Origin of the sequence: Candidatus Thiosymbion oneisti, assembly GCF_004359955.1 — a bacterium.
GTDB lineage: Bacteria > Pseudomonadota > Gammaproteobacteria > Chromatiales > Chromatiaceae > Thiosymbion > Thiosymbion oneisti.
The window spans coordinates 1-51,778 of record NZ_SMSC01000028.1; the positions used below are offsets into that span (position 1 = coordinate 1).

Annotated in this window: 39 protein-coding genes and 3 pseudogenes; 23 read left to right on the forward strand and 19 right to left on the reverse strand. The window is 60.3% G+C overall.

Features of this window, described 5'->3' with window-relative positions; genetic code table 11:
* Window positions 1–294, reverse strand: a 294-nt coding sequence (locus E1958_RS15595) for a hypothetical protein (protein WP_133512690.1), incomplete at its 3' end; no start/stop codon positions are given.
* Between the two features lie 852 nt (window positions 295–1,146).
* Window positions 1,147–4,008, reverse strand: a complete 2,862-nt coding sequence (locus E1958_RS15600; protein ID WP_133512691.1) for a type VI secretion system ATPase TssH — start codon at window positions 4,006–4,008, stop codon at window positions 1,147–1,149.
* On the opposite strand from E1958_RS15600, the gene E1958_RS15605 reads away from it, so the two are divergent.
* Window positions 4,007–4,585 carry a hypothetical protein gene (locus tag E1958_RS15605; RefSeq protein WP_133512692.1) on the forward strand — a complete coding sequence of 193 codons (579 nt, stop codon included), beginning with the start codon at window positions 4,007–4,009 and terminating at the stop codon, window positions 4,583–4,585. The two genes, E1958_RS15600 and E1958_RS15605, sit on opposite strands and share 2 nt — an antisense overlap.
* 120 nt (window positions 4,586–4,705) lie before the next feature.
* Here E1958_RS15605 and E1958_RS15610 read toward each other — a convergent pair whose 3' ends face one another.
* The 5 genes from E1958_RS15610 to tssE form a co-directional block, all read right to left on the reverse strand.
* Complete coding sequence (locus E1958_RS15610; protein ID WP_089727423.1) at window positions 4,706–5,968, reverse strand: TRM11 family methyltransferase; 1,263 nt, start codon at window positions 5,966–5,968, stop codon at window positions 4,706–4,708.
* Window positions 5,965–6,777 (reverse strand): hypothetical protein, encoded by an 813-nt coding sequence (locus tag E1958_RS15615; protein ID WP_089727422.1) that lies wholly within the window; start codon window positions 6,775–6,777, stop codon window positions 5,965–5,967. Before E1958_RS15615 ends, E1958_RS15610 begins: the two co-directional genes overlap by 4 nt.
* A gap of 275 nt (window positions 6,778–7,052) precedes the next feature.
* Window positions 7,053–8,120 carry a type VI secretion system baseplate subunit TssG gene (tssG, locus tag E1958_RS15620; RefSeq protein WP_133512693.1) on the reverse strand — a complete coding sequence of 356 codons (1,068 nt, stop codon included), beginning with the start codon at window positions 8,118–8,120 and terminating at the stop codon, window positions 7,053–7,055.
* Window positions 8,084–9,958, reverse strand: coding sequence for a type VI secretion system baseplate subunit TssF (gene tssF / locus E1958_RS15625; RefSeq protein ID WP_133512694.1), 1,875 nt, complete (start codon window positions 9,956–9,958; stop codon window positions 8,084–8,086). Before tssF ends, tssG begins: the two co-directional genes overlap by 37 nt.
* A gap of 17 nt (window positions 9,959–9,975) precedes the next feature.
* Entirely contained in the window at window positions 9,976–10,473 is a 498-nt protein-coding gene (gene tssE, locus E1958_RS15630) for a type VI secretion system baseplate subunit TssE (protein WP_133512695.1), read from the reverse strand.
* A 289-nt stretch (window positions 10,474–10,762) separates the two neighbouring features.
* Here tssE and E1958_RS20430 point away from each other — a divergent pair, with 289 nt between their 5' ends.
* The 3 genes from E1958_RS20430 to E1958_RS15640 are packed head-to-tail and all read left to right on the forward strand — an operon-like array spanning window position 10,763 to window position 11,538.
* The gene (locus E1958_RS20430) at window positions 10,763–10,936 is read left to right on the forward strand and encodes a hypothetical protein (RefSeq protein WP_165742145.1); all 174 of its coding nucleotides are present in this window, start codon (window positions 10,763–10,765) and stop codon (window positions 10,934–10,936) included.
* A 43-nt stretch (window positions 10,937–10,979) separates the two neighbouring features.
* Window positions 10,980–11,297, forward strand: a complete 318-nt coding sequence (locus E1958_RS15635) for a BrnT family toxin (RefSeq protein WP_243725288.1) — start codon at window positions 10,980–10,982, stop codon at window positions 11,295–11,297.
* 10 nt (window positions 11,298–11,307) lie between these two features.
* Window positions 11,308–11,538 carry a hypothetical protein gene (locus E1958_RS15640; RefSeq protein ID WP_207787879.1) on the forward strand — a complete coding sequence of 77 codons (231 nt, stop codon included), beginning with the start codon at window positions 11,308–11,310 and terminating at the stop codon, window positions 11,536–11,538.
* A gap of 112 nt (window positions 11,539–11,650) precedes the next feature.
* On the opposite strand, the gene E1958_RS15645 is transcribed toward E1958_RS15640, so the two are convergent.
* From E1958_RS15645 to E1958_RS15660, 5 genes and pseudogenes are all read right to left on the reverse strand, one after another.
* Window positions 11,651–12,013, reverse strand: coding sequence for a hypothetical protein (locus E1958_RS15645; RefSeq protein WP_133512696.1), 363 nt, complete (start codon window positions 12,011–12,013; stop codon window positions 11,651–11,653).
* 195 nt (window positions 12,014–12,208) lie between these two features.
* Complete coding sequence (locus E1958_RS15650) at window positions 12,209–12,811, reverse strand: hypothetical protein (protein ID WP_133512697.1); 603 nt, start codon at window positions 12,809–12,811, stop codon at window positions 12,209–12,211.
* Window positions 12,812–12,920: 109 nt separating this feature from the next.
* Entirely contained in the window at window positions 12,921–13,466 is a 546-nt protein-coding gene (locus E1958_RS15655; RefSeq protein ID WP_243725289.1) for a M91 family zinc metallopeptidase, read from the reverse strand.
* 30 nt (window positions 13,467–13,496) lie between these two features.
* Window positions 13,497–13,745: pseudogene (locus tag E1958_RS21380) on the reverse strand (PAAR domain-containing protein); the annotation flags it as partial.
* Between the two features lie 14 nt (window positions 13,746–13,759).
* A pseudogene (locus E1958_RS15660) lies at window positions 13,760–15,922 on the reverse strand (type VI secretion system Vgr family protein); the annotation flags it as partial.
* Window positions 15,923–16,078: 156 nt separating this feature from the next.
* Between E1958_RS15660 and E1958_RS15665 the strand changes: the two are divergent.
* Both E1958_RS15665 and E1958_RS20435 read left to right on the forward strand, forming a co-directional pair.
* Window positions 16,079–17,212, forward strand: a complete 1,134-nt coding sequence (locus E1958_RS15665) for an IS110 family RNA-guided transposase (RefSeq protein ID WP_133512700.1) — start codon at window positions 16,079–16,081, stop codon at window positions 17,210–17,212.
* 167 nt (window positions 17,213–17,379) lie between these two features.
* Window positions 17,380–17,556 (forward strand): hypothetical protein, encoded by a 177-nt coding sequence (locus E1958_RS20435; RefSeq protein ID WP_165742288.1) that lies wholly within the window; start codon window positions 17,380–17,382, stop codon window positions 17,554–17,556.
* A gap of 346 nt (window positions 17,557–17,902) precedes the next feature.
* Here E1958_RS20435 and E1958_RS15670 read toward each other — a convergent pair whose 3' ends face one another.
* The 3 genes from E1958_RS15670 to E1958_RS15680 form a co-directional block, all read right to left on the reverse strand.
* Window positions 17,903–26,818 carry a two-partner secretion domain-containing protein gene (locus tag E1958_RS15670; protein ID WP_166664674.1) on the reverse strand — a complete coding sequence of 2,972 codons (8,916 nt, stop codon included), beginning with the start codon at window positions 26,816–26,818 and terminating at the stop codon, window positions 17,903–17,905.
* A 953-nt stretch (window positions 26,819–27,771) separates the two neighbouring features.
* Entirely contained in the window at window positions 27,772–29,601 is a 1,830-nt protein-coding gene (locus E1958_RS15675; RefSeq protein ID WP_133512702.1) for a choice-of-anchor Q domain-containing protein, read from the reverse strand.
* Between the two features lie 197 nt (window positions 29,602–29,798).
* Window positions 29,799–30,011 carry a hypothetical protein gene (locus E1958_RS15680; protein WP_133512703.1) on the reverse strand — a complete coding sequence of 71 codons (213 nt, stop codon included), beginning with the start codon at window positions 30,009–30,011 and terminating at the stop codon, window positions 29,799–29,801.
* A 538-nt stretch (window positions 30,012–30,549) separates the two neighbouring features.
* Here E1958_RS15680 and E1958_RS15685 point away from each other — a divergent pair.
* On the forward strand, window positions 30,550–30,960 hold the full coding sequence (locus E1958_RS15685; protein WP_133512704.1) for a helix-turn-helix domain-containing protein: 411 nt from the start codon (window positions 30,550–30,552) through the stop codon (window positions 30,958–30,960).
* A gap of 275 nt (window positions 30,961–31,235) precedes the next feature.
* On the opposite strand, the gene ligA is transcribed toward E1958_RS15685, so the two are convergent.
* Together ligA and E1958_RS15695 are read right to left on the reverse strand one after the other, a co-directional pair.
* On the reverse strand, window positions 31,236–33,701 hold the full coding sequence (gene ligA / locus E1958_RS15690) for an NAD-dependent DNA ligase LigA (protein WP_133512705.1): 2,466 nt from the start codon (window positions 33,699–33,701) through the stop codon (window positions 31,236–31,238).
* Entirely contained in the window at window positions 33,698–34,441 is a 744-nt protein-coding gene (locus E1958_RS15695; protein ID WP_133512706.1) for a cell division protein ZipA, read from the reverse strand. Before E1958_RS15695 ends, ligA begins: the two co-directional genes overlap by 4 nt.
* Window positions 34,442–34,635: 194 nt before the next feature.
* Here E1958_RS15695 and folC point away from each other — a divergent pair, with 194 nt between their 5' ends.
* The 7 genes from folC to E1958_RS15730 all read left to right on the forward strand — a co-directional run bounded on the left by folC (window position 34,636) and on the right by E1958_RS15730 (window position 42,164).
* Entirely contained in the window at window positions 34,636–35,913 is a 1,278-nt protein-coding gene (folC, locus tag E1958_RS15700; RefSeq protein WP_133512707.1) for a bifunctional tetrahydrofolate synthase/dihydrofolate synthase, read from the forward strand.
* A gap of 49 nt (window positions 35,914–35,962) precedes the next feature.
* Window positions 35,963–36,877 carry an SPOR domain-containing protein gene (locus E1958_RS15705; protein WP_133512708.1) on the forward strand — a complete coding sequence of 305 codons (915 nt, stop codon included), beginning with the start codon at window positions 35,963–35,965 and terminating at the stop codon, window positions 36,875–36,877.
* A gap of 25 nt (window positions 36,878–36,902) precedes the next feature.
* Entirely contained in the window at window positions 36,903–37,445 is a 543-nt protein-coding gene (locus tag E1958_RS15710; RefSeq protein ID WP_133512709.1) for a CvpA family protein, read from the forward strand.
* Between the two features lie 330 nt (window positions 37,446–37,775).
* Complete coding sequence (purF, locus tag E1958_RS15715) at window positions 37,776–39,290, forward strand: amidophosphoribosyltransferase (RefSeq protein WP_133512710.1); 1,515 nt, start codon at window positions 37,776–37,778, stop codon at window positions 39,288–39,290.
* A gap of 607 nt (window positions 39,291–39,897) precedes the next feature.
* The gene (locus E1958_RS15720) at window positions 39,898–40,101 is read left to right on the forward strand and encodes a hypothetical protein (protein WP_133512711.1); all 204 of its coding nucleotides are present in this window, start codon (window positions 39,898–39,900) and stop codon (window positions 40,099–40,101) included.
* A gap of 434 nt (window positions 40,102–40,535) precedes the next feature.
* Window positions 40,536–41,720, forward strand: coding sequence for an O-succinylhomoserine sulfhydrylase (locus tag E1958_RS15725; protein WP_133512712.1), 1,185 nt, complete (start codon window positions 40,536–40,538; stop codon window positions 41,718–41,720).
* Window positions 41,721–41,789: 69 nt separating this feature from the next.
* Window positions 41,790–42,164 (forward strand): lysozyme family protein, encoded by a 375-nt coding sequence (locus E1958_RS15730; protein WP_133512713.1) that lies wholly within the window; start codon window positions 41,790–41,792, stop codon window positions 42,162–42,164.
* Window positions 42,165–43,096: 932 nt separating this feature from the next.
* Here the strand turns inward: E1958_RS15730 and E1958_RS15735 are convergent.
* Window positions 43,097–43,288, reverse strand: coding sequence for a hypothetical protein (locus E1958_RS15735; protein ID WP_133512714.1), 192 nt, complete (start codon window positions 43,286–43,288; stop codon window positions 43,097–43,099).
* On the reverse strand, window positions 43,267–43,473 hold the full coding sequence (locus E1958_RS15740) for a hypothetical protein (protein WP_133512715.1): 207 nt from the start codon (window positions 43,471–43,473) through the stop codon (window positions 43,267–43,269). Before E1958_RS15740 ends, E1958_RS15735 begins: the two co-directional genes overlap by 22 nt.
* Before the next feature lie 235 nt (window positions 43,474–43,708).
* On the opposite strand from E1958_RS15740, the pseudogene E1958_RS15745 reads away from it, so the two are divergent.
* The 9 genes and pseudogenes from E1958_RS15745 to E1958_RS15790 form a co-directional block, all read left to right on the forward strand.
* Window positions 43,709–43,968 (forward strand): annotated as a pseudogene (locus tag E1958_RS15745) (nitrogenase component 1); the annotation flags it as partial.
* A gap of 158 nt (window positions 43,969–44,126) precedes the next feature.
* Complete coding sequence (locus E1958_RS21785) at window positions 44,127–44,561, forward strand: hypothetical protein (protein WP_424945092.1); 435 nt, start codon at window positions 44,127–44,129, stop codon at window positions 44,559–44,561.
* A 34-nt stretch (window positions 44,562–44,595) separates the two neighbouring features.
* A complete protein-coding gene (locus E1958_RS15755; RefSeq protein ID WP_133512716.1) occupies window positions 44,596–45,570 on the forward strand; it encodes a glycosyltransferase in 975 nt (324 codons plus the stop codon).
* Window positions 45,571–45,690: 120 nt separating this feature from the next.
* Window positions 45,691–45,930 (forward strand): hypothetical protein, encoded by a 240-nt coding sequence (locus E1958_RS15760; RefSeq protein ID WP_133512717.1) that lies wholly within the window; start codon window positions 45,691–45,693, stop codon window positions 45,928–45,930.
* Between the two features lie 99 nt (window positions 45,931–46,029).
* Complete coding sequence (locus E1958_RS15765; protein WP_207787731.1) at window positions 46,030–47,001, forward strand: TAXI family TRAP transporter solute-binding subunit; 972 nt, start codon at window positions 46,030–46,032, stop codon at window positions 46,999–47,001.
* Window positions 47,002–47,122: 121 nt separating this feature from the next.
* The gene (locus tag E1958_RS15770; RefSeq protein ID WP_207787730.1) at window positions 47,123–47,857 is read left to right on the forward strand and encodes an OmpA family protein; all 735 of its coding nucleotides are present in this window, start codon (window positions 47,123–47,125) and stop codon (window positions 47,855–47,857) included.
* A 108-nt stretch (window positions 47,858–47,965) separates the two neighbouring features.
* Window positions 47,966–49,705, forward strand: coding sequence for a ShlB/FhaC/HecB family hemolysin secretion/activation protein (locus E1958_RS15775; protein ID WP_165741841.1), 1,740 nt, complete (start codon window positions 47,966–47,968; stop codon window positions 49,703–49,705).
* A 784-nt stretch (window positions 49,706–50,489) separates the two neighbouring features.
* The gene (locus E1958_RS15785) at window positions 50,490–50,768 is read left to right on the forward strand and encodes a segregation and condensation protein A (protein WP_133512720.1); all 279 of its coding nucleotides are present in this window, start codon (window positions 50,490–50,492) and stop codon (window positions 50,766–50,768) included.
* Window positions 50,769–50,960: 192 nt separating this feature from the next.
* Window positions 50,961–51,778: damage-inducible protein D (locus E1958_RS15790; RefSeq protein ID WP_133512721.1), on the forward strand; the 818-nt coding region annotated here is incomplete at its 3' end.

The following is a 51,778-nucleotide window of genomic DNA, read 5'->3' on the forward strand; positions in this document are numbered from 1 at the left end:
GCCGCGCATGGCACGCAGCAGTAGGACGTCTTCGCCGAGGGGGGTGGTGACCGCGAGGGTCCGGGCTTGTTGGCTCAAGGGCATGGCTTCTCTCTCCCGAAAATCGCGACCAAGTATCGATTGGACAGGCTCCGGGTGCAAGGGTTGGCACTCGCAATCGATGGTCCACCCCAGGAGTGCCCGTATACCGGATGGGGTGCCGGAGAAGAGCTTCCAACCGGAGGCGCTTCTTAGCGACGACGATGGAATAGAGATCGATTGCCGCACCGGCGACCAGTAACACTCGTCCAGCATAACGAAAATATCTGGCTCCCTTATATAGTGCTTGGCCGCCACGCCCCACCGGTGTGTGGTCCTGTATCCTAAATACGTTATAGGTTCCTCTTTGATTCCAGTGATAGTTGACCGTGTCGGTCTTTGGGTTATACCCGAAATCCAGGCGTAAATGCCGCTTGCCGAACTTGTCCTGGATAAAGAGCGTGGAAGTGGAGCCGCCTGGGGGAGGCCGTCCACGGGGAGAAAGCTCGATATACAGACCCCCGCTGCCGGGCACGGGAATACGGACTTTCGATGCTATACCGACACCGACGGGAACGGTACCGGAGATGGGCTCCTCGGACAGGACAGCATCGGTAGGCGGTGTTTCCGGCGTTTCCGAGGGTGTCTGGGTATGCTCAGGGGGCCTCAGAGGTGGGGTCTGGGAGATGAGTTCGGCGTAGTTGTGGAAGCCGGTCGGTCCGGGCGTCTCACCCAGCTCCGAGAACACGGATGGATCGGCTTGGTCGTTGAGTCCCAAGGGTCCCGGGGTCCTGGCAGGAAATATGCGTTGTCCGAAATCAGGATGGAATCACTGTTTGACCGGTAGGTATCCAAAGCGATTGCAAATCTTTTACTCAATTGATGGTGTTGCGCCTCTTTATTGGGGTAATCGATATTAGGGATATAACCGAAAACAAATGCCACTGATCTTTCATTCATGTTTTTCTTTACTTAGAACTGTTGGAGAGCCTGGTAGATCGAAATCAAAATCGGGATCGGAATCGCAATCGGAATCCCGATTTCGATCCCGATCCCGATTTCGGGTTATGACGCATCCCAATCGACTTGGCTACCTGACTGATGCGGTTCGCTGAATGTCAACACACCCTAGTCAAAGGCATACTCAAACCCACCCTCAACGACACTGATACCGACCCGTCCCAGCGCGTCCCCGGCGAGGGTGCGTTCGAGAATCTCCCGGCTGATCGCGGGCAGGACGGTATTGGTGAGGATGGCGTCCACCACCCGGGCGCCGCTCTCCACCTCGCGGCAGCGCTCGGCGATGAGGGCGACCACCGCATCGTCGTAGGTGAGGGGGACCCGATGGTTCTCCTCGATGCGCTCGGCGATGCGCCCGAGCTGGAGGCGGATGATGGCGGCGAGCAGCTCGTCGTTCAGCGGGTAATAGGGGATGGCGACCAGGCGTCCCAGCAGGGCCGCGGGGAAGGTCTTCAGCAGGGGCTGGCGCAGGGCGTTGGCGATTCCTTCCGGCTCGGGCATGAGCTCCGGGTCCTTACATAGACCCATGATGAGCTCCGTGCCCACGTTGGTGGTCAGCAGGATCAGGGTGTTGCGAAAGTCGATGTAGCGCCCTTCGGCGTCTTCCATCCAGCCCTTGTCGAAGACCTGGAAGAAGATCTCGTGCACGTCTTGGTGGGCCTTCTCGACCTCGTCGAGCAGCACCACGCTGTAGGGCTTGCGGCGCACCGCCTCGGTGAGGATGCCGCCTTCGCCGTAGCCGACATAGCCCGGCGGTGCCCCCTTGAGGGTGGAGACCGTATGGGCCTCTTGGAACTCGCTCATGTTGATGGTGACGATATTCTGCTCGCCGCCGTAGAGGGCCTCCGCCAGGGCCAGACCGGTCTCGGTCTTGCCCACCCCCGAGGGTCCGCACAGCATGAAGACGCCGATGGGCTGGTCTGGATTGTCCAACCGGGCGCGGGAGGTCCGGACGCGACGGGCGATCATCTCCAGGGCATGGCGCTGGCCGATGACGCGCTGGTTCAGGGTATCGGCGAGCTTGAGCACCGCCGCGACCTCGTTCTTGACCATGCGCCCCACCGGGATCCCGGTCCAGTCGGCGACCACCGCGGCCACTGCCTGGGCGTCTACGCTGGGGAGGATGAGCGGGGCCTCACCCTGGAGCCCTTGGAGCTCGGTCTGCAATGACTTGAGTTCGTCGAGCAGTTTGGCTCGTTGCTCCGCGCTGAGCGGTTGCCCCTCGTCTTCCGGCCCTGACGGAGCAGGCGTGGGCGGCGGCTCGTGGCCCGCCGGAGATTCCGGGCCGGGCGTTTGGGCATTGCCTTCCGATTCCGGCGGGGTCTGTATGGAGGGCGACTCGTCGTCCACCGGCAGGGTCTTGGTAGCCCCATCGGCGGTATCCGCCAGCGCCGTCTCGGTGCCTTCCACTTCATCGGTCCGTCCCCGCAGCCGGGCCCGTAGGTCCAGGATTCGGTCCACTAGACTCTGTTCTTGCTCCCAACGCCCTTCCAATGTCGCCAGGCGGTCTCGTTCCGCTTCCATCCGGTCCTGCGCGGATTGTTGCCGTGCGGCGGTATCCACGCCGACGGCGGTCTCGCGGTCGATGATGGCCAGCTCGGTCTCCAGTCCTTCGATGCGGCGACGGGCGTCCTCCACTGCTGCCGGGACCGCGCTCTGGCTGATGGCGACCCGGGCGCAGCTGGTGTCGAGCAGGCTCACCGCCTTGTCCGGTAGCTGCCGCGCCGGGATGTAGCGGTGGGAGAGCTTTACTGCCGTCTCCAGGGCCTCGTCGAGTATCTGCACGCGATGGTGCGTTTCGAGCGTGGTGGCGATACTCCGTGCCATGAGGATGGCGTTCCCCTCGTCCGGCTCCTCGACCTGGATGACCTGGAAGCGACGGGTGAGGGCGGGGTCCTTTTCGATGTGCTTCTTGTACTCGCCCCAGGTGGTAGCGGCGATGGTGCGTAGGGTGCCCCGGGCCAAGGCCGGTTTGAGCAGATTGGCCGCGTCGCCGGTGCCGGCGGCACCGCCCGCGCCGATCAGGGTATGGGCCTCGTCGACGAACAGGATGATGGGCGTCGGTGAGGATTGGACTTCCTCGATGACCTGACGCAGTCGGTTCTCGAACTCGCCCTTCATGCTGGCGCCGGCCTGCAACAGACCGATATCCAGGGTGCGCAGGGTGACGTCCCGGAGGGGGGGCGGCACTTCGCCGGCGGCGATGCGGTGCGCGAAGCCCTCGACCACGGCGGTCTTCCCGACGCCCGCCTCGCCGGTGAGGATGGGGTTGTTCTGCCGCCGGCGCATGAGGATATCCACGAGCTGCCGGATCTCCTCGTCGCGCCCGACGATGGGGTCGATCTCCCCGTTGCGGGCCCGTTCCGTGAGGTCGAGGGAGAACTGCTGCAGGGCCTCTTGCTTGCCCATCTGGGCGGGGGCCATGGCGCCGCTGGCCTCGCCCGGAGCCGCGCCGCCGCCGACCTGGAAGCCGTCGGTCGCGCCCAGCCGTTCTTCCGGGGAGCCGCTCAGGAGCTCGTCGAAGCGCTCGGTCAAGGCATCGACACCGATCTTGTCGAACTCCTTGGAGATGTTCACCAGTCCCGCGCGCAGGCCGCGGGTCTTAAGGATGCCCACCACGAGATGACCGGTACGCACCTGGGACTCGCCGAACAGCAAGGTGCCATAGACCCAGCCGCGCTCCACGGCCTCCTCCACATCCGAGGAGAGGTCGGAGATGGAGCGCGATCCCCGCGGGAGGCGGTCGAGGGCGGTGGTGAAATCCTGCGCCAGCCGGGACGGATCCAGGCCGAAGCCGCGGATGATGCGGTGCAGATCCGAGTCCTGGTTCTGGAGGATCTGATGGAGCCAATGCACCAGCTCGACGTAGGGGTTGCCCCGCATCTTGCAGAAGACGGTGGCGCTCTCGATGGCCTTATAACCTAAGCTGTTGAGCTTTCCGAACAATGCCGTGCGGCTGATTTCTGTCATGTTACGAACCCTCTATGATCCCGACACGGAAGAGTTATCCGCAAATGAACGCAAATCGACGCAGATGGATCAAGAGCCGTCGATGATGGCGAGCCGATTGCGACCGGTCTGCGTTACTAACCGTATCGAAACTAAAGCCATTGGTTCCCCTCCCCAACCCCTCTCCCGGCGGGAGAGGGGCTTTTGCGACACCCTCCCAAGGGAACGAGGGAGCAGACGCGGCATTACTTTCGATTTTCTTAGCAATTCGCATCCATTGGCGGTAAAAAGCGAAGTCGCCGGGATTCTGATTGAGTATGGGAAAATTATCCACCCGCTTCATTTGTCCCCAAATGACGCAGATTCTCGCAGATTAAAGGAAAATAACCACAGAGGACACAGAGGGCACAGAGAAAAGAGAATTGCTGAGAATGAGATGTCGCAACGCCAGGACGCCAAGACGCAGAGAAAAAACCTTTGCGTCCTTGCGCCTTTGCGTTCTCTTCTGTTCTCTGTGTTCTCGGTGCCCTCTGTGGTGCAAAAACGCAACCATGACAAAGCCTTTGATTGTGGGAAACGTTTTCGTATCTCTACTTAGGAGATAAGCTCTTCAATGGTTTCTAGTACCTAGGGTCTGTTGGCATTTTTAGACAGTCTCTAACGCTTCGATCCAGCGGTGGCGGAACGCCTTCCGCTGTAACCGGTTGTCAGCTGTTGTTCACTTTCTTGCACTGACGTCAAACTCGTAAAGCTCTTTCTTCGAGTTTCGTTTTCGAGTGCGTGTGATGCGCGCATCACTGAACCCTGACTCTGTGAGCATTTCGGCAAATAACCGCTCGACCGGAACGACCGTGTCATAAAACCTTGAGTTACCAATGATGTAGTGAACGGTCCCGCCTATCTTCATCACGTTCGCTACATCTCTGAGGTGGTGCCACATGTCTTCAAAGTACTTCGCGACGTAATTCGACAAGAGAATACCGCTCTTATTATCGGCCTTTCGTATTCCGGATAGAATCGTCTGGAAGTACGGTGGGTAGAAGCCATCGGGAGATCGATGCCACTCCAGAAGTCTACTGGTGGCTATTCCCCACGTCCCCCCAATGGTGGACCAGTCCATGTCACCAGCATCCCGGCCATTGTTTAGGTAACAGAGCCAGTACATGTACGGTCTCAACTCTCGAATGTAGGACATCCTGTTAGGATAGGGAGGCGATGTTATGAGCAAATCGTACTCACCGCAAACTACATTCGATATGGAACGGGAGTCACCGGCAATCACGCTCGCAGCACCGCTAGGATTGTTGCTGGCGGAACTGAGAATCTCCCGTCCCTCGGTACGTGCAATATAGGCAAGGTCGGGCTCCAAGTCGAACAATGCCGGTTGCCGCTCCTTTGAAGCGTCCACCTTCACTTTGTCCTTGAAGGACATTGACTGATGGTTGAATGCGGCGTTGGAGAAGTTGATTACGAGACGACAGAAAACGACGAGTAGCAGGTCTCGGGTCGCACAGTCGTGGCGAATAGTATTATCCAAGGCCGCCTTGAATTTACACAGGAAATCCAGCTTCTCCGGGTTCCACCACCTTTGGAGGTTGTGCATCGGAGGTGGGGCCACGGGCCTGGCCTGCTTACGGGTCGCTTGGGAGATCAGGTGGGCGAGCGCATCACTGGCACGACGAACGCAAGCAGGAGAATAGGTGGCGAGTTTGACGTTTCCGAACCATGTGAGGAAAGGGTTGATCTCTACTCCGGTCGCGGTGTTACCAGCGTAGGCGGCACAAAGAGGGGTTGTGGCGGTCCCGGAAAAAGGATCGAGAACCCGAATCCCTCGATCCGAAGCCGTCAAGATTTCGGAGACAAGTTTCACGGAGTATGCAGGCGTGAGACGAAGCCAACCGTGCCTTCCATAGTGGCGGTTGAGCTTGAAAGTTAGATCGGCGTTTTGCTGAGCTGATTCGGAAAATTGAACCTTACTCATGATGGCGTCAAGAGTGCCATGAGCATGGCCTCTACCTCCTTCCTGATGGCGGGACTATTGCGCTGGAAGAAACCGGCAAGATCGTATCCGATCACATCTTTGCAAAAGCCGTAAAACGATTCGTCAGAGGAAGCATTGTCCGTCAACCCCGTGAGGAGCATCCATCTTTCGTTGCGGTAACGCTGTGCAATATCTTCGTCTATCTGAAGCGAGAGGATTCCCGCGCAAGGAAGGAGCCCCTTCGTGTAAGCCGTAGCCGCATTGGCAATGTCCGCATTCTGCCGCTTGGAGTCCTTGCTCTTGTAACCCTGTCGGATCTCGAAGACGATACCTTGTAGGGTCTTGGCAATGGCAGAATCGATATCAATCCGGTTTGCGGCATTCCGCATCCAGGATCGAACGCGACGCCTTCGCGCGGTATCTGCGATACTCGAAATGGGGATACGTGCATCGAGGTGAAGTTTCCGCGCCTTTCCGCCGCCCACACGCGGAAGCGTATAGGACCACCTCACGTCTTCGTCGTTTAGGTCAAGTTGGTCTTGCAGGATACGCCTGAACAGAAACTCGCAGCCCATGCCGATTTGCCGATAGATACTGGTCATCCCCCCTGCGGCTTTGTGGGCCGCGTACATGAGGGGATTGTCAAGGCCAAGCCAATTGTAGAAGGGATCAGCCCTGTAGATACGCTGGAACTCGTCGAGTTCATATCCGGCCTTTGCACCATGGCCGAGTTTCGGCTTGTACGTGGCGCAGACCTGAATATAGCCCGTGAGAATGGCCAAATAGTCCTCGTCGGTCGATTGGGTCATTCAATATCTCGCATCATCGATTTTAGTCATTCCGATTTGGTCCTTGGTTTAAGGGATCACGATCCACATTGACAGCCATATCATCACTCCAAGTCCGAACACGCTGTCTGCCTGGCGGCAGGCCAGTTAGCCCGACCCAGGTCTTTTTAATCCGCAGATTACGCAGATTTTCACAGATTGTTTTGTTTTTTCATCTGTGAAAATCTGCGTAATCTGCGGATAAAGGATGTCGTTCGCCCGCGCTCGGATAACTGTCAACAACCCCTAACTCAGCCTCAAGCCACGGGCATCCTGGGTGGCAAACCCCCGTCGTCTCCCTGCCAGGCCATAGCGTCCAACAAAAGGTCATCGCCGTCCCTTGCCAAGGGGCGGCTGGTGAGCCAGGTGGTCCAGCCCAGCAGACCGACCGCACCGAGCCGGATGGGCGGGACCTCCGCTCGTTTCAGGACCGGATTTAAGTCCCAGCTCAGTTGGTCACCCGTATAGTTGCGCACGACGGCAACCACACGTGCCAAGCTGGCGCCGCCGGGCAACAGGCGCTCATAGTCCTGCATCCCCAGCGGGCCGATGCGGACCCGGAACTTGGACTGCCGGTCCCAGACCCGGGCGCCGACGATGGTGTTCACCCCCAGGGCACCGGTGGCCGGTGACTCGCCCAACCGCCAGTGCTGATCGGTGGGGAGGGAGAGCCAATGCCCGACCAGCTCCTCGATCCGTACCGGGAGCTTGAGGAAATCCGCGAGGATCGACCGCAGCCCATCGGCATGGCGGGTCTGGCAGGACAGATGGCCCGCATAATGACGCTTGGCCAGATCGGGCATAGCATCGCGGTTGCAATAGGCCGGCATCCCGATGCCGAACAAGGACCCCACATAGTCGCCGAAGCGGTCCGCCTCCGGGCGGTCGAAGCTTACCGTGGGCTGGGCCTGTGACCAGCCCCGGTAGAACAGGCCCAGGATCCGGTGGTTGAAGACGTCCAGAAAACGGGCGAAGGTCGGGTCGTCGACGTTGCGGAGCCGGTCCCGGGCATATTCGGTGAGATGCAGGGGCAGGGGACCGTTCGGTCCCAGCAGCCCGAGGAAGCGGACCTCCAGGCGCGGCGGTCTGCCGTCCGTATCGGCCTGGAAGCCGGCAATGGTCGCGGGGGCAAAGGTGGTGGCGGGTTCTTGCCCCAGCCGTACCGGATCGTCCGCCGCCCTGGTCGCGCTGCCCAGGCGGGGCTGGTGGCGGTAGAGATTCTCCAGCCGTCGCAACGCCTGGAAGAAATCGAACCCGAAGGGCGCCTCCCCGAGGGCTGAAAACAGATCTACAGGATCTGTCTGCGGCCGATGGTTGCCGGCCATCGCATCATCTCTCCCCGGTTTGTCTTGAGGACCGTCTCCGTAAAGGAGTTGATAGCCGCATAGCGGGCAAAAAAGCGCTCGAGTACCGCACCGAGCAGAAATACCCCGCTCCCCTCGAAGGCGGTCTCGTCACAGGACAGGGTGATCTCCAGGCCGCGGGCATAGGTCACGGGTCGCGCTTCGGGCAGGCGGCGGGTAATGGGCCTGGAGGTAACCGATTGCACCCCCTCGATCTGCCTGCGGATGGCGGCGTCGGCGGCGTCGCCGTAGAGCGCCAGCAGTTCGCGCAAGGCCGCCGCGCCGTCCTGGCCCCCGTCGACAATCGACAGATAGTTGAGGGACAGGTGGCTGATGAGGCGCCAGGCGGTATCGCCGTGGGCATGGGAAGGACGCGGCGCGGTCGGCCCGGCGACGACCCGGATCGCCGCCACCGGCGCGCCTTCCGCTATGCCGAAGTCGGTGCTCCCGGTACCGATAGGTAACTGCAAGGGCAGATCACGGTTGGTACAGAGGGTCGTTACTCCGAGCTGGTACAGGTCGCTCCGGTACGGGGTCTGGGCGGTGTCCACCAGGTCGAGGTAGACCTCGCTACCGATATAGCTGGTCCGAGGTCCCTCTCGGCGTTGGCGGGACGACAGGCGCCGCGGGACTCGATGCAGGCTGTAATAGGCCGGGTGATCGCCGGGACTGGTCAGATCGTGGGCGGCATAGAAAGGCAGGAATGTCTGCAATTCCCGCTCGGCCTCCGTGTACCCGGCGACGCTGTTCACCTGATAGACCTCATAGTCCAGCGGGCGGGTACGGTCCGGAATCAGGTGGTGTTCATGGACGCCCTCGGACAAGCGGATGCGGTCGCAGCGTTTGGGAAACAGATTGATGGCGGGGGTGCAGAACAGAGCGAAGTTCGAGGCATCCAGGCCCTGCTCCAGCACAGGGTCACGCCGCGGCAGCAAGATAATGATATCGAGCTCCTTGCTCGCCGTGCGTCGCAGGGATGCGGACAAGCCGCGCAGCTCGACGAATAGGAAGCGTTCGGGAAAGGCAAAGTATTCGTGCAGGTTACGATAGCCCTGAAAGGAGGTCGGAGGATAAGGGAGAAGCGCGTCTTCATCCGCGAACCCCCGAGGGACGATCGACGATGCAGGATCGAGCAGATCACACCAGGGCAGGGGACGTGCGGTCGGTTGGACGATGACCACCACCGGCTGTGCCGACAGCAGCTCATAGAGACGGAACGGCAGCTCGTCGGCCCCCCGCAGGAACAGAGGCAGGTGATCCAGTGTCAACCGGTCCAGGGTCAGGTCCGCGGTACAGCGCAGGCGTAGCCTGATGCCGGCCTTGCTGCGTTTGAGCACCCTAAGGTCGGTCTTGACCACGGGACCGGCATGGACAAAGTACTCAGCCGCGGTGAGTTCCAGGGGCCACAGGGTAATCTCGTGGGCAGTACGATATTCACAGGCCGTGCGCTGTCCCTTTACCTTCTCACCCTTCAACGGGCTGTTGCGGGGTACGACATAGCCTTCCGCCAAGGCCCCCTCGGCAAGGTCCGGCTGGAACCGGACCACCGCCATCGAGGGCATGGGTGCGAGGTAGTGGGGATAGACCACCTCCAACAGGTGCTGCGTAAAGGTGGGGAACTGGGCGTCGATCTTGAGCTGGACCCGGGCCGCGAGATAGGCAAAGCCTTCCAGCAACCGCTCGACGTAGGGATCGGCGCACTCGAAACCACTCAGGCCCAGGCGCCCGGCGATCTTCGGAAACTCCGCGGCGAACTCCCCGCCGATCTCGCGGATATGTTGCAGCTCACGGTTGTAATATTCCAGGTGGCGGGGGTCCATGATCAGCTACTCGGCAGTTACCGCTCGGAGACCTCGAAGGCCCCGGACTCCAGATCGACCTCGGTCTTGAGATAGAGCTGCTGTGGCAGTGGTTGGCCCCAGAGCTCCCCTTCGATGTCGAACCGGACCGCGTTGTGGCTCATGCTGTCCGCGTCGACCACCGCGCGGACCTCCAGACTATCGGGCAGGATACGGGGCTCGAAACGCTGGATGATGTCCTTCAGGCCTTTCTCCAATGAGCCGACTTCCAGACCAGAGACGTTCTTGCCCGCCAAATCCGGCAGGCCATAGTTGAGCACCGAATCGACCACGTAGGGGTAGGGAGATAAGTCCTGCACCGAGGCCAAATCGACGGCGTTGAGCAACCACTGGAGGTCGCGAATCACGGAGCTGCGCAACTGACGGGGAGAAAGCACCCGCTGCTCCCGCGACTCCTTGTCCTGGCGCGGCTCGTCATCCGTGAGCCGATCCAGCAGCGAGGGCTGAAGCCGTTCCTTTGGGATGAGTTCGGCCATATGGATCTCTAGAAGGGTGTTGACATTTAGAAAATCTGTACAGCGAACGCTACAGAAACTTGTCATTCCGAGCGGAGCGAGGGATCTTAAGATCCCTCGCTCCGCTCGGAATGACAGTGTGTTGCGACCATTTCACAGATGAAAAACAGCCGGTTAGATTTAAATGTCAACACCCCCTAGTATACCTGCCCTGGACCGCACTTCCCCGACTGGTAGGCCGAGGTCGAAAGGTGATTACGACAATTTTTACGATAACAGTTCGGAATCCATGAATCCATAGGGGGTTGACATGGCAATGCCTTCACAACACGCACAAACCTTGATCGAGAAGATCCGGTCACTTCCGGTAGATCGGATCGCCAAGATGGAGGATTCCGTGGATTCCCTGAAGCAACGGGAGTCGGCCAAACAACCTCCCACACGTAAACCGCTGGATTTTCCGGTGATCAGCGTAGGGAAGTAGCCCGATGATTTAAGTCTGTGCCGCGAGGAGGGATACGAGCAAAGTGGGTGTTTCAAAGATCGCACTACTTGACGTTGCCTGGGATAACGCAAAGGCTCAGAGTAATCTAGTCAAGCATGGGGTCACCTTCGCGCAGGCTGTGATGGTTATGCTTGACCCGCTGGCGCTGACCGTATTCGATGAAGCCCATAGCGACACGGAGGAACGCTGGTTTACTTTGGGGCAAACCAGCGAGGGCCGTTTGCTGGCCGTGTCGCATACCTACCAACTCCTGGATGCCGACACGGCAAGAATCCGCCTGATCTCGGCACGCGAAGCCACACCTCGGGAACGGCAGCAATACCAGAACGAACCTCGGTAAGGTGAAGACGATGACGACACAAGCACATGACAATGACGACATACCCGAGGAAATCGATTTCTCTGGCGGCACACGCGGCAAGTTCTATCACAAAAATGCGCAGCTGCAACTGCCCATCCATCTGGAAACCAGTGTGCAAAATAAACTTGCCGCCATTGCTAATGCCAAAGGCGTTGATCTCTCGGTATTCGTGAATGATTTGCTCAAGAAAGATATTGAGTTGATTCAGATGAGCCGCTAAGAGGAAAAAGCCCAACTCAGTGGTTGGGCTTTTGATTCAGCAAACAGTTTCTAATCGCGTGATCCGGTTACGATATCAGCAGTGTAGCTGTCAAGAGTGTCAACAGCCCCTATCAGTTGACCCGGACCTGCTTTCCCTGTAGCTCGACGTCGCCATTGCCCTTGAGGTTCAGGTTGCCGGCGGCGTGGATGTGCGCATCGGCCCCGCTCTCGATGCGTACTTCATCGCGGCCACGAATGGCCACACCTTGTGCCTCGAATTCCAAGTGGCCTTCCGTCCGTATCTGCAGGCCACTGTCGAAGCGAAGCACCGGCCTCCCCGCCTCGGCCACTTCGACGCTCAGTGTGACCTGACCGTGCGGATCAAGGATACGCAGCCGGTTACCCCGAGCATCATTCTCAATGACAAGGGTCTGCTGCCCCACCAATGGGAGGGAGGTCGCCTCACTCTCTGCTGCTGTAGTCATACTTTTCATGGATCCCGCTCCTTCGTCTCGACGAGCGCTGTGGTGTATCCGACCGTGATTGTTCCCCTAGGGGTTGTTTGGTCGCTAGTAGGGAGTAGGAACAAAATGTGTGTCCCTTTCTTTCTCTCGACTGAGTCATGGTCGGAAGGTGTGCGGCGATTTTCACGATAACAGTTTGGAATCCGTAAAGAGCCATTGAGTATATCAGTCAAACCTCTCGAATAGATCCTGGCGTTGTCTGACCATCAGGTCACATGCAATGACCGGCGATTTCCAGACCTTTGTCGAACGCATAATTCCGGGGTATCGTACCTCATAGGCATCATCGATGGTCGTTGTCTGGACACTCATATCCTCTTGCGACATGAAATAACCAATCCATAGCTGCACCCCGGAGGCTTTTTTGGTTTGCCATTTACTCGAATCAGTAGGCCAATAATAGGGGTTGTATTCCGCAATGGGCAAAGAAAACGCAAGTTCAACTTTCCGCGATTCACCTGGTCGAAGGACATGAGCATAGGGTACGATGGACAAGTAGACGGATTTCATTGTTGGTAGTGGGTGGATAAACAGGCCAATTTTCACTATGCCATCTTCTCCGAACGAAATATATGCCTTGTGTTTATCCACTACTGGCAAACTTTCCACGTCAAAGCCCCAAAGCTGGTCAAGGATATAAGCGGGAATAGCAGCCTGATTGCTTACGGCGTAACGCATGGTCAATACCTTTGTATCTCTCTCTATCCCAAATTGGAAGACCAGGCCCTCATCAACCGTCTCCGCGGGTGACGAAACCGGATTTTTCATGTTGCACCTCATGCTATGTACCGAGGTAGACCCCATTATCAAGACCGAGATCAACCCAAAATAAGCCAAGGTCCAGCCAAGTTCGATGTTCCTCATAGATCGGACCAAGCTATGCAGTACTATGATCTGCGCGATTTGGAATACCACGATCATCTCGATAACGATTCTCCTCTTCGATCGTTATTTCTTCGTCCCTATGAGGGTTGTTAGGGTTTTTCGCCGGGGAAAAGTCGGCCTGCCCTGAAGAATAATGATCAGCATGCGCGAGCTCATGCTGAAGAACTACGTCAGCGGGTACTCTTATTGTTGGGTCGGCAGCAGTGGAAGGCTCGAAGGTAGGATTATACTCTATGGTACTACTTGAGCCTCTTGTCGGATCCTGAGCTGCTGCCCTATCGTAACTGATTCTTCCATTTGCGCCACTTGTTTCTAAGATTGTCACAGAATGTCTACCATTATCGATATTTTCCAGCGTTGTCAGACCCTGCGGGTCGCGTGTCGGGTCGGATGAAGGTGTCGTTGCAATTTGTCCTATGTCCCCAAGGGTCCGTCCCTGAAAATCCGGTGTGCCTTCGATCCTAATATTATTTCCAACCTGTATCGATCCATCTGCGTTGACTGAAATCGGAAAGGGGAAATTACCCATCCCGATCATGACCGTGTCACATCCCCCAATAATAACCCCACCATGAACGGTCGGATCTCCCTGCCGGGCCGCTGGATATTCGTTAATCAGAACAGTTGGCGAACCTAATGCAATCTTGTCCGTAGGCCCTGTACATGTCGCCGGATCTCCCATTCTCGCGGCCGGTTTCCCTCCGATCTGGACATCGCTTGACCCTTGAGCGATAGGCCCTCCCACATGGGGCTTAGGGCCTGGGTCCACCAGGGGACAGGTATGCTGATCGCCGACGCGGGCTGCTGGCCGTGCCATTGTTTCTTACCCCGCTAGCGATTGATCTTGACCAAAGGACCTTTGATTTCGATCAGTGCCGGCGTCAGAGTTATCGTGGAAGCTCCAACCGATAAGGTAATCTTGGTTTTACCAGTAAGGAGGATCTCGGTCGCAGAAATCGAGTGTTTATTAGCGGTCGAGTGGGACGTATCGTTGCCGACATCGATACTCAGATTACCCCCGATGGTCTGCGTGGAATGCAGGCCCACCTCCTCTGTCTTTGTTCCGCCGACAGTGGTATTCATCGCCCCGCCGACGCTGACTTGATAGGCCGCACCAATGCTCAATGCCTTGGCGGCACCGATGCTCTCCGCCTTGGCGATGGCAACGGTCTCCGATTTACTGCCGGCGATAGTTACCGTCTCGTTGCCGCTGACCACTTCGATCCGATTGGCGCCTATCGTTATGGTCTGGTTTTTGCCGACTCTTTCTTTGCGGTCCTGCCCCACGCGGCTGGTCTCGTTTCTGCTGACCCACGCTTTACGGTCCTGGCCGATGGCGGTGGTCTCGTTTCTGGCAACCCGCTCTTTACGATTCTGTCCGATACGGATGGTCTCGTCATTGCCGACGGTCTTGGCACGATCCTTCCCGATCTGGATGGTCTCGTTGTTGGTGACATCCCGGCTGCGATCATGCAGAACATGCTCGCGCAGGTCGTGTTCGATGGTGCTGTCTTTGTCGAATTGACCATGCTCACGGATCAGCTCCTGGCCCTTGGTGTCGTCCATGATGTATTCGTTGTAACCACCGCCGCCCTTAGTGCTGTTGGACATGAGTCCGCTGACGGCGGCGCCGGCGGGGAGACCGTAGGGGGGCTTGTTGACGCCGTTGTAGACCCGGCCGGTGATGATGGGCCGGTCGGGATCACCTTCCAGGAAGTCGACAATGACTTCTTGGCCGATGCGGGGGATTGCCACAGCGCCCCAGTGCTTGCCGGCCCAGGGGTGAGCAACCCGCACCCAGCAGGAGCTCTGCTCGTCGGATTGGCCGTAGCGGTCCCAGTGGAATTGGACCTTGACCCGGCCGTATTGGTCGGTCCAGATCTCTTCGCCGGCTTTGCCGACCACGATGGCGGTCTGGGGACCCTGGACCCGGGCCTTAGGGGTGTTCCGTGGTGGACGATAGGGCGTTTTGGCGTCCAGGGCGGTGAATTCACAGTGGAAGACCGGGCCGGTGTTCGCCGTTCCGGAGGAGCCGAAGACATCGGAGCGCAGTTGGTAATCGGCGGAGAGGAGCAGGTATTCCCGGTTCTGGTCTTGGCGGGGATACTTGGTCAGCTTGAAGCGTGCCCCGGTGGCCAGGCCACGGGCATTGCCGCTGCCCTTTACGGTCTCGTAATCCACATGCAGTTCTTCGATGCGCGCCCGCACCCAGCCATCGCCCTGATCGTACTGGGTGTAGCCGCCCGGGTAGTCGTAGCGCTCCAGATCCGCCCGGGCATGCTCATGCGGGTGGTCCCGCTCAGTCAGCAGGTCTTTGCGCGGCGCTGTAAAGTCGAAATCGGTGTGGACGAAGGCCCCGGACTGGACCGCTCCGGCCACGGACCAGCCGGAGATATGGTCCCGTTCCCGCAGTGCGGTCTCATCGGGGGGGTAGTAGGGGATTTCCTCGTAGCCGGCGATAGAGCGGTGGGCACCGTTGTCGTCGGCCAGGACCAGGGTGTGCTTGTCGGCCTCGTGCCGAAAGAAGTAGTGGATGCCTTCCTGTTCCAGCAACCGGCTGATGAACGCGAAATCTGTCTCCCGGTATTGCACGCAATAGCGTCGTGGGAGGTAGAGCTCGTTAATCAAGAATTCCTGGAAATCGATGTAGCCATGCTCGCGGAAGATTTCTTTGACGATCTCCGGCACCGTCTGGTCCTGGAAGATGCGGCAGTCGGTGGTGCAGGAGAGCAACCAGAACCAGGGGACCAGGGTGGCCTGGTAGATGGCAAGGCTCCCGTCGAAGCCGGTGTGGGAAAAACGGCTGACGATGCCGTTGAAGTAGCGCGTTTGGTAATCCGGCAGTTCCAGCCGCACGGTGGCGGGTTGGCCGAGCAGGTCTTCGTGCTTGATATTCACAGACTTGCTGATGAGTTCCAGTTGGTATTCGAACAGGGTGCTCAGGTGTTCGCGGCCACTCATGGAACGCAGGAGCAGAACATCTTCGCCGAGGGGGGTGGTGACCGCGAGGCTGCGGGCTCATTGGCTGAGGGGCATGGTTGCTCGCTTCTGAGAGGTTGCCTAAAAAAGGGCCGTAGGCGGTAGATCCTATGAAGGCCCGCAGCGGGTTAACCTTAAGGGGCAAACCAAGCCAAAGAGGAGAACCCAAAGATGACTGCGGACCTTCAAGCCCAAGAGTACGAGAATGCAACGGTGCTGTACATGGCACTGGAGCTGAGCAACACGAAGTGGCGGTTGGCGTTCGGCGACGGCACGCGGCAGCGCCAAGTGGTGATCGCAGCGGGCGACATAGCGGCCCTGTGCGAGGAACTCACCAAGGTGAAGGCGAAGTGGGGGCTGTCGCCGGAGGTGGCGGTGGTGAGTTGTTACGAAGCGGGGCGGGACGGTTTCTGGGTGCACCGGCAGTTGGGCAAGTTGGGGATCGCGAACCAGGTAGTGGATGCGGCCAGCATTGAGGTCTCCCGACGTGCGCGGCGTGCGAAGACGGATCGGCTGGATGCCGAGGCGCTATTGGAGAAACTGATTCGCTACGCACGAGGTGAACGCCGGGTGTGGCGGGTGGTGCGGGTGCCGGAGCCGGTGTGGGAAGACCTGCGGCAACTACACCGCGAACGCGAGGACTTGCTCACTGAACGCACGCGCCATCGCAATCGGCTGAGTAGTAAACTGGTGGCCCAGGGGGTGCGGCTCCCGATTGGCAAAGACTTTGTGGCGCGCCTGGAAGCGGTAAAACTGTTCGACGGCAGCGGATTGCCGGCGCACCTGAAAGCCAGCTTGATCCGGGAATGGGAGCGTCTACAAGGGGTGCAAGCGCAGTTGCGGGCCGTTGAGCAAGCGATCAGCGAGCTGATTGAAAGCGCTGACCGTACCCAGGGGGTGCGCTCGCTCATGTTGCTGACCGGAGTGGGCTGGGTCAGTGCGTGGGTGCTGGTGATGGAGCTGTTCGGTTGGCGGGAGCTGACCAACCGCCGGCAGCTGGCGAGTCTGGCCGGGTTGGTGCCGACGCCGTACAGCAGCGGTAACCTGGCGCGCGACCAGGGGATCAGCAAAGCGGGCAACCGGCGGGTGCGGGCGCTAATGATCCAGTTGGCCTGGCTGTGGCTGCGTTATCAACCGGACAGCAAACACAGTTGCTGGTTCCAGGAACGCTTCGGCGGTGGTAGCAAACGCCAGCGCCGGATCGGCATCGTGGCCCTGGCGCGGCGTCTACTGATCGACCTGTGGCGGTTTGTCGAATCGGGTGTGGTGCCGGCGGGGGCCCGTTTAAAGGTCGGCGTTGCCTAACCGACGCCGGGATGAGCCGGTCTACCGGTCATTGAGCGATCGGCAACCAGGGGGGATCCAGAACGCCTCGACAGGAGGCCAAGTCAGCCCGTTTGTACCCTTTCCTGCGGTCGCGCACGCCCGTAACCCAGCCAGGTCGAGAACCGGACCGACATTGTAGATGGGGCGTGTTCACCGCGGGTGTCACCGGCGCCAAGGGGCGCATGCACGATGAGGTGACCGGCCACGGGCCGGCACGGATAGAAGGTGGTCGCGGCACGGTTCGTGCCCACTTTGAACGACACCCGACGCAGCGCACGGTACGAACAGGTCGCAGCGAGTCGAACCGAACGGCGTTGGTGTGAGCCACCCGTGGCCCACCAGTTCCATGCAATCCAGGAGGAACCGGCTACCGTGAACGACAACACCTAAAGCACACTGACCGCCGGATTGAGCCGGCGAAAAAACCAACGCCCTGGGGGTTGACAAGCGGGGCCTCATAGAAGGCTGGGTTGAGGAACGAAACCCAGCTTTTACGAGCAAGCTTGGTTCGCTGGGTCTCGTCCCTCGACCCAGCCTACCGATTTAAAATCAATGTGTTAGTTTTTAGACAGCCTCTAACGCAACCTACGCCCAAAGTGAGGTCCGCGTAGGCCGGCGGCATGGAGGGAGTACGGTGTCGCGCATGCAAAAATTCGTTCCCCAGTGTACTCACTCCGCTTCGGAGCCCGCTGCTGCTTCATCCTCATCACGCCTCCTGTTCTCTCCCCAGATGGCTTCGTTGGGGCTGCTCAAATACATCAAATCCAGCTCGTCATTGACGCTGTAATCGGGAACCGCGTAGGCCTCGGCCAGGTTCTCGAACAGACTGCGCGTCAACTGGAGCGAGGAATCGACGACCGTATCGTGCCGAATCAGGAATCCCGATAGATCGAAATCCGAGATGATACGGCGCCCGGCCTCGAGCTCGACGATACCCTTATCCGTACTGACGATATTGCGTATAACGAGGTCGCTTTGCGCTGCCTCGGCGCACAGCCGAATATCGCCGCTTCCTACGACGCGCACCCGACCAAGAATGTCGAGCCGTCCGTAATCCGGTGGCGAGCCGAACCCCTGGGTGGTCACTTCGATGTCACCATTGTGGGCCGTGATGCCGGTCAGCGGATTGGCCCCTGTGGTCGTACCGATCACCAGGTTGCCCTGCGTGCCGTCTACCTGCGTCGCGAATACGCCACCGCCGGCGGCCTCCGCAGCGAGGATAGCCACATCGGTCAGGATCGGGGCATCCGCTGTGCCGATGGCCTGACCGCTGCGCAGGGCCAGGGTCCCCTGGTTGTCGCTCCTGGTCCGCAGCAGCCCTCTCCCCAGCGTCCCCTGGTTGTCGCTCCTGGTCCGCAGCCGCCTCCCCTCGGCTTGCCGGATCGATCCGTCTGCGGTGAGCTCCAGGTCACCGGAGTCCGTTGCCACCTCACCGCCTATAACCAGATCGCCGGCGGTGGCGGTGAGCCGAATGTCACCGCTTGCGAAGGCCTGCACATCCCCTGCTTCGACGACCATCTCGCCGCCTGATCTTATATCGATATCCGCTCCCGCCGCCGCGCTGATTCCGGTGGTCGAAGCCAGGGTCACCGCATCGGTTTCGGCCAGATAAATGCCGCCGGAACGAGTCGTTTGGGCATTGATCGTGTCTACAGCCGTGTCGATATCGGCGGCCGCGCCCGGCGCACCGATGCCGGTGGCCGCGGTCAGACTGAGGTCGCCGGCGACCAGGTTTTCGTTACCCGCGCCTTCAGCCGCCGTGTTGTCACTGATCGCACCCGCGGTCGCGGTGACGGCGATGGCATCGGCACCGGCATCGATACGACCCAATGCGACGCTACCCTGGGCCCTGAGTTCGGCATTTCCAGCCGCCTGGTAGAGGGTGCCGTCGGCCATGTCGATGTCGCCGGCCGCGGCCACGGCGGTGATGGCGCCGCTGGTGGCGGTAACGTCTCCAGCGGCGGTATGCGCGATGCCGGTGCCGCCGGAGAGCTCGACCTCGCTGCCGCTGACGGCAGCGGCAAGGATCAACCGAGCCGCCGCACCCAGGCTTGAAGCACCGCCGGCGGTGACCTGATCCTCGACTTGCAAGTCATCGGCCCTGGTGGTCAGCCTGATGGCTCCACCCCCGGCGGTAGTGACCGCTCGGGCCACAGTCAGGGCACCGCCGGCGGTGACCTCGACGGCTCCGCCCCCATCGCCGGTGGTTACCGACGCCTGGTTGCCCAACTGCACCGCGTCGGTCTCGGCCAGGTAGATACCTCCCGATTGGGTGCCGGCATCGATGGTATCGGCGGCGGTGTCGATATCGGCGGCCGCACCTGAGGCACCGACGCCGGTGGCCGCGGTCAAACTGACGTCACGACCGACCAGGTTCTCGTTACCCGCGCCTTCAGCCGCCGTGTTGTCGCTGATCGCCCCGGTCGCGGCAGTGACGGTGATACTGGTACCGGCCTCAACACGACCCAGTGCAACACTGCCCTGGGCCGTGAGACTGGCCGCCCCCCCGGCGCTGTAGCGGGTACCGTCGGCCATGCTGATGTCGTTGGCCGCTGCCGTGGCGGTGATGCCGCCGCTGGAGGTGACGTCTCCGGCAGCGGTGTGCGCGACGCCGGCGCCGCCGGAGAGCTCGACCCCACTGCCGCTGACGGCCGCAGCAACGATCAACTGGCCCGCTGCATCCAGGCTCAAAGCACCACCGGCGGTGACCGCCTGACCGACCTGCAAATCGCCGGCCGTAGTGGTCAAGCTGATTGCCCCACCCCCAGCGGTAGTGACGGCCTGGGCTACGGTCATAGCGCCAGCGGTGACCTCGATAGGCCCGCCTCCGCTGCCGGTGGTTACTGGGCCCAGTGTCACAGCATCGGTCTCATCGATGAAAATGCCGCCGGTAGTGGTCTGCGCGTCGATGCTACCCGCGGCAGTGTCGATATCGGCAGCACCACCCGACGCACCGATGCCGGTAGCTGCTCGTAGGGTAAGAGAACCACCGACGAGGTTCTCGTTACCCGCACCTTCAGCCGCCGTGTTGTCGCTGATTGCCCCGGTGGTGGCAGTGACAGAGATAGCGGCACCGGCCTCGACCCGACCCAAGGCGATGTTATTCTGCGCCGTGAGACTGACCGCTCCCCCGGCGCTGTAGCGGGTACCGTCGGCCATGCTGATGTCGTTGGCCTCAGCCGTGGCGGTGATGGTGCCACCGGAGGTGACGTCGCCAGCGGCAGTGTGTGTGATGCCGGTGCCACCCGTAAGCTCGACATTGCTTCCACTGACGGCCGCGGCGATGTGCAACAAGCCTGCCGCATCGAGGTTGACGGCATTGCCGGCACCACCGGCGGTGATCGGTCCGCTAACGCTGAGTCCGGCGTTGGTGTTGGTCAGGGTGATGGCCCCGTCGTTGGTGGTGACGGTGCTAAAGGTCACCGCCCCGCCTCCGCTCTGATCGAATCGGATGTCGCCGCTTGCATTGCCGGCGGAATTGGTGCTGGTGAGGCTGGTGACAGTGACGGCAGAGGCTGAAGTATTGTCGATGTCGATGCCGCCATCGGTGGTGTCGGCGCTGATGCGAGCCGTTGCCAACTCCAAGGCCGTGGTATCCCCGATGCCGGTAGCGGCATCGAGATCGGCGATAGCGGCCGTGACCAATCCCGCACCGTCGATGGCCCCGGCGGAGGTGATGTGCACTTCGTCATCCGTGGCGGTTGTGGTGCCGGTGAGGGTGATGTCGCCGGAGCCGAAAGTGGTAAGGGTGAGGTTCTTGCCCGTACCGCCGGCCTTGATCGGTCCGGTAACCTTCAGTCCAGCACCCGTGTTGGTGAGTGTAACGGCCCCATCGTCGGTGGTGACGGTGGCGAAGTCTACTGCTCCGCCTCCGCTCTGATCGAATTGGATGTCGCCGGTGCCACCACTGGTGAGGCTGCTCACGGTGACCTGGGAGTCCAGGGTGTTGTCAACATCAACGCTACCATCGGTGGTGTCGGCGCTGATGCGAGCCGCTGCCAACGCCAGCGGCGTGGCGCCTCCAATGCCGGTAGCGGCATCGAGCTCGGCGATAGCGGCCGTGACCAATCCCGCGCCGTCGATGGCCCCGGCGGAAGTGATGTGCACCTTGTCATCCGTGTCCGAGGGAGTCCCGTCATCTGCGGCGGTGGTGGTCCCGCTGAGCGTGATGTCGCCGGAGCCGGTGGTGGTAAGGGTGAGGTTCTTGCCCGCACCGCCGGCCTCGACCGATCCGGTAACGCTCAGGCCAGCACCCGTGTTGGTCAGGGTGATGGCCCCATCGTTGGTGGTGACGGTGGCGAAATCCACCGCTCCGCCCCCGCTCTGATCGAACCGAATGTCACCGGTGCCGCTGCTGGTGAGGCTACTCACAGTGACCTGGGAGCCCAGGGTGTTGGCGATGTCGATGCCGCCATCAGCGGTATCGGCGCTGATGCTGGTTGCAGCGGTGTCGATATCGTCGCCTACCGTCGCACCACCAATGCCGGTGCCTGCGGTCAGGCTGATGGCGCCGCCCACGAGGTTTTCGTTACCTGGGCCTTCAGCCGCGGTGTCGTGGTCACTGATTGCACCGCCTGCAGTGACGGTGATGTTCTTCCTATCAGCGTCCGTACCAGCCACGACACGACCCAATGCGATGTTACCCCCACGTGCCGCGAGACTAACCGCCCCCCCGGCGCTCAAAAGGCCGCCGTCGTTCACGCTCAAGGCAGGACCGTCGGCCGTCTCCAACAGACCCGCCGCATCCAGAACCAGATCGCCACCGGCCCTGACTTCGGCATCGACCTGTAGATTGCCGGCCGTGGTGGTCAGATCGATTTTCCCATTCCCGGCGGTGGTGACCGCCTGCGCTACGGTCATATTGCCGCCGGAAGTAACCTCGATGGCTCCACCCCCAGTGGTCATCGACTCAGTGGTCCCCGACTTCGTGTTGCTGCTGCCCAAGGTCACATCGCCGGTCTCAGTGATGAAAATACCGCCGGTGGCACCAGTGATCTTCGCGTCGAGGCTGACCGCCTCGGTGTCGATATCGCCGGTATCCACTGAGGGGTCGTTTTCCTTCGCACCGATACCGCTGCCCGCAGTCAGGCTGATATCGCCACCAACGAGGTTCTCGTTGCCCGCATCTTCACCCGACCAGGCGTCGCTGATCACACCACTGGTCGCAGTGACGCTGATGGTGTTGCTATCGGCCACGACCCGGCCCAAGGCCACATTGTTCGCCGCCGTGAGCTCGACCGCTCCGGTGGCCGTGATGGTCTGGTCATCAATCACCAGATCCCCGGCATCAGCGGTCAAGGTAACGGCTCCCTCGGTCCCGGTGGTAGTGACCGCTTGGCCTACCGTCAGGGTGTTGCCGGCGGTGACTTGGATTGGTCCAGCGGCGGTGACTGCTTCTGTGTTGCCCAAGGTCACCGCGTCGGTTTCAGCAATGAAGATACCGCCGCTGGCACCAGTGATCTTCGCGTCGATGCGGTCCGCGGCAGTATCGATATCAGTGGTTTCACTCTCACTCGTACCGATACCACTGCCTGCGGTCAGTTTGATATTGTCACCGACCAGGTTTTCCTCCTCGTTACCGTCTTCAACCTTGGAGTTGTTGTCGGTGACCGTACCGCCCGCAGTGACGGTAATATCCTTCCAATCAGTTTCCGTACCGGCAACGATACGACCCAATTCAACATTGTTCCCCGCCGTCAGGGTGACATCCCCACTGGCCTTGATCCTCTGGTTAGTGATCACCAGATCGCCGGTGTCAGCAGTGCCGGCGGTCAAGCTGACGGCTCCTCCGGTCCCGGTGGTAGTGACCGCTTGGCCTACGGTCAGGGTGTTGCCGGCGGTGACCTGGATCGGTCCAGCGGCGGTGACCTCTTGGGTATTGCCTAACGTCACTTCGTTGGTCTCGGCCAGATAGATGCCCCCGGTGCCGGTGGTGACATCGATGCGGTCCGCCTTAGTGTCGATAGCGTCAACCGTGCCCGACTCATCAATGCCGATGCCGCTGCCTGCGGTCAGGTTGATATTGCCGCCGACGAGGTTCTCGTTGCCCGCGCCATCACCAGAGGTCCAGTTGTCGCTGATCGCGCCGCCGGCGGTGTTATCGCTGTCCGCAGTGACGGTGATGGTGTTGCCACCAGCCTCGATACGACCCAAGGCCACATTGTTCGCCGCCGTGAGATCGACCGCTCCGGTGGCCGTGATTTTCCGGTCATTGATTACCAGATCCCCGGCATCAGCAGTCAAACTGACGGTTCCTTCGGTCCCGGTAGTGGTGACCGCTCGGCCTACCGTCAGGGTGTTACCGGACGTCACTTGGATCGGCCCACCGGCCCTGACCTCCTCGCTGTTGCCCAACTGCACCGTATCGGTCTCGGCCAGATAGATGCCCCCGGTGCCGGTGGTGACATCGATGCGGTCCGCCTGGGTGTCGATGTCGTCAATCGTACCCGACTCATCAATGCCGATACCGCTGCCTGCGGTCAGCTTGATATTGTCACCGACCAGGTTTTCTTCTTCTCTCTGTTCGCCGTCTTCTGTAATAACCTTGGAGTTGCCGTCTGTGATCGCTCCGCCCGCCTTAACGGTGATGGCGTGCCTCTCCTCATTGTCCCCGTCAAGGTTCGTAACAGCGACGACCCGGCCCAAGGCCACATTGTTCGCCGCCGTGAGAGTTACATCCCCGCCGGTTGTGGTGTAGACAGTGCCGTCGGCCATGCTGATGTCGCCGGTCTTCGCCGTGGCGGTGATGTCGCCGCCAGTGGAGGTGACGTCTCCGGCAGCGGTGTGCTTGATGCCGGTGCCACCTGTGAGCTCGACACTGCTTCCGCTGACGGCTGCAGTAATGCTCAATAGGCCCTTTGCATCCAGGCTCAACCCGCCGCCGGCCGTAACTTCAGCATTGACCTCCAGGTTGGCCGGATTGACCTGCAAGTCGTCGGAGTTGATGGTCAAGCTGATCGCTCCACTCCCGGTAGTAGCGACGGTTTGGGTCACGGTCATGGTGTCGCCGGCGGTGACTTGAATGTCCCCACCCCCACTGCCGATGGTGATGGGCGCTGTGTTGCCTAGTCGCACGGCATCGGTCTCAGCGATGTAAATGCCGCCGCTGCCGGTGGTGGCGTCGATGACGCTCACCTTGGTGTCGATATCCTCACCTGCGGTGCCAATGCCGCTGCCCGCGGTCAGGGCGAGATTGGCGCCCACCAGGTTTTCCTCCTCGCTGCCATCGGCCTTAGTCTCGGAGTTCCCGTCGGTGATCGCACCGCCTGCGGTGAGGGTGATGTCCTTCCGGTCAACAGCCGTACTGGCGATGATTTGACCCACGGCAAGATCATTGGTCTCGTCGATGTAGATGCTGCCGCCGGCTTGTGCGTCAAGCTTAGTCGTGACAACCGTGTCGATCGCGCCGTCTCCCGTCGCACCGATAGCGCCACCCGCGGTCAGGCTGATATTGCTGCCCACCAGGTTCTCCTCCTCGCTGCCATCCGCCTTAACCTCGGAGTTGTTATCGGTGATCGCACCGCCTGCAGTGAGGGTGATGTCCTTCCGGTCGGCAGCCGTACCGGCGATGATTTGACCCACGGCGAGATCGCCGGTCTCATCGATGAAGATGTCGCCGCCGGTGGCCTGCGCGTCGAGCTTGGTCGCTACAGCCGTGTCGATATCGGCGTTTCCTGTCGCACCGATAGCGCCGCCCGCGGTCAGGCCGATATTGCCGCCCACGAGGTTCTCCTCTTCGCTGCCATTCGCCTTAACCTCGGAGTTGTTGTCGGTGATCGCGCCGGTAGTGGCGATAATGGTGATGTCGCCGGCGCCAGCATGGATACGGCCCAACCCGATATCGTTTGCCGCCGTGAGGTTGACGTCCCCTCCAGCGCCTGCAGAAACATCAATGGTGCCGTTGTTTGTTATGTTGCCGCCATTCGGTATGTTGTTGCCCTGGGCATCAACGCCCTGGGCAATGATGGTAACCCCCATGCGGTCTCCGGCATCGGCACTCGTTGGTCCAATGGTGACGCCGTTATTGATGATGACGTCGTTGTGTGCCGTGAGTGTCAGGGTGACCTGCTGGTCGCCGGCGGCCTCAGCCAAATTAGGCTGGATGTCGGCGGCAACAGTGATGTTGCCCGGACCGGAGGTTTCAGTTCCATAGCGGGGCGTAACAGCAGTGTCCGTACTCACTATAACGTTGCTCCCTCCCTCCAATGCATCCTCGATTTTGCCTGCTTCGATGTCCTCGATCTTGATATCTACTGGATCGATCAACCAGGTCCCCGGATTACCGGCAGGTGCGGAGGCGTCCACCTGGGCCGCCGCGATGTCAATGGTCCCGGCGGCAGAGGTCTCGATAAAGCCGCCGTCACCGCCGTGCTGACCGCCCCGGGCCGTCAGCTTGCCGTCGATCCTGGCCGTTTGCTGCCCATAGACGATGATGCTGCCGCCGTCGCCAAAGCCGGTGGCGTCGGCGATGATCCGGGCCTCGGGCGCCAGGATCACCCGGTCGGCATTGCGGCCGGGGCCCTGGCCGCCCCGGTCTCCGCCGATGCGGATGTCGCCGCCGCCCGCGCCGCCGCTGGCCTTTACCAGGGATTTGCGTCCGAGTCTGAGCTTGCGACCCCGTATGTCGATCTTGCCGCCCCGGCTGCTCCGCGACGAGGCATCCAGGGTACCGGTCACGGCCACGGCGCCGTGATTGCCGCCGTCCAGGACGATCTCGCCTCCGTCCGCGTAGGCGCTGCGTGCAGTCACCTTGCCGCCCACCCGGATCGCCTGGTCGACGATGCCTTCGGCGGCAGCGGCGGTGATCAATACCCGTCCGCCGTCGACCTGGATGATCCCGTTGTTCTCGGCCAGGGCCTCCACGCCTGCCGGTTTGCGGGTCACCGGTGAGCCGGTCTCGAAGTGAATGAGATCGTCGCCATAGAGATCCACCGCGAAGGTCTTGGCCCCGGCGATGACGACGGTCGAGCCCTGGCCTTCGATGACGCCGTCGTTGCGGGCATGGGGGGCCACCAAGGCCCCGAGACCGCGCTCGCCGAGCGAGATGTGGCCGCGGTTGATGACCTTGGCATGGGGATTGGGGCTCGGGCGGTCGAACTGGTAACGCCCGGCCATGAAGTTGTCATCGGCGATATCCGCGGTGGTGGCCAGAAAGCCTTGGGCCTTAACTGTACCGTTCCGTCCGACGGTGACGCCGTTCTGATTGATCAGCCACACATTGCCGTTGGCCCGCAACTGCCCGTTGATCCGGGACGGACGGTTGGTGACGACCCGATTGAGGGCAATGGCGCGCCTGCCGGGCTGGTCGAATTGGGTGACTTCGCCTTTCTCGATGCTGAAACCGTTCCAGTTGATGACGGCCTTGCCGCTGTGCTGATCGATGGTTACCTGCCCCGGTTGGGTGGCGATATGGGCATTGCCGCGGACCACCTTACCGCCGGTGGGATTGGCGCCGATGATGGGGGCTGTGAGCATGAGGACGATACAGGCCGCCGTCGCAGCCAGGGGTAGATCGAGACGCTTGCCTGGTTTAGAAGATGCCGTAGCGGCAGGCGTTTCGACACGCGGATTCCAAGACTTGAACATCAGAAGACTCCTCCATTTTCGTCCGGCATTTCCATCCGGCATTTCCATCCGGCATTTCCACCCGGCTCCCAGGCGCCGGCGTCACGCGATACTCACTGTTGGAAACTATTTTGGCTCTTTATGGATTCCGGACTGCTGACGATCATGGAAGGGCACGACCGGATGTTTTGGAGTGCAGCGGCAACCTTACCCCGATACCGACCGGAATCCGCGGTACCCGACCCAGCCGCGGGACGGGCCTAGCGTACCGACCCGCCGCCGCTTTGGATTCGGTAACGCAAAGGCACGGCGGCCAGGGGAAAGCGCCGTCGCCGCGGCGCGTGCGCAACCCGGCGTTCAGGTTCCCGGTAAACACCCCTGGTATCCCCAATTGCTGAGGTTCGATTCGACCGCGCCGCTTTGCCGGCGCACTCCAAAGCAGTCCGGAATCCATAAAGAGCCATTATTTTTTGCCGTAAATGAACGCGAATCGACGCAAATCGGTCGCAATTGGTTCACCAGTCTCGACCCTTCTTGATCCAACTATCTAGTTTTTCTGGTTGTCATTTCGAGCGAAGCGAGAAATCCTTGTCCCGACGGAGGAGGGATCTTGTGCACTGGAAACTTTTGCCACGCTGGAAGATCCCTCGCTACGCTCGGGATGACAACTCCCGGCGGTCGAGATGACAAGGACTGGTTGCGCTCGTTCCTACGCTTGTACTAGGTTTTGTCGGGTTACGGCACTTTCAGGTCGGTTTGCATCGCTCGATCCGGAGATACGTGCCTAACCCGACCTACCACGACTTCAATACTGCTCGCAGTTTGTCGGGTTACGGCACTTTCAGGTCGGTTTGCATCGCTCGATTCGGAGATACGTGCCTAACCCGACCTACCACGCCTTCAATACTGCTCGCAGTTTGTCGGGTTACGGCACTTTCAGGTCGGTTTGCATCGCTCGATCCGGAGATACGTGCCTAACCCGACCTACCACGCCTTCGATACTGCTCGCAGTCGGTCAGCTTGGCATCCAGGACGCCTACGTCGTCGCCTTGGGCGCCGAGCAGGATGTCCAGGGCGATATGGGACAGGCCGTACTCGGTGGCGCCCTCGTCGCTGCCGTCATGGCCGGCGCGCCAAGCCTCGCGGTAGGATGCCAGGCGCGCGAGATAGAACGCCAGTCCGCCGGGCTCGGCCGTGCGATCGAACATGTTCCGATACAGGTTGTGGATCAGCTCGGCGTCACTCAGCCCGCTGAAGCGCTGGGTGTATTCCTGGGAGGTGCCAAAGGCAGCGATGATGGGAGTCAGATCGGTGCCGCCGCCTTCGGCGTCCAGGCGTTCACACCAGTAGCGAAAACCGCCGCACTCGGCACAGCGCCCGTAATAGCCGCGATAGGCCCGATGGATCCACAGCTTGGCCGCGTCGCTGCACCGGATGTCGGCGCGGCAACCACTGCCGGTGTTGGGCGTGCCGGCGGTGCCGGAGGTGGTGCCGGGGGACGGGTCTTCAGGACTACCGGTCCCGGTGAAACCGGACTCGTAGGCACCCATATCCACGGCTGCTCCCTGGACGCGCGGCTGTCCCCGTTGATCGGTGCTCAGCGTCGTCGTACCGCCGGCGTCGATGGCCGGGCTGCCCGACTGCAAGGCATGGGTCTTGACACAGGCGCCGCCGGATGGGGTCGTACAGCCGTTGTCTGCGAGTGATCCCAGCCGCGGGTCCTGCTCCCCGATGAGGTTGCCGTCGGTCGCGCTCAGATCGCAGGCCTGGGCGCCGGTCGCCTGGAGCAGGCTGTTGCCGGCGGTGACGGCGGCACTCGATTCCTGTTCGCAATCGCTGGCACTGGCGCTGGCGCCCTTGGTATTGCCCGCCAGGATGCTGCTGGTGAAGGTGGCCGTGCCGGTAAAGAGATACACCCCGCCGCCCTTGGCGTTGCTGCCTTGCGTGTAATTCCCTGAGACGGTGCTGTTGGTCAGGGCAACGGTTCCCTTGCTATAAATCCCACCGCCATCGGCGTTGCTCCCCTGCGTATAGTTCCCCGAGACGGTGCTGTTGGTCAGGGTGACAGTGCCGCTGCTGCCATTAATCCCGCCGCCTTTGTTGCCGCTCCCTTGCGTGTAGTTCCCCGAGACGGTGCTCTTGATCAGCGTGACCCTTCCACCACTGGAAATCCCGCCGCCAGAGGCGTCTTTCGTGTAGTTCTCCAAAACGGTGCTGTTGGTCAGGGTGACGTCTTTATAGCCAAGAACCCCACCGCCAGTAGTGCCAGAGCGCTCCGTGTGGCTCCCCGAGACGGTGCTGTTGCTTAGTGTCAGGTGGCCCTCCGCGCAGATCGCCCCGCCCCCGCCCGTGGTCTTGTCGCAACTTGAACCGCTTCCTACCGCCGTGGTCTTGGCGTTGGTCAGGGTCAGCTGCTCCAGGGTCACCGCTACCTCTTCGGTGACCCCAAAGATGCGTCCGGTGCGGTTGGCTTGATTGCCGTCGATGGTCAGACCGGTCGCCGGACCGGTGATGGTCAGGGCCTGGGTGATGTCGATCTGATCACCGGTCAGGACGATGGGGCCCGTCACACCGGCGGCGAAGGTGATGCGATGGGGCCCGGTACCGGCGGCGTTGGCTTGGGTTACTGCCTCGCGCAGGCTGCCGGTGCCGTTATCGTTCGCATTAGTGACGGTGAAGTCCTGCGCCTGGGCGGCGCCCATAGCCAGGAGGGCGACCGCCAAGGCCAGGGCAACCGCCCGGAGCCGGGAGACACGGATGCAATCCCTTCCCGCGACCTTGGGGTGAACGGAAAGACGGGTCATGGGCTGGGGCCCTCTCTGGATCGAATTGATGGTAGGGTCCGCTGTGCGGACTGCTGGGATGTTGCGGTCATTTGCGTCGATTTGCGGCTAAATTTTCTATTTCGGTCGTTGAGAGCATACGTACTAGGTTTTGTCGGGTTACGGCGCCTTCAGGTCGGTTTGCATCGCTCGACCCAGCGACACGCGCCTAACCCGACCTACTTTTTTCGCGGTGGATCCGCATCCGCTTGGTCGATCTCAATCTCCATCGCCCGTGACGCGACCTCGGGTTCGACCAGCTCGATCCACCCGGATGGTCCCAGGAGCTCGCAAGGCTGAGGACAGGCAGACGATCTTCGATAATTGATGGTGACGTCATTGTCCGCCGTGAGTGTCAGGGTGACCTGTTGGTCGCCGGTGGCCGTGGCCAAACATTTGTATCTAAAATGCAAGAATCTTATGAATCCTGGGTAATCCTGTAAATCCTGTCCTATTATAGGATTGCGCGACAAATAATCCAGGACCGCGCCTTAGTAACGGCATTGGGCTGGAGCATGGGGTAGGGGGGCCGGCACTCCTGCAACCAACTCCTCTCCCTCCGAGGGTGTCGCAAAAGGCACCGATCTTTGCCCTTTGACCCCCTCTCCCCCCCCTCTCCCTCCAGGAGGGTGTTGTAAAAGGGCTTTCTCGCGTCATTTAAATATTAACCACCACCCTTTTTTTAACTCAAGAATCCCCTACTGGCGTTTGAGCTCAATCGTAGTGGTATCCATCCGGCCAAATAGGGAAAGAAAGGCTCAACCCTGATATACGGTTCAAAATATCGGAAAATATAAACAACTGAGGCAGGCCACGTTCCGTCTTTTAAACAAAATAAGAAAAATTAATGGCTTTGTATACCGCTCTCATATGATTTTTGAGTTTAAGAACCGCGCGTAACCAGCTGAAGATACTTATAACATATAGGGCATGCTCGACTACACGCTTTCAGCCGAACAGCTCGCCGAACTGCGGGCGGCGCATCGCAGCGCCCATGAGAAGCGCGCCGCTGACCGAATCAAGGCGGTAGTGTTGCTTGCCACCGACTGGACAGCGAAACAAGTAGCCGAAGTCTTGTCGGTCGATACCACTACCGTGCGCAACCATTTCAAACGCTATCGCCAAGGCGGTATCGAGGGGTTGTGTCGTGTCGGTACCGAGGTTGGTGGAAGCACGTGCGCGCTCGCCGCAGATGATCTGGCGGGCTTGGACGCTCATCTGCAAGCGCACCGGTACCTGTCGGCCAAGGCGATCGCGCACGGGGTGGAAGACACCGTCGGGATCTCCTACACCGAGAGCGGCATGACTGCGGTGCTGCATCGCTTGGGCGACGTCTACTAACAAGCCGAAGTTGGTCCCTGGCAAAGCCGACCCGAAGGCGCACGAACACTTCCTCCGCGATTACGAGAACCTGGAAAAAACCGCGGCTAAAGACGACCCGGTGTACTTCATGGATGCCGTCCATCCGCAACACAATCTCGTGTGTTTTGAGAAGGCTTGGGTATAATCAGCAATGACGGGAGCTAACCCACCAGATCGTCGTTCCGGCTGGGACGCCGGAACCCAGCGGCCAAGGATGGCACGTCCGCAAGAAGCAGACCACGGATCTCCATTCCTCAATCCCCACCCAATAGATCGGCGAGCCCTTCCTCATCCACTAGGGTAACTCCGAGCGCTCGTGCCTTGGTCAGCTTGGACCCAGGGTCCGCACCGGCGATCAGGTAGTCCGTCTGCTTGGAGACGGTGCTGGTCACCTTGGCGCCGCGCGCCTGCAACGCCGATTTGATCCGATCGCGGGACCGGCTCAGGGTGCCGGTGATGACGACCGTCTTGCCGGTCAAGGGTAGCTGGTCGGGCGCCGCGGCGGGGACCGCCGGCGTCTCCCAATGAACACCGGCGCTCAACAACCGCCGGATCACGATCCGGTTGCGACGCTCGGCGAAGAAGCCGACGATCCGTTCGGCAACCACCTCCCCGACGCCGGGCACCCGACTCTCTTTCCGGTACTCCAGGTCTTCCACCTGCGCCCGGCTCAGCGCCTGGAAAGTCTTGAAGTGATCGACCAGGGCTGCGGCCACCTTGGTGCCGACGCCGGGGATCTTCCGCGCCGCCAGCCAATCGGAAAATGCGCCTTCGGGGGTAAACTCAGGCTTATCCTCGAAGAACCGGCGGATGGCCCGTGCGGTCTTGTGGCCAACGCCTTTTATCCCCTGCTCCAAATCATCGACCTGGGCCTGGCTCAGCGCCTGGAAAGTCTCGAAGCGATCGACCAGGGCCGCGGCCACATTGACAGTGACGCCGGGGATCTTCCGCGCCACCAGCCAATCGGAAAACGCGCCTTTGGGGGTAAATGCGGGTTTATCCTCGAAGAACTTGCGGACGGCCCGCGCGGTCTCGGGGCCGACACCCTTGACGCCCCATTGCGGCACCAGGTCTTCGACCCGTCGGATCTTCCTCAGCTGTCGCCAGTCCGGAAAGGCGTCCGCGAGGGCCTGTGCGGTTGCCTCACCCACCTCTCGGATTCCGAGCGCAAAAATAAACCGGGCCAGGGTGGTGGATTTGCTCTCCTCGATGGCCGTAAGCAGGTTGGCGACCGATTTCTCGCCCATGCGCTCCAAATCGATGAGCTGCTCGCGCTTTTCCTTCAGGGTATAGAGATCCGCAGGGTCTGCGAGCATCCCCCTGTCCACCAGCTGCTCGATGAGCTCCTCCCCCAACCCTTCGATGTCCATGGCCCGCCGCGCGGCGAAGTGCCAGATCGTCTCCTTGCGCTGTGCCGGACAGTGGAGGCCGCCGGTGCAACGGGCAATGGCCTCTCCCGCGGGCTTCACCACCGGGGAATTGCAGTCCGGGCAGCTCCGGGGGAGCTTAACCGGCTCGGTCCCTGGTGGCCGGCGCTCGGGCAGGATCCGCACTACCTCCGGGATGACGTCGCCGGCGCGGCGGATGTAGACGGTGTCCCCGGCCCGAATGTCCTTGCGTCGGATCTCGTCCAGGTTGTGCAGGGTGGCGTTGGAGACGGTGGCGCCGCCCACGAAGACGGGCTGCAAACGGGCCATCGGGGTAACGGCGCCGGTGCGACCCACATTGAACACCACCGCCTCGACGGTGGTGAGCGCCTCCTGGGCGGGAAACTTGTAGGCAATCGCCCAGCGCGGCGCGCGGGCAACGAAGCCCAGGGCCTCTTGATCGGCCAGGGAGTCGACCTTGAATACTACGCCGTCGATGTCATAGTCGAGGGCGTCACGCTTGGTCTCGATCTCCTGATGATAGGCGATGCAGGCCTCGATGCCGTCCAGCACCCGCAGCTCCGGGGAGGTACGCAGTCCCCAGTCTTTCAGCAACGCCAGACGCTCGCTATGGGTGGACGCCGGGGTGCCGTCCTGCACCGCGCCCAAGCCGTAACAGAACATGGTCAGGGGCCGCTGGGCCGTGATTTTGGGGTCGAGCTGCCGCAGGCTGCCGGCGGCGGCGTTGCGGGGATTGGCGAAGGTCTTGCCGTCCTCTTCTCGGGCCCTGGCGTTGATGGCCGTAAAACCGGTTTTGGGCAGAAAGACCTCGCCGCGCACCTCCATCAGCGTCGGCCAGCCTTCGCCTCGCAACCGCAGGGGCACGGAGCGGATGGTGCGCACCTGGGCCGTCACGTCCTCACCCCGACGTCCGTCGCCACGGGTGGCCGCCCGGCGCAATCGCCTCCCTTCGAAGATCAAGCTGATAGCCAAGCCGTCCAGCTTGGGCTCGGCCAGGTAGCGGACCCGGTCATACCCGAGCCGCTCGCACACCCGGCGGTCGAAGGCCCGCAGCTCGGCCTCGTCAAAGGCGTTCTCCAAGGAGAGCATGGGGACCAGGTGTTCGACCTCGGCGAAGCTCGCCAGGGGCTCGCCGCCCACCCGCTGGGTCGGTGATTCGGGGCTTATCAGGTCCGGATATCGGGTCTCCAGGTCCTGGAGCTCGCGCCACCGGCGGTCGTACTCGGCGTCCGGGACCTGCGGGTCGTCGCGGACATAATAGTGGTAGTTGTGGTGATCGATCTCCCGCCGCAGCTCCTCGATACGGGAGCGAACGGCGATGGGGACGCTCATTGGGGGTCCGGATCAGTCAGCCGCCAAGCCATCAGCTCATGGACCCGATCCCGCAAACGCTCCTCCGACTCGGGCGTGAGCGATTCCCTGCTCCCGATGCGGATCTCCGCCTTGAGCGCATCGGCCAGGCAATGCGCGGCGGTGAGCATCGCTTCCAGTCGGGACGGGTCGTCGGGGGCGCCTTCCACCTGGGAGAACAGGGTCAGCCCGGGCGATTCGAACTCGTCCATGGCACCGAAGGGAAAGGTCCCGGGCTTGACCATGTTGGCCATACTGAACACCGGATGCTCGGTGGACTCGGCATCGGCGTAACAGTGGAAGATCTCCATCTCCCCAGGCTCGACTCCGCACCGCCCGGCCGCACGCACGATGGTCTCGCCGTCGAAGCTCCCCTCTTTCGGGATGATATGGAGCGACAGGACCATCGGACTCTTGGGGCGCACCGGCCCCCGCCTGTCCGCTACCACCGGCGGCTCCAGCTCGAGCTCCGACTGATCCGGCGGCAATGGCGGCCCGGACCGCTCTCGGGCGTCGTCGCCTGCAGCTGTGCCATCGCTCTTATCGCCCGCCTCATCGGTCCCGGTGTCGAGCCAGGGCTCGCGCTTGTCATCGTCCGGTTCGCTTCTCTCGTAAGGCCCCTCCTTATCGGAACGGGCCCGCCGCCGTTCCCAGATATAGAGTCCGCCCAGCACCAGACCACCGGCGACGATCAAGAGCAAACGAAGTGTATCGGCATCCATTCGAGGCCTCTTCGACTTAAGGAAGTGCACAGATGGTGTGTAAGTATAATCCCAGAAACGCCCCGCGATCACGCTATGCGACGATCGTTCAGCAATCCTGAATTATCCGGCGCTGGTTGGGAGACCGGACTGCGGATTAAAAAATCCGCGCCCGCCTGGCTTCGGATCCCCGCGTGTATGCAGGAACGGGATCAATGAGATTCGACGACCTCCAAAGCTGGCTGCGTTGGCAGGAGACCCTGCACCCAAGGACTATCAAGCTGGGGCTGGAGCGTAGCGCGGCGGTCTGGTCCCGGCTGCAACGCGACCCGGTGGCTTTCCCCGTCATCACCATCGCCGGCACCAACGGCAAGGGCTCTTGCGCCGCCATGCTCGAGTCCATCTACCGTGCCGCCGGCTACCGCACCGCCTGTTATACCTCCCCCCATCTACTGCGCTACAACGAACGCATCCGCCTGAATGGGCAGGAGATCCGGGACGCCACCCTGTGCGCCGCCTTTGTGCGCGTCGATCGGGCCCGCGGGGCCTCGACCCTGACCTATTTCGAGTTCGGCACCCTGGCCGCCCTGGATCTCTTCGTGCGTGCCCAGCCGGACGTTGCGATTCTGGAAGTGGGTATGGGCGGACGGCTGGACGCGGTCAATATCCTGGACCCGGACGTTGCGGTGGTGACCACCATCGGCATGGACCACACCGCCTGGCTCGGTGACACCCCGGACCAGATTGCCGCGGAGAAGTCTGGCATTTTCCGGCCCCACCGGCCTGCCGTCGTGGGGCATCGGGCACCCTCCGGGGCCTTGCTCGAGCGGTCCGAAACGCTCGGCTGCGATCTGTTCGTCCTGGGACGCGATTTCGACTGGGAAGACGAGGGCTCCAGCTGGCGCTGGTTGGGCCCCGAGCTGGTGCGGACAGGTCTGCCCGCGCCCGCCCTACGTGGGATCTTCCAACGCGACAATGCCGCCACTGTCCTGATGACGGTCGCTTGCCTGAATCCGCGTCTACCGGTGGCGATCCCTCACCTGAGCCTGGGTTTGCAGCGGACACACCTGCCGGGGCGCTTCCAGATCGTGCCGGGCGCGGTGACCTGGCTCCTGGATGTCGCCCACAATGCGCAGGCGGCCGCAGCGCTGGCGGCCAACCTGCGCGCCTTCGATTGCCCAGGTCGCATGCATGCGGTGCTCGGGGTCCTGCAGGACAAGGACCCGCAGGCCATCGCCGAACCCCTGGCCGGGCAAGTCGATGCCTGGTACCTGGGGCCAAGTGCAGACCCCCGGGCCCTGCCCACCGCCGAGCTGCGCGCGGGGTTGGAGGGCCTGGCAGCGGAGCGGGATCTGCACGGATGCGAGGACATTACCGAAGCACTCCGGACCGCGGCGAGCCGGGCCCGGGCAGGCGACTGCATCCTGGCATTCGGATCCTTCACCACTGTCGAGGCGGCCTTACGCTATATCCACGGCGCGGCGGCATCCTGATATAATCTTTGAAACATTCCACTCGGGCAACGCTGTTGCGGGAAGGCTTATGGAGGAAGGAGCAAAACGACGTCTGATAGGCGCGGCGGTCATCGTCGTGCTGCTGGTGATCTTTCTCCCCATGCTCTTGGAGGAGGAGGAGACCTTACAGCCGGTATCGGAACAGGAAATGGCGATTCCTCCAGCGCCGGACTTCGACCAGGGCTATGATGCTTCTGTCCTGGAGCCTCCGGTCGAGCCCCCCGTGTCCACGTTCTCCGAGTATCAGGAGCCGACGCAGGGGGATCCGTCGCTACCGCAGGAGCTCCCGCCGCCGGAGTTCTTCGAGACACCCGCAATCAAGAGACCCGAGCTCGGGCCCGAGCCGGACCTGGTCCCGGTCGAGGAAGCACTGCCCGCGGCCGAGCCGAAACCGGCACCCAAGGCGACCGCGATCCCCAAACCGAAAACACCGCCCGCGGCCAAGCCGAAGCGGGCGCCCAAGGCAACCGCGACCCCCAAGCCGAAAGCGCGGCCCGCGGCCAAGCCGAAGCGGGTGCCCAAGGCAACTGCGACCCCCAAGCCGAAAGCGCGACCCGCGGCCAAACCGAAGCGGGCGCCCAAGGCAACCACGACCCCCAAACCGAAAGCGCGGCCTGCGGCCAAGCCGAAGCGGGCGCCTAAGGCAACCGCGACCCCCAAACCGGTACCCTCGCAACCCGCGGCTCCGGCCCGGTCGTCCACGAGCCCCTCCTCCTGGGTCATCCAGGTGGCCAGCGTGCGGGAGTACGCACGTGCCGACACGCTGGTGCAGGATTTGCGCGTCAAGGGATTTCCCGCCTTTATCCAGGAAGCACGGGTGAAACAGAAACTGTGGTACCGGATCCGCATCGGGCCGGAATTGACGCGCAAACGCATCGAGTCGGTGGCCGCTAAGCTGCGGAGGAAAACGGGGCGGAAGGGCCAGATTCAGCGTTACCCCTGAGGGGCAAACAAGCGGCAAATCAAGCATGGCCTGGGTCGATTACGCCATCATTGGGGTCATTGCCCTGTCCGCCCTCATCGGGTTCGTGCGCGGGTTCGTGCGCGAAGTGCTCTCTTTCGTTATCTGGTTTGTTGCCCTGTTTGTCGCCTGGACCTTCCATAAGGAACTTGCTGGTGTGCTCGCGCGTTGGATCGCGAGCGCCTCCCTCCAGGAGGAACTTACCGAGGAGCTCGCGCGCTGGATCACGAGCCCCAATTTCCAGATCATCGTCGCCTTCCTGATCCTGGTCCTCGGGGTATTGGTCCTCGGGGCAATCTTAGGCTACCTGCTTTCCGTACTGTTGAAAAAGAAGGGGTTTACCGGCATAGATCGCGTCCTGGGAAGCCTGTTCGGTGCGGCCAGGGGGGTAATTCTGGCAGCAATGTTGGTGTTCCTTGGGTCGCTCACGCCTTGGCCAGAAGACGCCTGGTGGCGGCAATCGTCCCTTATCGGCCACTTCCAGGTCCTGGCCGAGCGTATCCTGGAGCAAATCCCGGTGCAGGTGACGGACCGGCTGAAGGATCTGTAGCGCACGCTGAGCCCGGACCTATCGAGCCCGGCGATTCATCGGTGAAGGCGATGTTGGATCTACCCGTCATACCCAGGTCGTGTTGACATTTATCCGGGCGACATCCTTTTTGTCCGCAGATTTTCACAGCGGGAATTCTTTTTTTGCCGCCAATGAACGCCAATCGATTGCGATTGGCTCGCCATCATCGACGCTTTTAGTCCATTGACGTTTATTTGCGGCTAAATTTTCCGTGGAGATCCTGCCAGCTCAATGGTATCGGTCGTTGAGGGCATCCATATTAGATTTTCCGCCCCGATACAGGTCGCTTGCATCCGCTAGAGGTACGTCATGTGCGGCATCGTCGGCATCGTCGGCCAGGGGCCGGTCAACCAATCCCTTTATGACGCCTTGCTGGTCCTGCAACACCGCGGACAAGACGCCGCCGGCATCGTCACCAGCGAAGGCGAGAAGCTCCATCTGCGCAAAGACAGCGGCCTGGTCCGGGACGTCTTCCGCACCGAACACATGCTCTACCTGCGGGGTAACATGGGCCTGGGGCACGTGCGCTATCCCACGGCGGGCCTTTCAAGCTGCGCGGAGGCCCAACCCTTCTACACCAATTCTCCATACGGGATCGTGCTGGCGCACAACGGCAACCTCATCAATGCCGAGGCGCTCAAGCGCGATCTCTACGCCGAAGATCTGCGCCACCTGAACACCGCATCGGACTCGGAGGTCCTGCTCAATATCTTCGCCCACGAGCTGCAGCTTCAAGGCAAGCTGCGGATCGACGAACGGGATATCTTCGATGCCGTGGCAGGGGTCCATCGGCACTGCCGCGGGGGCTACGCGGCGGTCCTGATGATTCCGGGGTTCGGCGTCTGCGGCTTTCGGGATCCCCACGGCATTCGGCCCGCGGTCTACGGCAAGCGCAAGACCGACGCGGGCATCGAATACATGATCGCCTCCGAGAGCGTGGCCCTGGACACCCTGGGCTTCAAACTCATCGCGGATATCGCGCCGGGCGAGGCCGTATTCATCGACGCCGAGGGTCGGCTGTACAGGAAACAATGCGCGGAACAGCCGGTACTCTCGCCCTGCATCTTCGAGTTCGTCTATTTTGCGCGGCCGGACTCCATCATCGACAACATCTCGGTCCACCGGGCGCGCCTGCGCATGGGGAAAAAGCTGGCCGCGAAGATCAAGCGCGAGTGGCAGGACCATGACATCGACGTGGTCATCCCCGTACCCGAGACCAGCCGCACCGCTGCCCTCCAGGTCGCCGACGGGCTGGGCATCGGTTTCGCGGAAGGTTTCATCAAAAACCGTTACATCGGGCGCACCTTCATCATGCCGGGGCAGAAGGTGCGCAAGAGGTCCGTGCGCCAAAAGCTCAACGCCATCGATCTGGAGTTCCGGCGCAAGAACGTGCTGTTGGTGGACGACTCCATCGTCCGGGGGACCACGTCCCGGCAGATCATCCAGATGGCACGGGACGCGGGTGCCAAGCGGGTCTATTTCGCCTCCGCGGCCCCACCGGTACGTTATCCCAATGTCTACGGCATCGACATGCCCACCGCGAGCGAACTCATCGCCCACGGCCGTTCCGAGGATGAAGTCTGCCGCCTGCTCCGAGCGGACGGCCTCATCTTCCAGGATCTGGACGACCTGATCGAGGCGGTCCAGAAGAAGAACAAGAGCGATGTGGACCGCTTCGACACCTCGGTATTCGACGGCGAATACGTGACCGGAGACGTCACCGCTCGGTATCTCGAGCAGCTCGAGCAGAACCGTAGCGACAGCGTCAGGGAATCCGGCTTCCGGCCCAGCGAAACGGTCATCGAGCTCTACAACACGGCCTGACCCTATACATACACAAATTCTGCAAACGCGAAGCAAAAACTATGTATTCAAAACTTAACGGCGAAAAAACGGCCACCGCTTTAAAGAGTGTTTTTGCCAGTGAAAAAACTCGGGTGATGGTAAATCTTTAAATGGCGGAGGCTAGTACACCTGCGTGTATATATAACGGAAACGTTTCCCCCAACCAAAGGCTTTGTCATGGTTGCGTTTTTGCACCACAGAGACACAGAGAACACAGAGAACACAGAGAAAACACGGCGAAAATGCTCTGTTTTCTCCGTGCCCTCTGTGGTTATTTTCCTGGTCGGGTTAGGTTCCGTCCCTGCGCCTAACCCAACCGGTCCGCGATTGCTGATTCGATGTTTTCGGGGAAGTGCTGACCCGGGAGTGATTAACTTCCTGTCGGACCTTTTGGGAACCGAGAGCGCTTTAACTTGCGATCACTGCCGGTTAAGCACGACCGTTTTCGGTACTTCGGCTCTGCGGTACGAGGGTTAGCCGCTAGGCGGCTCGGCGGACTTGGATTATTAACTACACTATCAGTTAAAAATTTACCACTACCGTCCCGAGATCTGTACACCACAAGAATTAATGGGAGTAGATGGAAATGGTTGATGAAATCATTGAGGAGCTTTGGAAAGTCAAAGATGATATCGCGCGGGAACATGATTACGATATAGACGCACTTGTGGCTGATTTGCGTTCGAGAAAGCTGACGGGAGGGCCTAGGATCGGGAACCTACACGCCGTCCGCGTGACCGCCGAGCAAAGCCTTCCAGCCGACGCTGAAAACGCTGGTAGTGCTTATTGACGGCGCGGCTGAGAGGCTGTCTAAAAATTAAGATACTGATTTTAGGGCATAAAATCTGTAAATTTCGCGCTCGTTCCCACGCTCCAGCGTGGGAATGCCGTCGTGTCCGCTCCAGCGGATTCAGCTCCTCTGTGCTAATAAGCGTTGGCTGTTAGCCTACCGAGACGCTTAATCGACGCTGGAGCGTCAGATCCCTCCTCCGTCGGGACAAGGTCTGCTCCCATGCTGGAGCGTGGGGAGCCAGCTGAAAATCAATGTGTTAGTTTTTAGACGGCCTCTGAAGGCATAAGATCGGCACAAACTACGCATCACAAGAATCTGCGTGCATTAGATTTTTTGTGCCCGCAGGAACATTCGCGTCGATTCGTGTGATTCGTAGTTATTCCTTCAATATGCGCATGTGTACTTAGGCTCTTAAATTACGGGGGGTATCGATGAGCACCCTGGACGCGTTCGAACTTACCACCCTCGCCATCCGCACCGGGCACCACAGGACCCCGGAGGGTGAGCATGGGGAACCCATCTTCACCACCTCCAGCTACGTCTTCACCAACGCCCGCGAGGCGGCGGCCCGCTTCAGCGGCGACGAGCCCGGAAACATCTACTCCCGGTTCACCAACCCCACCGTAGCCATCTTCGAGGAGCGGCTGGCGGCCATGGAAGGGGGTGAACGCTGCGTCGCGACCGCCTCGGGCATGTCCGCCATCCTGAGCCTATGCCTAGGGCTGCTGAAGGCGGGGGACCGGATCCTCTCCTCCCGCAGCATCTTCGGTTCCATTACCATCCTGTTCAACAAGTATCTGACCCGCTTCGGGATCAAGACCCACTATGTACCCTTGGCGGAGCCGGCTGCCTGGGAGCGGGCAATCGACCCCGACACCCGGTTATTGTTTCTGGAGACACCCTCGAACCCCCTTACCGAGATGGCGGACATCCGGGCCCTGGCCGAGCTCGCCCATGCCCACGACTGTCTATTGGTGGTGGACAACTGCTTCTGCACCCCGGCCCTGCAACGGCCCCTGACCTTGGGAGCGGACCTGGTAGTGCACTCCGCCACCAAATACCTGGACGGGCAGGGCCGGTGTGTCGGCGGCGCCGTGGTCGGCAACCATAAGCTCGTAGGCGAGGAAGTCTTCGGCGTACTGCGCACCGCCGGCCCCAGCATGAGCCCCTTCAATGCCTGGGTCTTTCTCAAAGGGCTGGAGACCCTGGAGCTGCGGATGCTGGCCCACGCACGCAATGCCCAGGTGCTTGCCGCCTGGCTTGAAAGACAACCCGGCGTGATCAAGGTCTTCTATCCGGGGCTCGACGCCCACCCCCAGCATCACCTGGTCGGGACCCAGCAGCGCACCGGCGGCGGGATCGTCGCCTTCGAGGTGTGCGGCGGAAGAGCGGCCGCCTGGCGGGTCATCGACGCGACGCGCCTGCTCTCGATCACGGCCAATCTAGGGGACACCAAGACCACCATCACCCACCCTGCTACCACCACCCACGGCCGTCTTACCGATGAGGAACGGGAGCTGGCGGGGATCGGCGAGGGCCTGATCCGAATCGCCGTCGGCTTAGAAGCGATCGCAGACATCAAAGCCGATCTGGCGCGGGGGTTTGCTACCCTATGAAGAGTGACGTAGGATGGGTAAAGACGGGTCATTAAGACGAAACCGTAATTCATAAAGAGGAAACCAGCGATGCCTTTGAAGAGTTCGGTAAAAACCATAGTGCAAAAGAAATTAGAAGAGTACGAAGGACGTTACAATCATATGTATTTGGATTCCAAGGATAAGGTTACCATCGGGGTCGGGCATCTCATCGCGAGTAAGAATGTTGTAGCTTCAATCACGCTCCACAATACCAAGAATAACCAGCCAACCACACCTGCATCATTAAAGGAAAAACAAGACGAGTACAACAATGTACTCAAACAGAAAAAGAATTACATAGAAGATATCTTGTTGCGATTAGACTGGAACATCATAACTACCTTTGGTAAAGGATTCAGTTTATTGCTGCTTTCTAAGCCCAGTTTTTCGGCTGAGGCTAAAGTGGTATGGCGTAACGGATAAAATGAAGGCGATTAGTTTGATGCCTCAGTTAGTCTTCACCTCTCTCAGGCATAAAAGAAAGGGACCTCCATCTTTTTGAATAATTATTAATGTATTAGATGAATAATTTGGATCGAAGGATATTGTTGAAAAACCGGCTTGGACACATAACGTAACCCTCGGCGGGAGAGGGGTTGGGGTGAAGCTATGGAAACAGTTCTGGAATACAAACTTCAAAGTTCATTTTAAGCACGGTAGTGGTTAAGGTTTAAATGGAAACGTCGCCGATAGCAGTATGTTAAGGCATGTCGTGCTGCACTCCCTCTCCCTCGAGGGTGTCATAAAGGCACCGATCAACGCCCTTTGACCCCTCTCCCCACTTCCCTCTCGCTTCTCAATGCCATTAAGTTAAGCCTCAGCCTCTCCCACGGCGAGGTGTCGCAAAACCCGCTCCCGGTCTCTGGTTCCCACGCAGCGCCTGGGGAACGAAACTTCCATTGACTGATGACTATTTGGATAACAGCTGGGCATTTCAGGTTTTACCGATAGCCAGGAGCCAACGGAATATCGGTAGTCCGGGAGCCGACCGAAGTGTCGGCTTCGGTCAGAACCGACAAGATATTAACGGTTCGGGGATGCGAGTCCAGCTGGGACCGCCGTCTTTCCAGCGGGCGGCTTACGGATTATGACCAGCTGGCGGCAACGCTCCAAAGACGAAGCGCCACTCTGGGCCGCACCCGATAACGCCGGACAGCCGGCAGGTGTGATTCCATTAGTATACACCGGCCTGATGCTTTCTCGCGGCGCGGGCTTCCACGCTTCCACGTAGCGCGTGAACGAAAATGACCGCGTCGGGCCTCACCTTTTACGACACCCTCGGCGGGAGAGGGGTTGGGGTGAGGGCGAAAAAAACAGCGCACGATCGATCACAAACCGCGTCGGTAACGCTTAACTTAATGGCATTGCTCTCCTTCTAGGAGGGTGTTGTAAAAGGACTTTCTCGCGATCGTCCGGGCCTGTTCGGTCGTGAACTGCCAATCCACACCGACCTGTTCAGCATTACGCCGCTCGGTCCAGGCGGTTGCTTCGCAGCGCAGTGTTTCCAGATCAGAAATGCGCCGGTTCAGGCATTGCTTGGTAAACACGAAAACGCCTCCGCGGTTTGCGCATCGCTCCGATTCGGTCCGTTGGCATCGACCTTCAGCAGCACATTGGCGTGCTTGATCTTGTATGCCGCCGCCTTGCCTTTGGTCACCAACTCGGTGAGCAGAGCCCGCTCTTCCTCCGAATCACACGCATCGATGCGAATATTCCTATGGGCGCAAACCATCCGATTCGCGCCGATTCGCGTGATGCGTAGTCTATGACTAACGCAACTCAAGCGTCGTGCTATTTGAACATGCTCACAACCTGGAGATGCCGGGCGTGCCTGGGACTATCCCCGCCAATCATTTGTCGTAAAGACTACATTTCATCGCCTTTTCTTGTCTTGAGAAATCAATAGGCTAGCGGTTGGCACGAGCCCTGCATGGATGACCCCCGAAGCATGCAGCCGAGGGGCCTCCATGAAGCGGAAAGACATCGCCATACTGCTCGACGAGCCGGCCGGTGCCCACCCGAAGCGGGCAGGGTCCGGCTGCGCCAGACCCAAGCCGGGGGCCACCGCTGGCGGTTGTGCCTTCGATGGCGCTCAGATCGCTCCGAGCAGGACGTGGTCATGGGGCGGGGCGAGCAGCGGCTCCTACACGCCATCCGACAGGCCATCGACAGCTACCACCCGGCGGCGGTTTTCGTCTACAACACCTGCGTCCCGGCCCTGATCGGTAAGCCCCTTATTTTTTGCCGCAAATGAACGCAAATCGACGCAAATTTAAGCCGTGATCTTCGATTTGTGTTCATTCGCGTTCAGTTGCGGCTGAATTCTCCGGCGGGAAGTTAAGACCAAGGCACCTTGATTTTTTAGACAGCCTCTTAGGGTTTCCCCTGGTGCGCGCAGGCTTTCCCTTCTACGATCAAGTGGGCAGCCATCAGCGTCTCTGGATCGGCTACCAGGGTACCCGCCAAACCCTGTTCAAGCTCGCCAATATCCTGTTGTCCCTGAAGAGAAGGGAGAGATCCCCCCTATCGCTCGTGCCTGTCCCGGAAACCGGTGTCGCGGTAAAAAGGCAATCCGGTTATATCCGTTGCAGATGGGGTTTGTGGAAAGCAAGATATGTCTGTTGTGCCCGAGCGCGAGGCACGAGATGGGTAATATACCCGTTACACGTAAATATTTCGCCGCGATGCACGCCCCTCGCACCCGATAGCAGCGTTGCGACTCGTCGCAATAGGGCCTGGCTATTCCTCCTCGTCGCGCCTTGCTCTCGGGTACGATCGACCCACCTCGCTTACCGAAATATTCACGTGCAACGGGTATAATCACCCCTAGCGGCGCTACTGGAAGGTGGACGACTTGAACGAGACGCAGCATAAGACTACCGGTGCCGAGCTTTCGGTGGTCATCCCCGTCTCCAACCAGGAGGCGGTGTTGACAAAGCTGTTCGACCGTCTCTACCCGGTGCTCGATGGCCTCGGTATCGCCTATGAGGTCGTGTTTGTCGACGCCGGCAGCCGCGATCGCTCCGCGACCTTGCTGCGCCAGCAGTACAAGCTGCGCCCGGATGTTACCCGAGTGCTTCTGCTGCGCGGTAACGCGGGCCGACCTGCGGCCGTCATGGCGGGCGTCGAGGTCTCCGGCGGCGACCGGCTGGTGACCTTGGATGCGGACCCGCGCCATCCCCCCGAAGCGATACCTCGGCTCCTGGCCGAGATGGACCGAGGGCACGACTATGTGGGCAGCTTTCGCCGTCGGTATCAGGACAGCAGATGGCGGGCCTTGGTGTCCAAGGCCATGAATCGCTTGCGGGAGCAGGTGACCCGGATCCGGATGACGGATCCGGGCTGCATGCCGTGCGCCTATGACCGAGCGATCGTGGATGCGATCCGGACCGCCGACGAGCTACTCACCCCGGGCCTGGCCTATATCTATGCCGCCAATCCCACCGAGATCGGGGTCGAAAACACTCAGCAGGCGACAGGCAAACCCAAATACCCCCTTTATGAGTCCATCCATCCCAACCTGGATCTCATGACCGGCTTCTCGCTGATCCCCTTGCAGCTCTTCTCCCTGGCAGGTATCGGGATCGCTCTGGTTTCCTTTGTCCTTGCCGTCTTACTGGCCCTTCGGCGTCTCGTCATCGGACCCGAGGCCGAGGGTGTATTCACCCTGTTCAGCGTCCTCTTCTTCCTGGCGGGCATGATCCTGTTCGGCATCGGTTTAGTGGGTGAGTATGTGAGACGTCTCTGCGAGCAGTCCCGCAGCCGGCCGAACTTCCCTGTGCGGGAGCATCTGCACCCGCGGTCGGGGCCGGCGCAGCCCGAGGTGTGATCTATCGGCCCTAATCCGGGGTGGGAGATCGGAGCGGTCAGGGAGGTAACGAAGCGGCCACAGCCTTACGATGTAAAGGACCATCAAAAGCGTCACCGGGCAAGTCCGGGAGGCCAGGTTTTGATCCCCGAAACGAACGGCAAGCAGCGTTCGTTTGGCATTCCCACGATCCGAGACCGGGTGGTCGGGACGGCAACGAGCCTGGTACCGGCGCCGATCATCGAGGCCGATCGACAACCGGAGCAATATGCCTACCGAGAGGGGCGCAATGCGCAGCGAGCGGTACGCCAAATCCACAAGCTGCTGAACACCGGCGACACGGACTTTTCTTTGGTTGTTGAAGTGTGCGCCAGGCGCTAGAGTGGAGTGTCAGGTTATACGGTCGGTATCGGTGCCGATGCTTGAACGACTGCCGATCGCCGAGTAAATCGCAAACATCACCCACCACAGGAGCGCCTCATGAAGCTGAGCTTGAGAATGATCCTTACCGCAAGTGCCGTCCTGCTGGCCTGCACGCTCGCCATCCCCTCCGTCGGCCTTGCTGCTAAACGCATCGTGTTCGGCGGCGGCCCCGCGGGCGGCACCTTCCAGATCGTCGCCAACTCCATTCAGACCTATGGGCCCGTCAAGGCAGCCAAGGACTATCGGGTCAAGGCCCAGTCCTCCGCCGGATCGGTCGAGAACCTGCGCAAGGTAAACGCCGGTAAGATGCAGTTCGGCGTCGTCTACTCCGGACACCTGTATCTCGGTCGCGAAGGCAAGTTGAAAAACGACGGGAGAAAATACGCAGACGTACTGGCGGTAGCTTACCTCTACGGGGCCCCCGCCCAGTTGGTCGTGCGTAAGGACTCCGGAATAACCCGCGTGCAGGACTTGCAAGGAAAGAAGGTCGGCGTGGGCAACGCAGGCTCCGGCGCCTTCGCCAACTGCGAGCTCTTCTTCACCCACTTAGGTGTCTGGGACAAGATCGAGCGTAACGCCATGGGCTATAACGACGCCGCCAATGCCTTCGGGAACAAGCAGCTCGATGCCTTTTGGCTGTTTACCGCTTTTCCTTCCGGCGCCGTGATGATGGCCGCCCGGACCAACGCTATCGCCCTCGTCGATCTCAGCAAGGACGCGGCCGAGAGCGGCTTCTATGAAGAATATCCCTACTTTACCCAGGTCGAGATCCCGGCAGGAATCTACCAGGGCGTTGATAAGGCTGTCCCTTCCTTCCAGGACTCGGCCCTGTGGGTCGCCAATGCCGAAGTCTCGGATGAGATCGTTTATGATCTGCTGTCCAAGCTCTATACGGACGAAGGGCTCGCCTATATGGCCGGCCAGAAAAAGACCTTCAAAGAGATGGGCGTAAAAACCGGCATCAAGGGCATCGTTACCCCCCTGCATCCGGGTGCCGAGAAGTTCTGGAAGGAGAAAGGATTGCTCTGAAGATGCAGCGGACCATACTATACTCCTAGCCGAGATAGGATCGACACGGCGCCACCATACGCTGGGGCCGTAGATTTCCCTGATGAGGACTAACGGAACAAAACGGAGAGGTAATCAGTCCATGTGCAACATCAAACTCAAGGTCAGTCTGCTCTCCCTGCTCGTGGTAAACCTGGCAGCGTTCGACGCGTGGGCGGAGGGGAGTTATCTCGACCGGAACGCCTCGCGTGCGCAGGTATTGAAGGCCCTGAAGAATACCCGTTCGATCAGCAAGGCATCGCCCGCTCGGCGCGCGCATTCAAGACCTTCCCGCGCCGCTTCAAAGTCCTCCCGCACTGCTTCGAGGTCCTCCCGGGTCTCTGCGAGGTCTTCTCGCGTCTCTGCAAAGGGCTCGAAATCCAAGCGCGTACGAAAGATAGTCCGGGAACCCCTGCCTACCTCCGAGGGCAACCCGAACGCCGGACCGGCCTCCTTTCGCCTCCAGTTCCAGATCAACTCGGCCCAACTGGATCCGAAGACGATCCCCTTCCTGGATACGATCGGGGAGCTGTTGCATCGCGAGGAGTTGAAGGGATATTCGTTCGTGGTCGAGGGACATACGGATGCCTCAGGGTCCGAAATATACAATCGTGACCTGTCGCAACGACGGGCCGAGGCGGTGCGCAACTACCTGGTGGAAAAGCACGGTATCGATGGGGAACGTTTGACGATTCGCGGTTGGGGCGAATCCCGACTGATGAACGGAACCAACCCCTATGATGCCGTCAACCGCCGGGTGACCTTCTCGGCCCCGGAGGAAATCGAGGCGGAGCGTTCTGTCTCCGGTGCGATACCCGCCGCGCCTGAAGGCTCTTAAGAACAAACTGAAATGATGGACGGGTGGTGGGCCTTGGTTCTCACCACCCCTCTCTATTTGTGGAATAATGATGGACGATTGTTCGGGCGAGTTCGGGAGAGAAGAGGTATGGGGTTTTTCAAAACGGGTGGTCGGTACCTTGCCGTTTACCTACTGCTGACCCTAGGTGTGCTTGATACGGCCCTGGCTCAAACCCGGCCCCAGGCGCCGCGTCTTCCGCTCCGATCCGGTGAGCCCGATGTCCGGGTGCACACGCTGGAGGGGAATCGCCCGGTCCTACCCCGGAGCGGCCCGGCCGTTCCCCCGGGTCATGAGTCATTCGCGCCGAGCGGCGCGGAGCAGATCCGCTTCAAGCTCCACAACATCGATGTTAGGGGTACTACCGTCTATTCCCCCGAGGAGCTGCAAGCGGTCTTCAGCAGCCGCTACGGCACGGTCGTGTCGCTGGCTGAAATCTATGCCCTGGCCGGCGAGATCCAACGCCGTTATCGGGATGCCGGTTATTTTCTCTCGCAGGTCATCGTTCCTCCCCAGCGCATCGTCGGCGGGCGCATGTACGTGGAGGTACTGGAGGGATATATCGACAGCGTCGTGATCGAAGGCGCGGTCGGGCCCGTCGAGTGGTTGATCAAGGGCTACCTCGAGCATGTCACCATGGAGCGCCCGCTCAGGTTGAGCACCCTGGAGCGGGGTCTGCTGCTGGCCAACGACCTGCCGGGTATCGAGGCCAAAGGTGTGCTCCGGGCCTCCGAGGCCGCCGTCGGCGCCTCCCAACTGGTGGTGATTGCCGGTCGCAAGCGGTTCGACGGCTTGGTGCTGCTCGACAACCTCGGCAGCACCTTCACCGGCCAGTGGGAGGTCGCGGTCCGCGCCGGCACCAACTCCTTCACCCGCTTTGGGGAGAGTATCGGCATTACCGGTCTGGTCAGCGATCCGGACGAGGGTTTCGGGGGCAACCGCAAGAACCAGCGCGTCGGCATGCTCACCAGCTCGCTGCGGATCGGCGATCGCGGCACCTACCTCTCCAGCTTCCTGTCTTACGGCGACTCCAACCCCGGTGACTTTCTCTCCGAATTCGATTACGACTCCACCAAGCTCCTGGCCAACCTCAAGGTCGTCCACCCCATCATTCGCACCCGGTCACACAACCTCTTTGTCGAAGGCGGCTTCGACTTCATCGACAGCAAGACGGATATCTTCGGCAACCTATCCTTCATCGAAGACCATCTGCGGGTACTCAGCCTGGCGGTGGCCTATGATTTTCGGGATCCTTGGGGTGGCTCGACCTACTTGAACCTGGGTGTGCGCCAAGGACTCTCGGGGTTCGGATCGACCGACGCCGGGGATCCCCTGGCATCCCGATTCGATGCCGACGGTAAGTTCACGAGTATGCAATTGACCGCATCGCGGTTGCAGACCCTCACCGACACCCTCGCCCTCTATGCCCTGGTCAAGGCCCAGTATGCGTTTGATCCGGTCCTCGCCGACGAAGAGTTCAACCTGGGCAGCATCGATTTCGGCCGTGGCTATGACCCCAAGGAGCTGAGTGGTGACGACGGCATCGGCACCACCCTCGAGCTCCAGTACACCAGGTCCTCACCCTGGTCATTCCTGGAGCGGTACCAGCTCTTCGGCTTTTATGATTTCGGCGCGGTGCGGCAAAAGTCCAACCATTTGCTCCCGTCCAGCGAAAGCTCACTGGCCTCGTCCGGCGTCGGGCTCCGCACTTGGCTCACCCGAGGTCTATCCCTTGAGCTGCAAGTCGCCAAACCTTTGACACGCCGGAGCCAGCGGGCCGATGACAGCAAAGACCCCGAATTTTTACTGCGGGCGATTGCACGCTTTTAGGTATTGTTGACATTTAGGTAGTGGTTAAGGTCTAAATGGAAGCATAGCCACTAGCAGTGTGTTGGGCACGCCACACGCCACCCCCTCTCCCTCCGGGAGAGGGGATCAAAAAAATAGAGCGTGGTTAATGAATCCTTCTACGCTGACCACTTAAAAATTTACCACTACCGAAAAAGAAAGGTCGAGAAGAATCGGACTTCTTTGTATGGCAGGATAACGCCGCCTAGGCCGAAAACCGGATGGGTATTATGTCGGGGGTCGTCGTGCCCGATGTACGGCCCTATATGGCCAAATTCGTCGAGGTAAGCTATGTAGAGCACAGATAGAAGCTCCAGAAACGCGAAAGCCCGGACCAATGGACCGGGCTTCGGAAGTGGCGCGCAGTGTACCCATGCACACCCCGCAACCAAGATTAAAGTATGGGGTGGCTGTAGTGTAATGTCAAGCACGAAATCTAACATCCTAACGTTGAGGCTCGTTCCTCACCCCAAACCTGCACTCAAGCGAGATCCGCGCATGCAAGCCGCACGGCGGGCGATGTGGGTGTAGGTTGCGTTAAGACGCCGGCACCGGCGCCACAGGAAATCAGCGAGCCTTGGTGCATCGAACGCAACACGTCAAACTGGTCCCGACGCAGGAGGGATCTTTTCCCCCAAACCGCGCCAAATAATTCAGGATTGCTGGAGAGAAACATGATCGGGCGCCTTGAGAAGTGATCGGTCGAGGTGCCGCGACGAATCGAAAACCAGTAACCAAGGCCAATCTCGGCCCGCAGAGACAAGCCATGTCAGAACTTACGAAAGAACAACAGATCCTCATCGCCATGCGCAAGACCTTGGCCGCGGTCATCAAGGACGTCACACCACCGCCGGGGATGAAACATCCCCTCTCCGAGCAGACCATCACCGATGTTCGCCAATGCCTGGGGTTGATCTCCGCTCGGGAGAAGGAGCTCGCCGCTGCCCAAGGCCGCACCGGCGAGCGGCCCTATTACGCCGATGAGCTTCAGTCTGCACAGGTGGTGCCCATAATCGGGCTGGGTAAGGGCAAGAAGCAGAATTAGTCTATATTCGGTGTAAAGTATGCTATTCGGAGATGACCCGGAGTACCCGAACTTTAACCGGAGAGTGGGAACAAGCGAGAATACGCTATGTGATCTCACCCTGCGGTTCTTTGATTCACGGACACTCGACGCCAGGTCCGGTTGCCGTAACGTTTTGCATATAGTTACTGGTTGTTCGAAACGAGGCCCCGCATGACTACTATTGAAGTCTTCCACTTTGAGGAAACCCGCCCATCATTCGATGATATGGGGACCGACAATGGGTTTCGCTACTGGTGGGCGAGCCAACTTATGGAAGCCTTGGGTTACGAATCTTCCGCTTCCTTCAATAAGGCCATCAACAAGGCGATTGGCGCCTGCATGGCCCTCAACATCGATGTTTTGGAGAACTTCATCCAGGCAAAACGGCAGACCAAAGATGGAAGCCGCATGGATTACCGCCTCTCGCGCTTCGCCTGTTATCTCACAACGATGAATGCGGATCCGAGGAAAAGCCAAGTCGCTCGTGCACAGGCATACTTCGCGACCATTGCCGAGGCTTTCCAGCGGTACGTCGAGGAATCGGAGGATGTCGAGCGGGTATTGATCCGGGATGACGTTACTGACCGCGAGAAATCACTTAGCGCAACAGCAAAAGGCGCCGGCGTTGAAAACTATCCTTTCTTCCAAAATGCCGGATACAGAGGGATGTACAACATGAATTTGGCACAGCTGCGTCGGCGAAAAGCAATTCCGGAAAGACGCTCGCCGTTGGACTTTATGGGGAAAACCGAATTGGCAGCCAACCTATTCCGGATTACACAAACGGAAGAGAGGATTCGCACGGAAAATGTACGTGGGCAGGTAAATGCCGAGCGTGCTGCTGAAACCGTAGGTAAAAAAGTCAGGCAGACAATGGTCGAGCTGTCAGGGACCCTACCGGAGGATTTACCGCTGTCAGAGGACATCAAAGAAGTGAAGCGGTCGCTCAAGTCAACGCATAAGGACTTCAAGAAATTGGATAGACCAAA

Bases quoted from the DNA above. Each gene is read 5' to 3' on its own strand.
- E1958_RS15730 (WP_133512713.1), top strand. From the start codon at position 41,790: ATGCCTTTGAAGAGTTCGGTAAAAACCATAGTGCAAAAGAAATTAGAA.
- E1958_RS15740 (WP_133512715.1), bottom strand. From the start codon at position 43,473: ATGGTTTGCGCCCATAGGAATATTCGCATCGATGCGTGTGATTCGGAG.
- E1958_RS15610 (WP_089727423.1), bottom strand. From the start codon at position 5,968: ATGAGTAAGGTTCAATTTTCCGAATCAGCTCAGCAAAACGCCGATCTA.
- tssE (WP_133512695.1), bottom strand. From the start codon at position 10,473: ATGGCCGAACTCATCCCAAAGGAACGGCTTCAGCCCTCGCTGCTGGAT.
- E1958_RS15720 (WP_133512711.1), top strand. From the start codon at position 39,898: ATGGTTGATGAAATCATTGAGGAGCTTTGGAAAGTCAAAGATGATATC.
- E1958_RS15725 (WP_133512712.1), top strand. From the start codon at position 40,536: ATGAGCACCCTGGACGCGTTCGAACTTACCACCCTCGCCATCCGCACC.
- E1958_RS15655 (WP_243725289.1), bottom strand. From the start codon at position 13,466: ATGATCGGGATGGGTAATTTCCCCTTTCCGATTTCAGTCAACGCAGAT.
- E1958_RS15685 (WP_133512704.1), top strand. From the start codon at position 30,550: ATGCTCGACTACACGCTTTCAGCCGAACAGCTCGCCGAACTGCGGGCG.
- E1958_RS15600 (WP_133512691.1), bottom strand. From the start codon at position 4,008: ATGACAGAAATCAGCCGCACGGCATTGTTCGGAAAGCTCAACAGCTTA.
- E1958_RS15645 (WP_133512696.1), bottom strand. From the start codon at position 12,013: ATGAAAAGTATGACTACAGCAGCAGAGAGTGAGGCGACCTCCCTCCCA.
- E1958_RS15665 (WP_133512700.1), top strand. From the start codon at position 16,079: ATGACTGCGGACCTTCAAGCCCAAGAGTACGAGAATGCAACGGTGCTG.
- E1958_RS15710 (WP_133512709.1), top strand. From the start codon at position 36,903: ATGGCCTGGGTCGATTACGCCATCATTGGGGTCATTGCCCTGTCCGCC.
- E1958_RS15765 (WP_207787731.1), top strand. From the start codon at position 46,030: ATGAAGCTGAGCTTGAGAATGATCCTTACCGCAAGTGCCGTCCTGCTG.
- E1958_RS15705 (WP_133512708.1), top strand. From the start codon at position 35,963: ATGGAGGAAGGAGCAAAACGACGTCTGATAGGCGCGGCGGTCATCGTC.
- ligA (WP_133512705.1), bottom strand. From the start codon at position 33,701: ATGAGCGTCCCCATCGCCGTTCGCTCCCGTATCGAGGAGCTGCGGCGG.
- purF (WP_133512710.1), top strand. From the start codon at position 37,776: ATGTGCGGCATCGTCGGCATCGTCGGCCAGGGGCCGGTCAACCAATCC.
- tssG (WP_133512693.1), bottom strand. From the start codon at position 8,120: ATGGCCGGCAACCATCGGCCGCAGACAGATCCTGTAGATCTGTTTTCA.
- E1958_RS15695 (WP_133512706.1), bottom strand. From the start codon at position 34,441: ATGGATGCCGATACACTTCGTTTGCTCTTGATCGTCGCCGGTGGTCTG.
- E1958_RS15785 (WP_133512720.1), top strand. From the start codon at position 50,490: ATGTCAGAACTTACGAAAGAACAACAGATCCTCATCGCCATGCGCAAG.
- E1958_RS15605 (WP_133512692.1), top strand. From the start codon at position 4,007: ATGTTACGAACCCTCTATGATCCCGACACGGAAGAGTTATCCGCAAAT.
- E1958_RS15670 (WP_166664674.1), bottom strand. From the start codon at position 26,818: ATGTTCAAGTCTTGGAATCCGCGTGTCGAAACGCCTGCCGCTACGGCA.
- E1958_RS15640 (WP_207787879.1), top strand. From the start codon at position 11,308: ATGACGACACAAGCACATGACAATGACGACATACCCGAGGAAATCGAT.
- E1958_RS20430 (WP_165742145.1), top strand. From the start codon at position 10,763: ATGGCAATGCCTTCACAACACGCACAAACCTTGATCGAGAAGATCCGG.
- tssF (WP_133512694.1), bottom strand. From the start codon at position 9,958: ATGGACCCCCGCCACCTGGAATATTACAACCGTGAGCTGCAACATATC.
- E1958_RS15650 (WP_133512697.1), bottom strand. From the start codon at position 12,811: ATGAAAAATCCGGTTTCGTCACCCGCGGAGACGGTTGATGAGGGCCTG.
- E1958_RS15675 (WP_133512702.1), bottom strand. From the start codon at position 29,601: ATGACCCGTCTTTCCGTTCACCCCAAGGTCGCGGGAAGGGATTGCATC.
- E1958_RS15615 (WP_089727422.1), bottom strand. From the start codon at position 6,777: ATGACCCAATCGACCGACGAGGACTATTTGGCCATTCTCACGGGCTAT.
- E1958_RS15770 (WP_207787730.1), top strand. From the start codon at position 47,123: ATGTGCAACATCAAACTCAAGGTCAGTCTGCTCTCCCTGCTCGTGGTA.
- folC (WP_133512707.1), top strand. From the start codon at position 34,636: ATGAGATTCGACGACCTCCAAAGCTGGCTGCGTTGGCAGGAGACCCTG.
- E1958_RS15775 (WP_165741841.1), top strand. From the start codon at position 47,966: ATGGGGTTTTTCAAAACGGGTGGTCGGTACCTTGCCGTTTACCTACTG.